Genomic DNA, 54073 nt, shown 5'->3' with positions numbered 1-54073 from the left:
ACATCGATCTGTGATTTTTAACGTGACACAGAATTTTGAACACCCTCGAGTTTGCTCCTGCTTTTCTTCTTTCTCTTGATGCCGGACATAACGCCTTATTATCTCTTCATTTATTCCAACCGTATCGACAAAGTATCCTCGCTGCCAAAAATGGTTACCCCACATTTTGTTCTTCCTCAAGTATGGATATTTACTAAATAGTTTTAGTGCTATTTTGCCTTTGAGCGCTCCCATCAGTCTTGATATCGATAACTTTGGCGGAACTTTTATAACTAAATGAACATGGTCTACCTGAACATTTAACTCTACTACTTTGCACCCAAGTTGCTCACTGTAAACGTGAATACAGCGGTAAACGTCCTTACCTACTTTGTTTTTGAGAATCCTAAAACGGTACTTTGGAGTCCAAACTATATGATATTGACATCGCCAATACACATGCGATGCTTGCTCGTATCTACTGATGCTTTTTGTCCTTTGACTTCGCTAAAAATCAAAAGAGCAATTAGCATGGGTAGCCTTTACAGGCCAAGCCTAAATTGATGATAACCACCTACTGAAGTAGGTGGTTTAGGGGCTGAAAATAAAAGGGAGCCAAGAGGCTCCCTTTCGCACAAAGCACCAGAGTGATTAGTTCTGGATAACAGTGGCAACGTTGTAGTCGCCGCTTTGGGTTACGCTGATAGCATTGCTGGCGCCGGCCTGATAACCGACAACCAGGTTTTCGTTACCGCTTTGGGTGATCATCAGGCTGTTACCTGTACCAACCACAGCGAAGGCGCCGCCTTCAACACCACTCACCCAGTTGTTGTCACCGCTTTGAACGATTTGAGCCAGGTTGTTATCACCCAGGATCAGCAGGTCTACCAAGTTGAGCTCACCGCTTTGAGTGGTTTCGATATCGGTATTGTTGTAACCAACCACTGTGACCAAAGCTTCGTTGGCACTGCCATCTTGCTCCATATCCACTTCGTTGTTGTCGCCTTCCAGTTCGGCATAGGCAAAGTTTTCAGTGCCTTCCTGATGAATTTCGATCTGGTTGTCTTCGCCTGTGGTGAAGGCGACCAGTTCGTTGTAATCCCCCTGCGAAGTCAGGTCCATGCTGTTGTCTGTGCCATAGGCGGCGGCAGTGGCGAAGTTGGTGCTGCCATCCTGCTCCAGGTCGATGTTGTTGTCGTCACCCCAGATTTGGAATTCAACGCCGTTGGTGTCGCCTTCCTGCTGGATATCGACTAGGTTATCGCTACCCTGAATATCGGCAACCAGCAGATCGCCTACCGTGTTGCCGTCACCTTTCTGATAGATTTCAACGTCGTTATCATCACCTGTGGTGAATTCGAGCACTGCGGTGTTGGCAGTGCCGGTTTGCATCATTTCTATGCTGTTTTCAGAGCCGGACAGGGCATAAACAAAGCCAGTGTTCAGAGCGCCAGCCTGATCGATTTCGATACTGTTGTTATCACCGGCAACGCCGCGAACGCCACCTATGTTGGCGTTACCTTCCTGCAGTACGGTCACAGAGTTGCCGTTGCCTACGTTGGGGCTGAAATCAACGGCTATCATGCCGGCTTCGTTGTTGTTACCGTTCTGGCTGATGTAGCCAGAGTTGTCGTTGCCGTTGACACGGAATACCGCAAAGTTGGTGTCACCGTTCTGGTTTACTTCGGCGCTGTTGTTGTCACCGATCAGCTCCACATTGGCTTCGTTGAAGAAACCGGATTGAGCGACAGTTGCAGTGTTGACGTTACCATCCACATCGACGCTGGCCACGTGCCAGTCTTCATTTTGAGTCACAGTGACTTTGTTTTCGTCGCCCTTGGAATCAACATAGGCTTCGTGCCAAACACCGTCTTGAACCACGGTGGCTTCCTGGGCAGAACCTTCCTGATTGATGACAGCCAGGTTCAGAATGCCAGTTTGCTCGGCATAAACTTCCTGTCCTACAGTGCTGCGGCTCTGCTGGTTAACTGATATTTCGTTGACACTACCGGCGAAGGCTTGGGCACTCATACCCAGACCCGTTGTGATAGCCAGTGCAATCAGTGACTTTTTAGCTTGAGATTTCATTAAACGCTCCCTGTGTTTTTAATACTGCGTGATGCTGATAGTGGCTGCATCGGCAATTTGTTGTATCGAAAAATTGGCGCTGCCAAGCTGGTTGAGTTGCACCAGATTGTCATTGCCTATTTGAGTGATGTTTGCCTTATTGGCGTCACCTACCTGCATCATTTCAACCTGGTTATTGACCCCGAGTTGTACTACTTGCGCCTGATTACCCAATCCGACTTGGGTGAGGACAGCGCCGTTGTCAATTCCGGCTTGAATTATGATGGCTTGGTTGAAACTGCCTTGTTGCATCAGGTCGACCAAGTTGTCACGTCCCTGAGTTTCCAGCAGTGTCTGGAGGGTGACTGGCAACTCCTGTAATGCATTCACCTGGCGCTCTGTCGCTGCTGTACCAAGACTGGTCAACAAAACGGTTGAACCAAACAGGATTTTTGCGAGTACCGACACCTAAGACTCCTTTTCGTACATATCCTTGATTGAACCAGAGTGGAACAAATCAGCAACAAAAGTTACGCGTATAGGATGGGTGCCGCAATTGGAGTTAAAGGCTATTTAGGCTTTAGTCGATATTGCTTTTTGTAATAATGGTGGTTTGACTTATTTTTGTTTTAAAACAATGCATTGTGTTTTGTTTTTGGCGGCTTATAAGATTATCTATACCTAACACGTCTAGTATCAAAGTCGTATTTTACCGTTTGCTACTATCGCTATCGTTTTCATTGCGGTAACAATCTATTTGCAATAAATAAACGCCGGATTTCACTCGCTGGTCACTGTTTGCCTGTCGTTTCAAGGAAGTGCCGCAGATGCAAGCCGTTCCGGATACCAAGGGATTATAAGGACTATAGGAAACCCGAATATGTTGAAAAAATTCTCGCCATTGGCAGTAGCTGTCGCTGGGGTTATGGCGCTTGGTAGCGCGCCTGCAATGGCTAAAAACGAGATCCGTTACGCCAAGGACTCTATCCTGGTGGTTTACAAGGATAATGCCACCAAGGAGGAGCGCATCTCGGCTCAGCGCCTGGTACGTGGTACTTTGCGTGATGCCAATGCCGATGGTATAGATGACAAATTTGCCCGCTTGCTTGATGGTCGTCTGGCCAAGCTGAATCTGCGTCAAGGAGCCGATATTGAGCAGGCGATCAAGATGATTTCCAGTCACCCGGCGGTTAAATATGCTGAACCCAACTACATTTTGCGCGCCATAGGCATGCCGGATGATCCTCGTTTCCCTGAACTCTGGGGCATGCATAACACAGGGCAAACCGGTGGTGTGGCCGATGCCGATATAGATGCTCCCGAAGCTTGGGATGTCACTACAGGCAGCACGGATGTGATCATCGGAGTTATCGACACCGGGGTTGATTATACCCATCCGGATCTGCAGGCCAACATGTGGGTCAACCCGGGGGAAATTCCGGGTAACGGCATAGATGATGACGGCAACGGCGTGATTGATGATATTCACGGTTTCAGCGCGGCCAACAACAATGGCGATCCCATGGACGGTAACGGTCATGGTACCCACGTGGCCGGCACCATTGGCGCCAAGGGAAATAACGGCCTGGGTGTCGCCGGAGTCAACTGGGACGTGACTATTATTGGCTGTCAGTTCCTGACTCCTGCAGGTACAGGTTCTACCGCAGATGCCATCGCCTGTATCGACTATATGACAGATCTTAAGGTGAATCATGGTGTCGATATCAAGGCCACCAACAACTCCTGGGGTGGTGGTGGTTTCAGCCAGGCGCTGAAGGATTCCATTGAAACTGCCGGTGACGCCGGTATTCTGTTCCTGGCTGCGGCCGGTAACGACACCACAAATAATGATGCCAGCCCTCATTATCCGTCCAACTATGAATCGGACATAGTGATGTCTATCGCCAGTACCAATAGCTCGGATGATATCTCCTGGTTCTCCAACTGGGGTGCTACCAGTGTAGATATGGCCGCGCCAGGCAGTGCCATTCTGTCAACGGTTCCTGGTGGTGGCTACGAGAGCTATTCGGGCACCTCAATGGCGACACCTATGGTGAGTGGCGTCGCGGCTCTGGTATGGTCTATCAACCCGGATCTGACACCGCTTGAGATGAAAGCACTGTTGATGAATTCGGGTGATGCCAATGCGGCCATGACAGGTAAGAGTGTTGCCGGTACCCGTCTGAATGCGGCCAATGCACTCGATCAAGCTAATCCAAGCCCAAGTTATCGCTTTAGCGTGAGCCCGGCTGCCCGCACCATTGAAGCCGGTGAAAGCACCAGCTATGACTTTAGTGTCGGTAGTGTCGCCGGTTGGAATGGCAGTGTTGAGCTGAGTGTCAGTGTGGAACCCGCTCTGGAAGGGGTATCTTTGTCTGCTACCAATGTTGGTGCCGGTGACAGTTTTACCCTGAACGTGGCAAGCACTGCCGAGACTCAGTGGGGTGATTACGCCATCACGGTATCGGGTAATGACGGCAGTATTGAAAAGAGCAGTGTGGTGAGCCTGGAAATCATCCCTCAAGGGCTGAATGACTTCCCGTACAGCAATGATACCCCGGTGGCTATTGCCGATAACAGCACAGTGACCAGCACCATTGAGATCGCCGATCCGCTGCAGATCTTCGGGGTCAACAGCAACGTCAACATCAGCCACACCTGGATTGGTGATTTGACTGTGACCCTGACTTCGCCATCCGGTACCGAAGTGGTGTTGCATAATCGTGAAGGCAGTAGCAATGATGATATCGTCAAGAGCTGGGATTTGAGTGACTTCAACGGTGAAATTGCCCAAGGAACCTGGACTCTGAGTGTGACTGACCACGCCGGTGGTGACAATGGCACCCTGAACAACTGGGGTATGGTGATCACTGCGTTGGGTGAAGCCGGTCCTTCAGCACCTAATGCCGGCTTTGACTATCAAGCCGAAGGTCTGAGCGTCAGCTTCAGCAACAGCAGCTCTGATATCAATGATGATATCGCCGGCTACCACTGGGATTTCGGTGACGGCTCTGTTTCCAGCGAGGCAAACCCTCAACATGTGTATGCCCAGGCTGGTACCTACACAGTGACCCTGACAGCGACCGATGCCACCGAGCTCAGCGACAGTGTCAGCATGGAAGTGCAGGTATTTGCCCACAGCATCTCTGCCGATATCAGCCGCGCCCTCAAGTCCCGTCGTGGCAGCGCCATGGTCGATGTTAACTGGAATGGTGCCCTGGGTGATGAAGTGGCGATTTTCCGCGATGGTGAGCAGGTTGCGACCACCGCCAACGATGGTCAGTTCCGTGATCGCTTCAGCACTGAAGCCGAGAGCGTGACTTATCAGGTTTGTGAACTGGAAGCCGAGCTTTGCTCTGATCCTGTAGTTGCTCAATTCTGATAACCCAAATGGATGAAAGCGGCCAGCTGGCCGCTTTTTTTATAAACACATCGTGCAAAAATTAATTTTTGATGACAGGGGGAGATAACTTCAGAACTTCGCAATCATTTACGCAGGGGGGCGATTGCCTCATTGCTTTACCTTTCATTGAAGTTGCGTCGGTGCAAGCTTATCTGCTTGGTCGGGTTTACTTGGATGCTGGCGGCCAAGTAAACTGATTTTCCTAATTGGAGTACTAAGGATAACAATAAGATGAGTATTTGGTTTCGCCCTATCACCCTGGAAGATTGTGCCAAACTGGATGTTGGTATGAGTGGCAAGGGCACCTTGATGCAGACACTGGGGATCCGCATCACAGAGATAGGTGATGACTATATGGTTGCCAGCATGCCGGCATCTCCGGCTATCCACAATCCACTTGGAATAGTCCATGGTGGTGCCAATGTGGCACTGGCAGAGACGGTGGCCAGCTATGCCGCTAATTTTGCGGTGGACTTTGAAAACTACTATTGTGTCGGTCAGGAGATTAACGCCAATCACCTGCGGGCAGCCCGTAATGGAGAACTCAAGGCAACCGCCAGAGCGGTACATTTGGGCAAACGTAGCTCTGTCTGGGAAGTGCTTATTCATAATAGCGCCGGTGAGCTGACCTGTATCTCCCGTATGACCGCGGCCGTGATCAAGCGTTAGGGCCATATGCTAGCGCTGAGTTTGCGTAAAAGCATAGATTAAGGCCAATGTATCGCCTGTTTTTCAAGATTATTTCACTCGCATGGACAACGGGCCTAGTTGCAATTGGGTAGATTGCCAACAGGCCCAAAGCCAATTTTTTAGCTCCAGTATTCATTCTTGCTCCTGTTTGTAAGCGACTATCCTTATAGGCGAGGGGTTGGGAATTTGGCATTCAGGGGCGTCATGATTCGAAGACAGTTGCTGCTGTGAAATAGGGGATCTTGGATGGATACAATCAATATATGGGAGTGGGTCGGATATCTGGCATCAGTAGTGGTGGCTATCTCTCTGATGATGTCCAATATCAAACGGTTGCGCTGGTGGAACCTGCTTGGAGCGGCACTGTTTGTTGCCTATGGTGTGGCCATTGCTGCTTATCCTGTGGCTTTGGTGAACTTCTTTATTGTGCTTATTGATGCCTATTACCTGGTTAAACTCTATCGCACACCAGCGCCTGAATTGCAGTCAAGTGATCAAATAAACGGCGAAAAATCAGATGATAAGTAAGACTGGCAAACCACCGGCGCCCGAGTAATCTCATGGTGCCGGTTTCTATAAAGTTTGTTTCTTGCTTTCGTGACAATGTCAGCTTGTTCTGCTTCAGCCGTTTTTCATCTCGACTGGTAGTCACTGCTATCTCGGTTATCCATTTCTTTATCCTCCACTTATTAAGCCAGCCCCAAAGCAATCTATAAATGGAATTATGACAATCAGTTTTAATCGTTTTTAAAAAAATGGTCGTTTGACTAAGATGACCACATCGCCAATATGACTGCTCAAGGGAGCACCTATGGCCACCCTATATGATGTGATTGAAAACTGGTTAAACAAAACAAAGGACTAAGGAGCACGAGATGAGTCAGAAGCAATATATCACCAGCCAGAGCGGCGCCCCTATCGCAGACGATCAGAATTCCCTCTCCGCCGGAGAGCGTGGTCCTCTGTTGCTGCAGGACTGGCACCTGATTGAAAAGTTGGCCCACTTCAACCGCGAGCGGATCCCAGAGCGGGTTGTGCATGCCAAAGGCACGGGTGTTTATGGCACCTTCACAGTGACCAATGATATGAGTCAATACACCATAGCCGAACATTTCCAGGGTGTAGGCACCCAGACCGAGGCTTTTGTTCGCTTCTCGACCGTAGGCGGTGAGATGGGCAGCGCCGATGCCGAGCGCGATCCCCGTGGTTTTGGAGTGCGTTTTTACACCAAACGCGGTAATCATGACATAGTGGGCAATAACACCCCCACTTTTTTCCTGCGTGATGGCATCAAGTTTCCTGACTTTATCCACACTCAGAAGCGTAACCCGCACACCAACTTGAAAGATCCTCAGGCGATGTGGGACTTCTGGTCGCTCAACCCGGAGTCCTTGCATCAGGTGACGGTCTTGATGTCTGACCGGGGCATTCCGGCCAACTATCGGCAGATGCATGGCTTTGGCTCGCACACCTTCTCATTTTGGAATGCCAAGGGTGAGCGCTTCTGGGTCAAGTTCCACTTCAAGACTGAGCAGGGCATAGCCAACCTGACTGAAGAGCAGGCCGCCAAGGTGAAGGGAATCGATCCGGATCATGCCCAGCGCGACATGGTGGCGGCAATCCAGGATGGTAACTTCCCCCGTTGGAAGCTCAAGGTGCAGATAATGCCGGAAGCTGATGCCAATACTTACCATATCAATCCATTTGATTTGACCAAGGTATGGCCACATAAGGACTACCCGCTGATTGAGGTTGGGGTACTGGAGCTCAATCGTCTGCCACAGAACTACTTCGCTGAAGTAGAGCAGGTGGCACTGGCGCCAAGTAACCTGGTTCCCGGTGTTGGCGCGTCGCCGGACAAGATGTTGCAGGCTCGCCTGTTTGCCTATGCCGATGCCCAGCGTTATCGGATAGGAGCCAACTATAACCAGTTGCCGGTGAACTGCCCCCATGCGACTCAGGCCAATCACCATCAACGTGCCGGTGCCATGGCCGGGGCTCAGTGCCCTTATCATGGAAGCCAGACAGGTGGCGATGCGTCGGCAAACTATGGCCCCAACTCGCAGCCAAGCGGCCTGCAGGATGCCACAGAGTTCAAAGAGCCGCCGCTGCGCCTGGATGGAGAAGCTGACAGATACAGCCGTTATGGTCAGGATGATTACACTCAGGCTGGCAACCTTTACCGCTTGTTGCCGGAAGAGGAAAAGGCCAGGCTTATCAGCAATATCTGCGGTACTCTGAGCCAAGCGACTCAGGATGTGCAGCAGCGAATGATAGGTCACTTCAGTCAGGCCGATGCCGACTACGGCCGCCGGGTGCAGGAGATGCTGGCCAGCTGATAATTGCACGCCGGAAATAACAGGGGCAGCTTGAGCTGCCCCTTTTGCGCTGTCAGCGGTTGCCCTATTCCCACAACAGGGTGGCAATCCCCAATAGGGCAAACAGCAGGGCGCAACCTCTGTGGATCCAGGTCATGGGCAGCTTGTCGGCACTGAAATGGCCGGCCAGTACCACAGGAACATTCGCTAGCAGCATGCCGACAGTGGTGCCTGTTACTACCATCAGCAGGCTATCGTATTTGGCTGACAGCACCACGGTTGCGACCTGGGTCTTGTCACCCATTTCGGCGATAAAGAACAGCAAACAGGTGGCCACGAAAGGGCCATAGCGGTAGAAGCGGCTCTCTTCGGCATCGACCTTATCGGGCACCAGCACCCAAAGGGCGATGACAAAGAAACTACCGGCAACAAGGTAACGGCCGACATCGGCGCTGAGCCAACCCATGGCCCATTGGCCCAGCCAGGCGGCGGCAAAATGGTTGAGCAGGGTGGCGATAAGGATCCCTGAGATGATTGCGGTCTTGTTTTTGAAACGGGCGGCCAACAATAGGGCCAACAGCTGAGTCTTGTCACCGATTTCGGCTACGGCGACAGTGAGAGTTGAGGCGATGAGAGCTTCCAAAATGGGCGTTCCTTCGGGGTGGCAAAATTCCAAGCACAGTCTACCGCCCACCCCTTTATAATTAGTGCGGTATACCGTACTCAGGTCTTGCCGGGCAAGCCTAAGCTTGCTGTAAGCACCATGGCATGAGGCCAAGTGTGTTGATACTTACCCCTGGGCGGGACCCAGGTTAGCTACTCCCCTAAGACAGAGGCGGCCATTATAACTATAAAGTTCGTTATGGCAACACTGCTCTGATTTCGATAAAAATGAGATTTCTTTATCTGGGAAAGAGGGGGCTGTCGATTTTTTACGCCGCTGAAAGTCGAGAAAATGGTTTATGTTTCCGTTTGACAGCCCTGTATCAGGAATCAAGTCGAAGCATAGGGTAACTGGCCGATAGTCGCGCTTCCCCGCTTGCCCAAGGGCTGTGGCTCTGTTAATGTCCCGGTTAAGTTAATTTTTGAGAAAGAGCCTCAGTGTTGAGTTTGCATCTTTGCAGTCCCCAATTCCGCTGTCCACGATTTAGTTAGCCCCAGTGGCTTGGTGGCATACCTCTTCTGTTTGCTGAGCTGTTGGGGCCAATGAAACTCCGTAAGGCGGAATTTCATCTGCGGCCAAGACGTTACAGCTTGCCAGCTGCGCTGACAATTCGCCTTTCCCCTTGGGTAAATCTGACCTTAAAGATAACAAGACAAAAGAACAGGACGAATTTTAGTGAACTTTAAAATATTGGGCTCTGTAGCCATAGTCGCAGGTACAGCGATAGGCGCCGGTATGTTGGCCTTGCCATTGGCAACGGCTGCTCTGGGCTTACTGCCGGCCCTGCTATTGATGTTGGTCATTTGGGGCATTTCTGCCTACACCTCATTGTTGATGTTGGAAGTCAATCTGCGCTCCGGCGTGGGGGATAACCTGCATGCCATCACAGGTAAAGCCTTGGGTAAGACGGGGCAACTGATTCAAAGCGCCGCCTTTCTCAGCCTGCTGTTTGCCCTGACCGCTGCCTATCTGACCGGCGGCGCCGATCTCCTGGTGCTCAAGGCCAAGGCCTGGTTCGATATGACCCTGGATGGCCAGGACGCGGTACTCTTGTTTACCCTGGCTCTGGGCAGTTTTGCCGCCTTGGGAGTCGGTTGGGTCGATAAGCTCTCCCGCGGGCTGTTTTCCGCCATGATAGTCATGCTGGTGCTGGTGGTACTGTTTCTGTTGCCTGAGGTGAATATGAACACCTTACTGGAGCAGCCGCCGACCGATTCCTATGCCAATGTGTGGCTGGCCGCCGTGCCTGTGGTATTTACCTCTTTTGGTTTCCATGTCTGTATTGCTACTCTGGTGCGCTATCTCGATGGTGACACGGTTTCCCTGCGCAAGGTGCTGCTGATAGGCTCCGGCATTCCGCTGGCCTGTTATCTGCTTTGGCTGCTGGTAACCCTGGGTACCGTCGGCGGCGATACCATTCACGGCTTTGGCGGTTCACTGTCGAAACTCATCAGTGCCTTGCAGGCTATCAGCGAGCAGCCTTTGGTGAGCAAGTGCATTGGGCTGTTTGCCGACTTGGCGTTGATCACCTCGTTTCTAGGGGTGACCCTGAGCCTGTTTGACTTCAGCGCCGAGCTTATCCGCGCCAAGAGTAACTTTGTCGGCCGCTTGCAGACTTGGTTGCTGACCTTTATTCCGCCGCTGGCCTGCGCCCTGTATCTGCCGGAAGGTTTTTCAGCGCTGCTGGGGTTTGCCGCTGTGCCTTTAGTGGTGATCATCATCTTCTTGCCGATAGCCATAGCGCTGAAACAGCGGCGTGAGTCGCCGGAAGGCTACAAAGTTGCCGGTGGCAAGCCGGCGATGGCGCTGATGGCCCTCCTGGGGATAGGCATTATAGCTGCCCAGCTGTATGCGACGCTGGGGGCCTAAGCTAAGCCCTTTGTAAGGGAATTTTTCCGAGTCTGTAGCCGCTTGGTAGTCTGTGTTAAAGTCGGGACTTGTGCCCGGCTTTTTTGTTGCACAAAAACAACAAATTGAACTAATACCAGCGAATGGACTTACTAGAATGAAAAAATGGTTACTTGCAACGGCCATAGCCACCAGTTTTGGTGTACAGGCCGATGAGGGCATGTGGCAGCCCTACCAACTGCCGGCCATGGCCGATGAACTCAAGGCCAAAGGACTGGAAATAGACGCCAAGTCTATCTCCAAGCTGACCGAATTCCCGATGAACGCCGTGATAAGCCTGGGCGGCTGCACCGCGTCTTTCGTTTCGCCCAAGGGTCTGGTGGTAACCAACCATCACTGTGCCTACGGCTCCATCCAGTACAACTCCACCCCGGAGAAGAATCTGCTGCATGATGGCTTCCTGGCGAAAAACTTTGCCGAAGAATTGCCGGCAACTCCGGGCTCGCGGGTATATGTCACCGAAGAGGTCACCAATGTGACCGACAAGGTGAAGAAAGGCCTGGACAACAAGCAGGGCGACGCTTTCTACAAGGGCGTCGAGGCGGCCGAGAAGTCACTGGTGGCCCAGTGTGAAAAAGAAGATGGCTATCGCTGTCAGGTTTACAGCTTCCACGGTGGTCTTGAGTACTATCTGGTGAAGCAGCTGGAAATCCGTGATGTTCGCCTGGTGTATAACCCAGCGGCCAGCGTGGGTAAGTACGGCGGTGATGTCGACAACTGGATGTGGCCGCGCCACACGGGCGATTTCTCCTTCTACCGCGCCTATGTCAACAAAAATGGCAAGCCGGCCGATTTCTCCAAGGATAACGTACCTTATGAGCCCAAGAGCTTCCTCAAGGTGTCGGCCAAAGGGGTCAAGGAAGGGGACTTTGTGATGGTGGCCGGTTATCCGGGTCGCACCAACAGATACCGCACCGGCAATGAAGTGGAAAACCAGTTTGAGTGGTCCTATCCACAAGGCAAGGAGCTGCGTGAGCGCTTTATCGAGATCATTAAAGAGACGGCCCCGGAAGGCAGTGACGAGCGCATCAAGTACGAGAGCCTGATCGCCGGTCTGGCCAACTATGCCAAGAACTTCACCTCGATGATAGAGTTCTACGGCAAGTCGACCATGCTGGAAGACAAGCGTGCCCTGGAAGCCAAGCTCAAGAGCTGGATCGATGCCGACAGCAGCCGCAAGGCCCAGTATGGCGAGGTGTTGGCACAGCTGGACAAGCTGGTCGCTCAAAGCCAGGCGGATCAGCAGCGTGATATTATCCTGGGCTATCTGGGGTATACCACCATGTTGCCAACGGCCCGCGAACTCTATCGTCTGGCCAATGAAAAGGCGCTGCCGGACATGGAACGCGAGCCGGGTTTCCAGGAGCGTGACATGATCCGCTTCAAGGCCGGTATGGAGCGTATCGATCGCCGTTATGCCGCCAGTGTCGACAAGGCGCTGGTGTTTGAGATGCTCAAGCGTTATGCGGCGCTGCCCAAGTCTGAGCGACTGCCGGCGCTGGACAAGTACTTCGGCATAGGCAACAAGCTCGATGAGGCCAAGCTGAAGAAGACTCTGGACAAGATGTACAAGAATACCAAGCTGGATAACAAAGATGTGCGTCTGGCCTGGATGGACAAGTCGGTTGCCGATTTCAAGGCCTCGAAAGATCCTATGATCCAGTTTGCCGTGGCCTTCTATGACACAGGTATGCAGCTGGAGCAGAAAAAGAAAGAGTTGGCCGGTGAGCTGATGAAGGTGCGTCCTCAGTACATGGAAGCCATCATTGCCTACAACCGTGAGCAGGGTAAACCTGTGTATGCCGATGCCAACTCCAGCCTGCGGGTGACGGTGGGTCATGTGAAGGGCTACTCACCCAAAGACGGTCTCTACGCCGTACCTTTCACTCGTCTGGAAGGCATAGTGCAGAAAGACACCGGGGTTGAGCCTTTCGATGCTCCCAAGAAAGAGCTGGAGCTTATCAAGGCCAAGCAATACGGTGACTTCTACTTCAAAGATATTGACTCGGTACCGGTCAACTTCCTCTCAACTCTGGATACCACAGGCGGTAACTCAGGCTCGCCAACCCTCAACGGCCGCGCTGAGCTGGTGGGACTGCTGTTTGACGGTGTTTATGAGAGCATCATAGGTGACTGGAACTACGACGATAACATCAACCGCTCCATTCAGGTGGACAGCCGTTACATGCTGTGGGTGATGAAGTATCTGGATAATGCAGATAACTTACTGCAAGAGATGGAAATCGTTAAGTAAGCTTCGCCATTAATCTGAATCCCCGCCAAGTTGCGGGGATTTTTTTAACTAGCGCTGGGGGGGGAGAGTTGCAGGGCCTGATTCAACAGCTGGCATACCTCGGCGGCCGGGCGCTCAACCTTATCGGGCAAAGATTGCTGTACCCCGCGGGCCTTGACCAATGATGATTAGAGGAAGTCTGCTGTCTTACGGTAGGGAAATGTTTCTTTGGGCCCCTTGCAGGGCCCAAAGCGCGCAGGCTTAGCCTTTGATACTGAAGCTGCCTTGCATCACGGCCCAGTGGCCAGGGAAGGAGCAGAAGAAGTTATAGCTTTCTTCCGGTGTCATGCCTTCGGTGCTGAAGCTGATGCTGACTGATTCGCCGCCACCAACCAGAGGTGTGTGGGCTATGACCCGTTCATCACCGGCTTTAACATAGGCGGCATCGGCGCCTGCTGCCATACCATCAGTGGCAATGCCCTGCATATCGGCGCTCTTGCTCAGAACCCAGTTGTGGCCCATGGCTATCACAGGTAGGGTGCCGGAATGAGTCAATGTCAGTTCTACCGTCTTGCAACTGGCGGGAACGCTGAGTTCTTTGGTATCAAATTGCATCGCATCGTTGGCTGTGATGGTCAGGCTGCATTCGTTGGCGCTGGCAGTACTGCTGATAACGGCGCCGGCTCCCAATAGGGCAATACCCGCGAGTCTCTTGGTTAACTTATTCATTTTCAATTCCTTTTCTGGTTTTAGGGTCGATATTTCTCTCGACAGTACGAGAGCCCCGCAGGCTCCCGCCTGGGTTAATCATAACGGTATCTAGCTTAAATGAGAATTAATCTCAGAATTTTAACTATCAGCCGCGGCCGGAGCAGCTGACAGCTGTTTGGGGTGTGATAGACTGACAGTCGAATCAATATTTGCCACGGAGGCACTCATGAAAGGTCCTGGTTTTTGGTCATCTCTTGTTCTGGGTGGTGTATTGCTCACCAGCCCTTTGGCGTTGGCCGATGACAGCGCTCGCCGGGCCCAGGTGGAGCAACTGCTGCTGGAAATGCAGATGGACTCCATGATGGACACGGCTTATACCCAGATGGAACAGATGATTTTGAGCATGCAACAAGAGTTCAATATCAAGGAGAGTGAAAAGCCTTTATTTGAAGAGTTTGCCCGCAAGAGTACGCAGATCTTCAAGCAGGAGCTGGGCTGGGACCGTCTGAAGCAGCCACTGACAGATATTTATGTAAAGCACTACAGTGACAAGGAAATTGCCGATATGCTGGCGTTTTATGCCAGTGACACAGGGCGCTCCATGGTTGCCAAGATGCCGGCCGTGATGCAGGAGTCGATGATGATGACTCAATCGCTGAGCCAGGGACTGCTGCCCAAAATGGAGCAACTGCAGCAGGAGTTTGCCACCAAGCTTCAGGCCCACAGAGAGGCCAATCCAGGCGAATAATTTGACTGGCAGCCAGCATAAAAAACGGGAGTCTATGACTCCCGTTTTTGTGGCGGTAAAGGCGTGATTACAGCTCGCGGCGGTAGGGAATTCCGCGCTGGGCGCCATGACGGGTCACGGCTATGGAAGCGGCCTTATTGGCAAAATCCACCGCTTGCTCCATGACCAGCCCTTCACTTAAAGCCACCATCAGGGCACCGTTGAAAGTGTCTCCTGCGGCTACAGTATCAATCACCTTGACCGGATAGCTAGGCACCAGGCCCTCAAACTCGGGATGGCGCACGTAGGCACCGCGGCTGCCGAGGGTGATTACCACTGTACCAACCCCTTTGGCTTGCAGAGCGGCTGCCGCTCTGGCAGCGCCGGCCTCATCTTCGACCTCGATACCGGTAAGCGCTTCTGCCTCAGTTTCGTTGGGAGTGATGATATCCACCAAGGCCAGCATATCGTCTGCCAAGGGGCTTGCGGGAGCCGGGTTGAGTATGGTCACTGTGCCCTGTTGCTTAGCCAGTTGCAGTGCAGTTTTGACTGATTCCAGAGGCGTTTCCAGCTGTGCCAACAGATGGCTGGCGTCTTCGAACAGGTCTTGATGACAGTGGACATCGGCAGGTTCCAGGCTGGCGTTGGCACCCGCGGCCACTCCGATACAGTTTTCACCGTTATCACCGATGAAAATCATCGCACTGCCGGTCGCCATTGCCGGCATCTTCTTCAACCCCTGTGGGTGAATGCCATCGTCCAACCAACTCTTAATCATGGTATCGGCAATGGCGTCGTCCCCAAGATGGCAGATAAAGTCCACTCGGGTACCAGGCTGTGCCAGTCTGGCGGTGGCGACCGCTTGGTTGGCCCCTTTGCCGCCATGTTCCAACCGGTAGCTGCGGCTCATCAGTGTTTGCCCAGGCTCGGGCAGGTGACTGAATTCCATCACATGATCGGCGTTGGCACTGCCGATTATCACTAGTCTGCTCATATTTTAATCCTGATAGGCGTAGAGGCTATCAACCAGCAGATCCACAAAGCCTTCACGATCCAGATGCATCAGCACCTTGGCGTTTGCGGGTTTACCGGTCAGGTGGTAACGATCGACAACAGTCATCCCTACAGTCAGTTCGCTCTGGGTTTCGATGGCCACATGGCAGTCCAGGCCGATGAACAGCTCAGGCTTGAGCAGCCAGGCTATGGTGCAGGGGTCATGCAGTGGTGCGCCATCAAAGCCCCACTTGGGATCCTTGTGGTAGATAACAAAGAATTCCAGCAGATCGGCAACACACTTGGCAACCTTGTTGGGAATAGCGCGGAAACGGGCCACATCCTGTTCCATGATCTGCGCCTCATGGGTCACATCCAGCCCGGCCATGACGATGGGGATACCTGACTTGAACACCATGTCGGCCGCTTCCGGGTCAACAAAAATGTTGAATTCGGCGGCAGGAGTCCAGTTGCCGACACCGGCGGCGCCGCCCATCAGCACTATCTGTTCGATACGGGATTTGAGTTCGGGATAGGCACTCAGGAAAATCGCGATATTGGTTAATGGCCCGGTGGGCACCAGAGTCACCGGCTGGCTGCTTTGGCGGATTTTTTCGGCCATCAGTTCCCAGGCCATTACCGGCTGAGGTTCAAAGGCGGGATCTGGTAGTTCAGGACCATCGAGCCCGGATTCACCGTGAACATTGTCGGCAATGATCAGCTCTCTTGCCAAAGGCTTGGGGGCACCGCTGGCTACAGGTATATCGGTTCTGCCCAGTAGAGTAAGCACTCGCATGGCATTGTTGAGTGTTTTTTCCTGGGTTTGGTTACCGGCGCTGGTAGTCACGGCCAATAGTTCCAGTTCAGGGTTGGCCAGGGCCAGGATCAAGGCAATGGCATCATCATGGCCGGGATCGCAGTCGAGAATGATAGGGCGTTTCATGCTGTTACTCCTTTCGCAATTTGCCCGAGCATAGCATGACTCTGTGGCGTGCGCAGACCCCAATGGCAAACTGTGAAGTGTTCCTCAACTGATTGTTGAAATCTGCTACAATCCGCGGCCTTAAAGGATTGAATCAAAGGGGGCTCGGTGGGAAAGATACGGGCAATCTGGAAAGACCTGGCTTTTATCGGCTCTTTTGCGCTTGCCGGTGGACTGTTCTCGGCTCTTGGGCTCTTTTTTGTCAAGGACAGTGTTGAATCCTGGCAGGAAGTGAATATCCTGCTCGAGCGAGGTGTCGAGACCCAAGGTTATATCGCCCGGCGTGCTCAACAATATGTGCCCCCGGGGCGCTGGGGTGTCGGCCGTTATGAGTGGGATTGCCTGGTGCATTACCAGTTGCCTAACGGCGGTGAGCATTATATCTGGAATCCCCCAGGCCTGCTTTGCGACTCAAAAAGCGTCGGTGAGGCTGTGACCCTTTGGTATTTGCCTGAGGAAGCTGGCATAGCGCGCACCGATATCCAGTACTATCGAGAGCAACAAAATACCTGGCACGAACTGTTGGGTATTCTATTGGCGTTGCCTATGTTGGCGCTAGGCGGTTGGACTCTGACCAAAGCGGGTCAATGTTTACGCTTTTTCCTGGCCAGAGAGCGACTCTCTCCTCGGCTTGAGCCGTTGCTGGAGGCCGATAACCCCGACGAGTTACTGGCATTTCTTGAAGTCAACCGGGCCAGCCCGGCCAGTAGCTTTTTGGGGCGGCAGGCTCTTGGCTACATTGCCGCCAGACCTGAATGGCAGACGCGTTTTCTTGCCTGGTTTGTCCCTGTGTGCCTCAAGTGGGAGTCGTCAAGTAAAGGCGAGGGCGCCTCTGGCCTCGAACTTTCATTGCAATGGACTCTCGGTCGTCGTTACCCTGAGTTTACTCTGGCACTGCTCGATGGCATTCGCAGCCTGTTTACTGAGCATGAACTGGCGAAGATGGTCTTCTCCCAGCATCTGACCGAGCTGCAACGCAAACCTTGGAGCACTGAAATTCAGGGGCAATTCAATGCCTTGTTATTGGGGCGGCAAATGCCTTTGGGTGACAACGGATTTATCCACACCGAGGTGAGTCGCTTGGTATGTCTTGGCTGGCTTTTGAATAACCTGGAATCGCTGCCAGAGGTTTGGCGCGGCGCTACTGCAGCCTTGCTCAAGGCGCTCGCAGCGCAGCGGCCACTCAATCCTTTGAGCCGTAAACAGCGTAAAAAACAAGTGTCATACTGGCGCAATATTCTCACCAGTCTGGCATCCAAGTCTAACTCGGGGGCAATAGGTCGAAAGCGCCAGGCACAGCTGGATCAAATGGAAGCCGATATCCAGGCTCTGGCCGCCAGCCGCGGTTTTAAGCTGACCAGGTAAGATGAAAAAGCGTCGATGTGCTATCTATTGGCGATATCTGTAAACCAATGACGACTGACGGGGTGAGATATCTCTGATTCTGTGGCGAACGGAATGTAAATCTCTTTTCTGTCACTTTGCAGTTCATTCAGGTATGTTAAAATTGTTTGCTGTTTCAGGGAGTCAGAAACTCTGGTGAAACTTTGGTTGCCTTAAGCCATTCAATAATTGGTGCGGCGTTTTCGGATCTTGGATCTGTTATTGGGAGAAAACATGGAACATTTCATCGGAGCCATCAAAAAATACGCCGACTTTACCGGTCGAGCCCGACGGACAGAATACTGGATGTTTGTTCTGTTCTATATCATTTTCAGTATGGTTGTCAGTGCTATCGACTATGCTCTGGGTACCACAGTGCTGGGGCTGATTTATTCTTTGGGTCTGCTATTACCCTCTATTGCGATTGCGGCGCGTCGACTGCATGACACTGACCGCAGTGGTTGGTGGCAGCTGTTGGGGCTAATCCCTGTTATAGGTTGGATTGTACTGCTGGTCTTCTACTGCCAGGACAGCGAAGTGGGTGACAACCGCTTTGGCAGTAACCCCAAAGAGCTGGGTTAATAGCTAAGAGCATAAAAAGGGAGCCTCGGCTCCCTTTTTGTTTTCAGGGTAAATTTGCGGTGGTCCGTCGTCGTCAAAATTAGACATTTATCCATATAGACGTCTATAATGCCCGCTCTCGGCCAGGCCGGGAATGACAGCACAGTATTTCAGTCAACCTCTCGTGGTGCCCCGGAATGAAAGACCGGGGATAATCGGGAAGCCGGTGAGAATCCGGCACTGCCCCCGCAACGGTAAATGGTGAGAGACAGGCGCGCCCAAGCGGCGTCATAAAAGCCGGGTCTTGCGCGGTCAACCGCATAGCCAAAGTCCGGAGACCGGCCCTGGAGGTATTTCGATGATTTCGGTGGGCAGATCTCGAAATGCGGCAGCCAAGGGGCTCTCCCTGCCGTGGCACTCTTGCCCCGTTTCCCTTTCAGGAGTCAAAGGAAAATGGGTTTCAAACTAAATCATCTCGCGCTGCTTTGCGGTGCATTTACCTCTGTTCCCGTCATGGCGAGCGTGACGCCCAAGGCTGTGGATGAACAGCTGGTGGTCATTGGCCGTCAGGATGACACGCCGCTCAATATTGCTGCCAATGTGGTGGTCATAGATGCCGCCGATATTCAGCAAAGTGGTGCCAGTAATCTGAGCGAGTTGCTGCGTGGCCGCAGTGGCATTCAAATATCCGACAATAACTCAGGGCCTGTGCTGGCGATGCGCGGTTTTTCGGCCAGTCAGGCGGTGAATAACACCCTGATACTGATTGATGGTCGCCGACTCAACAATATCGATATTGCCGCTCCCAGTCTGAGTGCCATTGCAGTCAATCAGATTGAAAGGGTGGAGATCCTATCCGGCAGTGCCGGGGTGCTTTATGGCGATCAGGCCGTCGGTGGGGTGATCAATATTATCACCAAGGCACCCAATGCCAGCGGTGGCAACCTGACCCTCTCAGGTGGCAGCTTCGATACCTACGAAGGCCGTGGCGATCTGTCCGGTGCCATCAATGACAACTGGCGTTACTATTTGGCTGCTGCTTATAACGAGAGTGACAACTACCGTAAAAACAATGCCAACGAAACCGGTTCTGTGCTGGGGCGTCTGCAATATGATTCAGAGTTGACCAACTTCTTTGTCGAAGGCAGTTACTACGATAATAAGCGTCAGACCCCTGGTGCGTTGACCAAGGCACAGTTTGAGGTCGATCCTCGCCAGGCGACATCGACGCCGGGGGATTACAACCATGAGATGACTTCCGCCTGGCGTGCTCATATTCAGCGCCAGGTGCACGCCAACTGGGCTTTGGTTGCGGACCTTAACTACAGTGACACTCTAGTGTCCAGCGTCAGCTATGGCAGCCCAGGTCGGAATGAGCGCTCGTTGTTGGAATTCAACCCCAAGGCGCTTGGGCGTTATCAGACCCGCAATGGTGAGCTGAGCATAGTCATAGGTGCAGATATTCAACGGGGTGAAACCGAGTTCGATCTCAGTTATATGCAGCGCAGCAATACCCAAACCATGACCAGCACCTATCTACAGGCCAATGTGCCACTGACCAGCAGCCTGAGCTATGTGGTGGGTGGGCGCTATGCCAAGGTCAAGGATGAACTCAAGGATGGTAAAGTTTATCCCAATGGCATAGATCTGGATGAAGACGCTCACGCGCTCGAGTTGGGGCTCAACTATCGGCCGCTGGAAGGCCACAGATTTTATCTTCGCGGTGATGAGAGCTTCCGTTTCGCCAAGGTCGATGAGCAAGCTTATACGCCGCCAACGGTCGTCGGCCTCAAGCCGCAGACCGGCCGTTCCATTGAAGCCGGCTGGGATTGGACCTTGAGCAACCAGAGCCTGCGTCTGAACCTGTACCGGCTGTCGCTGGAAGATGAAATTGTCTTTGATCCCAGTGCCGATATGCCTATCGGCGGCGCTTTCCCCGGTGCCAACGTCAATGCCGATGCTTCCCGTCGTTATGGCGCCAGCCTCGACTGGGACTGGCAGCTCAATGAGATGCTGCAGTTGGGACTTGAGTACAACTATATCGATGCCGAATTTACTGAAGGCGCCAACAAAGGCAAATCTCTCTCCTGGGTGGCCGAGCATTCAGGGCGTGTCTACACCAGTGTGGACTTTGGTCAGCACTGGCAGCTATTTGTCGAGGGCCAGTATTTGGGTGACAGATATATGGAAGGTGACAATGGCAATCAGCACGATAAACTGGACAGCTACTGGCTGGGAAATATCGCCCTCAACTACAGCCGTGATGCCTGGCTTGCCAGCCTGAGGGTCGACAACCTGTTTGACAAGCAATATGCCAGCTCAGGTTATTTCAGTACCTGGGGCGATGGTTATTACTCAGGAAGCGGACGGGCGCTGAGATTCAGCGTCAGCTATCGCTTCTGATAGCATAGAAAGCCGGGGTTTCCCGGCTTTTTTCTGCCCGTATTTCTATCGGTTGTAGTTTAGAACCTGGGCCTTTTCGAGCACCGACAAGGAGGCAAGAGTCGAAATATGAAAGCTGATTTTAGGTATGGTTTGAGAGGCGGGGTTATAGCCCTGTTGTCGCTGTTTTTGCTGGCGTGCTCAGAACCCAAGCTGGCTTATATCGGCAGTAATGGCAAACTGCTGGCCTTCGGTGACAGCCTGACCCAAGGCGTGGGTGCCAAGGCCGGGCATGATTATCCCAGCCGTCTGGCTGAGTTGTGCCGTTGTGAGGTGATCAACGCCGGGATTTCCGGTGAGCAATCGGCTGCCGGGCTTGAGCGTTTGCCGGCGCTGCTGGATGAAACCGAGCCGGATCTGCTTATTTTGCTTGAAGGCGGTAACGATATTCTCCGCGGTCGCAGCCAGGCGCAATTGGCGCAAAACATTGAGACCATGTTACTTGAGGCCAAAGAGCGGCAAATTCCGGTAGTGCTGCTGGCTGTGCCGCAAAAGAGTCTGTTGCTGTCACCTCTGCCTTTATATGCCGAACTGGCCGACAAGCACGGTGCCATATTGCTGGAGGATACTCTATCTGAGCTTTTGCGTTCAAACGAGCTCAAGTCAGATAATGTACATCTTAATCAACAGGGTTATTTACGTTTGGCACAAATCATCTTCTCCAAGCTGCAGGAGGCGGGCGCTTTTTGATGCTACTTTTTTGATTCTATTTAGCAAAAAGCGGGCTAATTATCGATTGAACTTGACCCTGGTGGGCGTTTTGTGGGTAAATTCTCTGCCATAATAAATGGCAATAGTGCCTTCATAATAAATAACAGCAGGTTTAAAGAATCACATGACAGATCTTGAGCAGCAGGTTTTTACTCAAGTGCGTGCCATTATTGCCAACGAAGAGCAGGTGATAGGGCGCCGCGGCATCCTGATCCCGCTTAAGAAGGCTATTATTGCCGATGGTGATATCCGCAATGTGATCGATATTGTCGCGACCGATCCCGCGCTGGCAGCCCATTTGCTGTGGCGCAGCAATAACGCGCTCTCACCTTCAGTCCAGCCCAACCGCAGCCTCAAGGATGCCTTGGTGCGCCTTGGACAGGTCAATATCTACCGTTATGCCTTTAGTTTCTATCTTAAGGAGCGGCTCGATGAATTGCCGCAGCCATATCGCAAGCTGGTACAAGGCTATTGGCGTTTGACCGAGTCAGTGGCGATCGAATCTGTGGACAGTTTGCATCAGATGCAAGGGGTACAGATAGACGCGGACGAAGTGCAGACTCTGGCACTATTCAGCGTATTCGGTCAGATAATAGCCCTGACAGCGTTTGCTTATCTCAACGCCGAAGCCGAGCAATGCTTTCCGCTGGGCATTATCAAGACATTAATAGATACCCAGCAGCAGACGCTGACGGTGGAAGCCTTTGAATCTCTGGGGTTGGATGATGAGCTGCAAAGCGAGTTTATGGTTGCTCATAACCTGAGACAGACCCGGGATCCCAATTCGCCCGGACTGGTACTGAGAAGGGTATTGTCCCAGCGCGGTCTGCTGCTGAATCCTCTCTAGATGCTTTGTGACTGCCGCCGCCTTTAAGGGACGGTGGCAGCCGCTCAGTCAGTGTCTGTCCTGACGCTGTAATCCCTCTTTGGCAATCAATTCCAGCAGCCTTTGCAGTTGCACTCTATTGCTGCTGTCGCGGCGGTAGGCACCGAACAGCGGCCGTTTCAGGCCTTCCTGCCCCAGTTTCACCGAGGTCAGGCTCAAGCCCTGGGCTTCGGTCAGTGACCAACTGGGTAAGGCCGCTACCCCTTCTTTACAGGCGATGCGTTGCAGCAATACATTGGTGAGATCGCAGCGTTTTTGTGGGCCAGGCACCACCCCGGCCGGTTCGAGGAAGTGACGGAAAATATCCAGCCTTTCCAGCGGTACCGGATAACTGATGATAGCTTCCCCGGCCAGTTGCTGCGGCAGAATATAGCTGTTGCCTGCCAGCGGGTGATCTTTGGCCATCACCAGTCTCACCTCAAAATCAAACAGATGCTGGTAGGCAAGGGCATGGCCGGGTACAGGATCTGAGGTTAGCACTATATCCAGCTCACCGGTTTCCAGTGCATTGAGTGAGTCGAACAGGTGGCGGCTGGAGAGATCCAGATTGGCATCCGGATAAGACTGATGAAAGGCTTCCATCACAGGCATTAACCAGCGAAAGCAGCTGTGGCACTCAATACCCACCTTCAAGGGGCCGCAGTTTCCTGATAGGCCTCGCTTGAGTACAAATTCGGTTTCCTGTACCCGAGGTAATATCTCTTCTGCCAGGGTCAGCAGACGACTACCTTCAAGCGTGAAGGTCAGAGGTTTGCTTTTGCGGACAAATACCTGGGAGTTAATCCGGGTCTCCAGCTCTTTAATTTGGTGCGACAGTGCCGACTGGGTGACAAAACGTTTCTTCGCCGCGCCGGCCAGACTGCCACTTTCTTTCAGTGCTATCAGAGTACGAAGGTGTCTCAGTTCTATCATTTCCTCTCCACATGAATGCCGCTCATGTTGCCCTTGAATTCAATTCGGTTGCCTGTGTTGAGACTAACACAATAAACTTCTAGACGTCCAGACGCCCATGTTTATTTGTTGTATTCCGGCGTCATCAGTCATTTGCCGCATGTTTTATAAAGGATGGTATACATTATGCGATTAAACAGTCTTGGCTTTCCCCGTATCGGGCGTCGACGTGAACTCAAGTTTGCTTTGGAGAAGTATTGGCGTGGTGAGTCCAGCGTGGCCGAATTAGAAAGCGTTGCCAATGAGCTTAGGCGCACCCATTGGCAGTGGCAGGCTGATGCCGGGGTGGAGCTGTTACCGGTCGGCGATTTTGCTTACTATGATCAGGTACTGACCCTGAGTGCGACTCTGGGGGTTATCCCAGAGCGTCACAGTGATGGCGGCGCTGTCAATCTCGATACCCTGTTCCGGATTGCCCGTGGCCGAGCGCCCAGTGGCAAGCATGCGCCGGCGTCTGAAATGACCAAGTACTTCAACACCAACTACCATTATCTGGTGCCTGAGCTCAGCGAAGATCAACGCTTCGATATCGCCTGGGAACAGTTGTTTGAAGAGGTGACCGAGGCTCAGGCGTTGGGCCACACCGCCAAGCCGATACTCTTGGGGCCGGTCACTTTCCTGTATCTGTCCAAAACAGTGGGTTCAGAGTTCGACCGTTTGACACTGCTGCCGGCGCTGCTGGAATGTTATCAAACCATTCTGGCCCGATTTGCCGCCCAAGGCGTTGAATGGGTGCAATTGGATGAACCTGCGCTGGCACTTGAGCTGGATGACAACTGGCAGCAGGCCTTTAATCAGGCCTACGGCGTGTTCAAGTCGGCGCCGTTCAAGCTGTTGCTGGCAACCTATTACGGCACTGTCGCCCACCATCAAAGTCTGTTGTCGGCACTGCCGGTGGCGGGTATTCACCTGGATCTGGTAACGGCGCCCGAGCAGTTGCAGGCCTTTGCTGGTGCATTGGCACCCGAGCAGGTGTTGTCGGTTGGGGTGATCAACGGCCGTAACGTCTGGGCCGCCGATCTGGATCTTGTGGCCGAGCAGTTGGCGCCACTGGCACGGGATCTGGGAGACCGGCTCTGGCTCGCTACTTCCTGCTCCCTGTTGCATACCCCGGTGGATCTTGAGGTGGAAACCGCGCTGGCGCCCGAGCTCAAGAGCTTACTGGCCTTTGCCCGGCAAAAACTCACCGAGTTGCAGGAGCTCAAGGCGCTTTTGGAGGCGCCTGAGACTGAAAATGCCAAAGCCGTGGTCACCCGTTGCCGGAGTCGGCGCGCGGCCAGGGCGCAGGGGCGTAATCAACCGCTCAGTGCCAGAATTGATGCCTTGATTGCGGCTGATTACGACCGAAACCATGAGTTTGAGGTGCGCAGACAAGCCCAGCAGGCCAGGTTCAAGCTGCCTTTGTTGCCGACGACTACCATAGGTTCATTCCCGCAGACGGCGGCCATTCGTAACCTGCGTAGCCGCTGGCGCAAGGGGGAGTTGGACGATACGGTATACACAGAGCAACTGCAACAGGTGACCCGGGATACCATAGAACGTCAGCTCAAGCTGGGAATAGATGTGCTGGTACACGGTGAAGCCGAGCGCAACGACATGGTGGAATACTTTGGTGAACAGCTCGACGGCGTAGGTTTTACCAAACATGGCTGGGTGCAGAGTTATGGTTCCCGTTGCGTTAAGCCGCCGCTGATCTATGCCGATGTGACCCGTCCCAAGGCGATGACAGTCGAGTGGGCCGAGTATGCCCAGAGTCTAACCGATAGACCGGTGAAAGGCATGCTGACCGGGCCTGTGACCCTATTGCATTGGTCCTTTGCCCGCGAGGATATCAGCCGCGAACAGATAGCGACTCAGTTGGCTCTGGCGATACGCGATGAAGTGGTGGCATTGGAGCAGGCGGGCATAGGCATTATTCAGATTGATGAGCCGGCTTTTAGGGAAGGTTTGCCGCTTAAACGCAGCGATTGGGCCCATTATCTCGATTGGGCTGTGGCCGCCTTCAAGCTCAGCGCCGCCGGGGTCAGGGACGAGACCCAAATTCACACCCATATGTGCTACAGCGAATTCAACGACACTATTGCCGCAATTGCCGCCATGGATGCCGATGTGATCACCATAGAAACATCGCGCTCACGGATGGAGTTGTTGAATGCCTTTGAAGACTTTGACTATCCCAATGAAATCGGCCCCGGGGTTTACGATATTCACTCCCCCAACATTCCAACAGTGGAGGCCATGGTGAGCCTGATTGAAAAGGCGGCGCAGAAAATTCCTCTGCGCCAGCTCTGGGTTAACCCGGATTGCGGCTTGAAGACCCGTAATTGGGAGGAAGTTGAGCCGGCTTTAAAGAACATGGTTGATGCCACCAGGGAGTTGCGACGTCGACTCGGGTGATAAAATTCTGTGGTTAATAACAGTCAGGGGCGCAATGCGCCCCTGATGTTGATTGACTTCAACGCGGTAAAGATTCAACTCATGCTTATTCCCAGTATCATCAGGCCCACAGTGCCCATGATGATCAAGCTTGAAAAGATTGTGCCCAGAATGGCGAAGATTTTCTGCCGCTCTTTTTGTACCAGGCCACCAATACCCAACCCCAAAGACACCAGACAGACCAGCATCATAAAGATGATCATTAACCCTACAAGAACCGCTTCCATGGAGTTTTCATCCATGCCGCCCGGTGTTGTTGTTTCCAGGGTTCCGGCAACAATAAAAGTAATAAACAGGGCGATTCCACTCAATATGCTGGTGACAAATGAGGCTATCCCTGGACCTGAATGTTTTAATTGCATGGCAATCCCTTGATTTTTTCTGATGGTTATCCAACTGAGAAATATACAGAAACTGAGGGAAATATGCCATCGGCCATTTCTGTCTATACTCAGGTCAGCAACCGGACTCAGATAACTATCAGGAGAAGCCCCATGAGCCATGTATACAAGATAATAGAACTGACAGGTTCATCCCCCATCAGCTCAGACGAAGCGGTCAAGAATGCCATCGCGGCGGCCAGTCAGTCGCTGCACAATCTGCGCTGGTTTGAAGTGATAGATACCCGCGGCCACCTGGAAGCCGGTGTCATCGCTCATTGGCAGGTCACCATCAAAGTGGGTTTTACCCTGGATTAGACTTGAATTTAGGCATCTCTTGGCAGGCCTTTTTCCACTATCCGGATCAGGCGTCCTGTCTTGCGGGCGGGAATGGGCACTGTGTCCTTGCCGCTGAGTTTTTCTGCCTGCTGCGCCAGTGCCCACGTTATGTGCTCGGCGACAAGCTCCGAGGCATCTGTCAGTCGCGCCTGCAGGGCGACAACTATGGTTTCACTGCCGGGGGCATTGCCCAGCGCCACTGCAATATTACGTAGCCAGCGTTCATGACCTATGCGGCGAATGGCGCTGCCTTCGGTGTTTTTCAAAAACTCGGTCTTGCTCCAGGCGAACAGCTCCAGCAGTTTGGGTTGCTTAAGTTGTGGCCTTAGATGAAAGTCTGTCTCTGCAGTCAAAGGGGCGGCGCGGTTGATGGGGCATACCAGCTGACAGTCATCGCAACCGTAGATGCGATTGCCGAGCAGTGGTCGAAACTCCAGCGGAATGCTGCCGGCCAGCTCTATGGTGAGGTAGGAGATACAGCGGCGCCCATCGACCACATAAGGCTCGACTATGGCGCCGGTTGGGCAACTTGTGATGCAGGCAACGCAGGTGTTGCAGCCTTCGGCTATGGCGACATCCAAGGGTAGCGGCAGGTTCACCAGCAGTTCGCCGAGGAAAAACCAACTGCCGGCCTCATGGTTGAGGATCAGTGAGTGTTTACCTGTCCAGCCGATCCCGGCCTTTGCTGCCAGCGGCCGTTCCAGAATGGGAGCCGAGTCGACGAAGGGCCGAAAGCCACTGCCTTCAAGTTGCAGGGTTTTGAGCGCTTCATCTATGCGCTCGCCCAACTTTTTCAAGCGATTACGCATCAGCTTGTGATAGTCGCGGCCACCGGCATAACGGGAGATATAGCCAAGGTTAGGATCTTTGAGATTGAAGGCAAACCCCGCTTCTGGCGGCAGATAGTCCATCCGTACTGAGATGACTCGCAAAGTGCCGGGATGCAACTCGGCCGGGCGGGCCCGCATCATGCCGTGGCTGGCCATATAGCCCATTTCACCGTGATAGCCCTTATCGAGCCAGGCCTGTAACCTGGGCTCTTCGCGGCGAAGATCTGTATCTGTGATCCCCACTTGAGCAAAACCCAGCTCTTTGCCCCAGGCCTTTATGTCGCGGGCAAGCTTTCCAAGCATACAGGGATCAAATTGTGGTGGTTGAGGAGCTGACATGAACAGAGGCTGACCGGGAAAAAGACCTGATTATATCAGTAAAGCAGAATCGCTCACAGTTGCCGCAAACGGCGATTTTGGCTTTTGTCGGTGCTATGCTGAAACCGAGGGGGAATGAATATATGCCGACAATTAAGCCTCTGTTTTGGGCCTGCTTGATTGTGTGTGGCTGCATTTTTGCTGGTTTCGTCCAGGCCGGGAATGAGTCTCCCGAGTCCAGACTTGTGCCTCTGAGGCTTTTGACCGAAGCCTGGCCACCCATGAGCTATGAATACCAAGGACAAACTGATGGTTATGCCGTTGCTTTGGTAAAGGCGTTGAACCACAAAGTCACCGCCACCGATGATGAGCCAGTCATAGAGATCTTGCCTTGGGCCCGCGCCATAAATATGGCAACTCATCATGCCAATATCCTGTTATTTGCCACTTCTATTGATAAACAGCGACGGCAGCAATTTGATTTTGTTGGCCCGATTGCCGAAACCCGTATCCAGCTTTATGCCCGCATGGATGATGATTTCACTCCGGCAGATCTATCACAGGCGGCTGCGGCCGGTAATATAGCGATTTATCGTCACTCTCCGGCGCAAAGGTTGTTGAGGGATATTGCGGATGAGCGGTTGCTAATCTCGGGGTTTCCTCAGTATTCGGCCAGGCAGTTGCTGCATAAGCGGGTGCGTTATTGGTGTCAGGCAGAGATCGCGGTTCAGGGCGTCTTGCGGCAATTGGATCAACCGTTGACTGCTGTGAGACCTGTGCTGGAATTGGCACACTTGCGGTTATATCTGGCGTTCTCCAGTGGCACAGATCCTGCGCGAGTCGAAGCCTGGCACAAGGCGCTGCTGGCATTGCAGCGAAGTGGCGAATTTGATGCTCTGTATTTTGAATGGTTTGGAGCAAAGGCATCACTGCCTGAGGCTGAAGTGTTATGGCATAGCCACTGAATTACTGATTGGTGGGGGAGGTTCAGGCGCTTTCTACCCTATTACGCCCTTTATTTTTGGCGCGGTATAGAGCGTTATCTGCCAGTTTCAGCAGCTCTGAAAATTGTAACTCGGTATTGAGAGTCGCCACCCCGGCACTGATGGTGACTCTGGACTCGCCTGCAAGCGCCTCTGGACTTGACTCTGCCAAGGTTTGACGTAAACGCTCAGCAATCTTCAGGCATTCTTCTCGACTGGTTTCCGGCAACAGCAGCAGAAACTCTTCACCACCGATCCGCCCCAGTAGATCTTGCTCACGAATAAGCGTTTGGCTCACGCTCGCCAGATGTTGCAGTACCTTATCACCGCCATCATGACCAAACTGGTCGTTGATATCCTTGAAGTTATCGGCATCAAACAGAATAACAGACATAGGTACGCCTGAATGTTTGGCCTGATTGAATAACGCTTCTCCCCTTTGATAGGTATAGCGTCGGTTGGCCAACTGAGTGAGATGATCCGTATGGGCTATCTTCTGAAATTGACGTGACCTTCCGGTTTGTTTATAGGCCAGAATCGCCATAATGAAAATAATGATGCTGGCAAGGATCAGCACCGCCAGCTGCAACAGGCGGTTTTGCTGCAGTATCTGCACCTCCTGTTCTTTGAGACGCTCGCTTTCCAGCAGACGTTGGTTTTCTTTTGCCATGCGGTCGGCATTGAAGCGGGTACGCATCTCTGTGGTGCGGTATGACTGAAGCTTACTATCCAGTTCAGAATGCAGGGAGATATATGATTTGAGCACGTTTGTTGATTCTTGCCAAAGTCCCTGTGCGGCCAATACTTCACTTTTGAGCAGATAGAGTTCGGCCAATCCCCTGTCATTACTGATATCCCGAAAACTCTGTTCTGCCTTGGCCAAGGGGACCATAGCTTGTTCCGCCTGACCTTGGCGCAGCAGCACATCGGCGCTGTAGAGTTGCATAAAGCTGTAAAAGCCACCCTGTTGCTCGGTCACAAATGGTTTGGCGCGTTCCAATGCCTGTTTGGCATCCTCTATTCTGTCGAGTTTCAACAGCGAACCAGCCATATTGACCGAAACTCCTGCGGCTTCGACAGTCATTCCTTGTCGTTTGAGATAGTTGTAAGACTGCTGGAATTTGGTTACAGCCGCTTCGAAATCTCCCAATTCCTCGAGAGCTATGGCCATCTCGCCATTGACAATATAGGCTTGTTCTTCATGGCCTCCTTGGCGATAAGCCTGTTCCAATTGGCGGTAATAGTTGAGTGCACTCTGCGGATCGCCGAAACGACGAAAGCTGGTAGCGAGATCAACCAAGTTGTAGCGGCTCCAATAATCCAGTTTGAGTTGTTCATAGAGCTGTTGGGCGGTCAGAAGATCTTCCAATGCCAGTGCAAAATTGCCCTGAAAAGAATACATGGCACCACGCATACTGCGGGCATCCGCGATTAACCGGCGGTCTTCGAGTTGGTAGGCTTGTTGTAAGGCTTGGTCATAGTCGGCTTTGGCCTGCTCCATATTACCTTTGAGTTGAGAGTACCAACCATGGCACAGGCGAAAGTCGGTCAGGGCTTCCGGATAAGCTTGATTTTCAGCCATCTGTTCTTGGGTATTGGCGTAATCTATTGCAGCATCAACCTTGGCATTATTATTGATGTCATAGCTCCAACAGCGGGCGCGCCTGAGTCTTACTTGGCGATCAAGATCTTTATCTGCCAACAATTGGGCTATCCGCTCTAGAGTTTGCTCCACCTTGGCAACATTATTGACCTGCCCATTTTCAAGCAGTTTGAATAACTTATCTGCCTCGGGGTTATCCAATGCCTGAGCGAGCGGAACCATGCCGGACAAAAGTAGCAGAGCGAAGGCTGATTTCAAAAAGTATGACTTCACGCTTACCGATAGAGATATGTTTATATTATGTTACTAAGCATACGCACCAGGGCATTGGCTGACCAGCAATAAATCGTTAAATTTGCGCACCAAGTAGGGTTTCATCCAATGCCTGTTACCTGGTTTTGAGCCCGCTTGGCTCCGTTATTTCGCTGACTTTTTGGTATTTTCATGGTGCCAATTGGAGATGGATTGCTGTTTCATGCCGGTGCTATACTCGCCGCCAATCGCTTTTAGACGGAATACACAATGACTCAAGTTGATGCTCAATACCGGCAACAGGCACATAGTGCCGCCATCAATATCTGCTCTCAAGTTCTGCCCATGGATAAGTTGCCGACGGCGCTGAAAGAAGCCTATGACAGTCTGTTTGAACAACTGCTGGATGATAAGGAGTCTGAGTTCAAACAGGCTTGGGACAAGCTGCCGCCAAGTGCTGCCAAGTTGCTGCCCAGAGCCGATTTTCACGGCTTTTTTATCGCTTCGGCCTGGTTGCAACTGAGTTTGATGGCCCAGGATATCGCCCAGTTGGCGGATACCGACGAGGCTATTGCCGAGCAGGAATATAGCGGCATATATGATCGTATTTCACAGTCGGCGCTCAAGGAGAGTGTGCGCAAGTTGAAAAAGGCCCGTACCGATAGGCGCTTGCTCAACAGTATTCGAGATGTGATAGCCAATGGCTAAATAAAAAACCGGCATTATCTTCTTAATATGCCGGTTTTTTATGTGTGCGGACGCTCTTAGAAGGAAGTACGCTTGTAGCGGCGATACTCAGGCTGCCAGAAATTACTCTCGATAGCCTGTTGCAACATCTCATCGGAAGTCGGCAATGCGTGGCCTTGCTCGATGGCGACCTTGCCGACGGCAAAGGCGATGTGCTTGCTGACCTTCTGGATCTCTTCCAGCTTAGGCAGCAGGGAACCACTGCCGTTGAGCGCCAGCGGCGAGCATTCTGCCAAGGCGCGGCTGGAGGCCATCAGCATCTCATCGGAGACCCGCTTGGCACCACTGGCCAATACCCCAAGGCCTATGCCGGGGAAGATATAGCTGTTGTTGCACTGGGCGATTTCATAGGTCTGGTTGTCTATGACCACAGGCTCAAAGGGGCTGCCGGTGGCAACCAGCGCCTGGCCATTGGTCCAATGCAGAATATCTTTGGGCGTGGCTTCAACCCGGCTGGTGGGGTTGGACAGCGGGAACACTATCGGTCTTGGGCAGTGGCTGTGCATGGCGCGGATGATCTCCTCGCTGAACAGCCCAGGGGCGCCGGAAACCCCGATAAGCACTGTCGGCTTGCCGTTGTTGACCACATCCAGCAATGAGATGTTGTCACCGAAGTTGCTCCATTGCTGCAGCTCTTCGCGCTTTTGCGCCAGCTTCTGCTGGAATGGCAACAGGTTGGGCATATTGTCCTGCAACAATCCCCAGCGATCGACCATAAACACCTGGCGTCTGGCCTGCTCATCACTTATCCCTTCGGAAACCATCTGCGCAATAATCGCTTCGGCGATGCCGCAACCTGCGCTGCCGGCGCCGAGGAAGGCAACTCTTTGCTGGCTCAACTGAGTGCCGGCGGCCTTACAGGCGGCGAGCAGTGAGCCAACTGTGATGGCGGCGGTTCCCTGAATGTCATCGTTGAAACAGCAGTATTTATCCTTGTAACGTTCCAGCAGCGGCATGGCGTTTTTCTGGGCGAAGTCTTCGAACTGGATCAAGGCCTCGGGCCAGCGGCGATGAACCGCCTGCATAAAGGCTTCAATAAATTCCAGATATTCTTCACCGCCTATGCGCTGGTGGCGCCAACCCATATACATGGGATCTTCCAGCAGATGCGGATTATCTGTTCCCACATCCAAGGTGATGGGCAGAGTGTAAGCCGGGCTGATGCCGCCGCAACTGGTATAGAGCGACAACTTTCCAATCGGGATCCCCATACCGCCGATCCCTTGATCGCCGAGTCCCAAAATACGCTCACCATCGGTAACTACTATCACCTTCACCTTGTGACGGGTGGAGTTGTTGAGTATGTCGTCGATGCGATCCTTGTTCGGATAGGAGATAAACAGGCCGCGGTTACGGCGGTAGTCTTTGGAGAAGCGTTCACAGGCCAACCCGACGGTTGGGGTGTAGATGATAGGCATCATCTCTGTGATGTGGTTCTGAACCAGACGATAGAAGAGGGTCTCGTTGGTGTCCTGGATATTGCGCAGATAGATATGCTTGTCCAGATCATTGCTGAAGTTCTTGAACTGATCGTAGGCACGTGAGGCCTGCTCTTCGATCGTTTCAATCACGTAGGGCACCAAGCCTTCGAGGTTGAAGAAAATACGCTCTTCCTCGGTAAATGCACTACCTTTGTTGATCAACGGCGCTTCGAGAATAGCCGGACCGGCAAAAGGCAGATATAAGGGGCGTTTATTATCGTCCATGGCTAACCTTTTATGTTCTTTGTTGGTGGATGACGGGCTGTGATCTAAATCCGCATAGATTACCACGAAATGTGATCTTTGTTGCCTGCGGGCGAGGGCTTGAGCAAAAATTTTGTTTAAAACGCGGCAAACCGGATTGGCCTGAGCCTAAGAGGGTAACGACACAAAACAAAGAACCAGGCGGATGCCTGGTTCCAAAGGAGAAATCAGTCGTTGCTTGTTGGCTTACTTACCGCGATATTTAAGTGACAAGCCCTTGATAAAGTTACGCATTAACTGATCACCACAATAGCGGTAATGCTTGTGCTCCGGGTTGCGGAACAGGGCGCTCAGCTCAGCCTTGCCGATACGGAAGTTGGCCAGTTCAAGAATGGCAATAATATCTTCTTCTTTCAGTTCCAAGGCGATTCTGAGTTTCTTGAAGATGATGTTGTTGTTCAGGCTGGATAGCGGCTGCGGAATGCCACTGCCGGGACGCAGGCCGCGTTTGTCGATGATCACGGCATCGAGAAATTGGCACAGGGTGCGATCGTCACAGGGACGGAACCCTTCTTCATCTTCTTTCTTGAGCAGGCCGGCCAGCTCAGCTTCACTCATTTCACGCTTCATTTTAGCGTAGAGACGCAATACCTTGGAGTCGTTGAAATTAAAGACAAAGCGCAAGCGGCGCAGAATATCGTTGTTGGTCATGAATGTCCCTGGGCCGGTTTGACTCCCGGCTTAGTTTTAACACTGTCTGGCGATTGACTTAGGTGCGTTAGGCGCGGAGGCTCCGCAGTATTGCGGCATTATACCTAAAAGCCGGGCAGATTTGCCGCTTTTTCCAGTGGACAGTTCGCGGCCGTTTCGCGCACCGCTTGTCGCAGCTTGTCGTGAAGGGCGAACACCCGGCCTATATCTTTGAGTGACCAAGAGGTGTTTTCCAGCACCAGCAGATTGAAGCCCGAGTCCGGATAATAAATCGCCGTGCTGATATAACCCGCTATGTAACCACTGTGGCTGAACTCCAGGGGCAACTCAGGGCTCAGTTGTATTCCGGCGGCATAATTCAGCTCGCCCCAACGATGGGGGCGTTTGCCTCTTGGCGCCAGCAGTTGCAGATAGCCGCCAGGGCTCAGTAGTTGCCCCTGATGCAGGGCCTGCTGAAAGTCGGCAAAGGCAGAGGCGGAGCCAATAAGGGCGCCGCTGGCCAGCAGCTTATCTGTGAGAGTCAACTGCTCGGCCACGCTCTCAAAGCCGCTGTCTGTCTCGGTTCTTCCTATCGCCAGATGGGGTAACTGTTCCTGGATACTTTCAATACTGCCGGTGCGGGCCTTGAGCTCAAGCCCCTCGGCATCAAAGAAGCGTTGCAGCAATTGAGTACTGCTGCTGCCGTTACGCTTGAGGATCTCGGCCAGCAGCCAATAATTGTCATTGCTGTATTTAAAATCGCTGCCCGGGGTGAACAGCAAGGCTTGTCCTTGGATGCCTATGCCGGATGTGTGGCTCAGCAACATGGCGACTGTGATGGCCGGATCCAGTTCGGCCTTTTTGCCGAGCAGGGCGGCGGCGCTGTCATTGAGCTTGAAATCGCCTCTTTCTATCGCCCGCATCACCAAGACGGCAAACACTTGCTTTGATAGTGAACCCAGCACAAATTGGCTATCAGAGGTGATGGGTTTGCCCAGGCTTTCTCCGGCCGCATGGCTCAGCAGTGTCTTTTTACCTTGCCTTAACTCGATTACGCCGCTGAAGGGCAGGGGGTTTTGCTTGATTATCAGCTGTAGCTGTTGTGTCAGCTCTTGGCTGTGGCAGGCAGATGGCGCCGAACCCTTGCCTGGTGCCGGCTCTAGTTTGGGCCCTGGCGCCGCGCTCAGGCTTAAAGTGAATCCCAGCATGCAGGCCATGGTGATGCCTTTGACTGTCGATGAGAGGTTTGGCCCTAAAAAGCGCGGCTTTGCCAGCGGTGAGCAGTTCATGCAACTTCCTTATTTGATGTAGCAATACCAATAGATAAACAGCAGCGCAAAGCCAAACAGGTAACCGAGTCCCAGCCAGCCCCAGAGTTGCATGCCCTTGCCGTAACGGATCTCAGTCGGCAGGGTTTTGGAACTCATCAGCCGTAGATTCAACCAGGCAAAAATGCAGGTGGTCATAAAGGCCTGGATCATCACCAATTCCAACAGTGATAGCAAGGCACCCTTGAAGAACAGGAACAGCAGCAAGGCCAGCAGCGACATAACCAGCAGGATCACCGCCAGGCGTTTACCGCTGGGGCGGCGCTCAAGCAGCAGGCGCCAACCGGCATCCAGGGGGCGGCTGTAACCATTGAGCACAGTGACAGTGGTGGAGAAAATACACAACAGCGCCACCAAGGCGATAAGCATACGGCTCCACTCCCTGAGCACGCTGGCGTAGAGGGAGATCAACTGCCCGGTAAACTGGGCTCCCGAGTCGGCAAAGGAGGCTCCTGAGTCATGCATGGTACCGGCACCCAGGTTGAGAAACACCAGTGCCAGCACTGCGGCGCGAAATCCGTCGGCATCGACTATGCCAACCAGGCTTATCAGGGCGTTATTGCCGGATTGTCCGGCGGTTTCCTGCTTGAGTTTCTTCAGACCGAACAGGCGCATCAGTGGCCGCTGAATAAGCGCCATGTCGGTGATTTTATCCAAGGGCACAGTATTTTCGGTGCGGGTCAGTAGGCCGCGGCGCACCACTAGCTTACGCTCGGTCAGCTCGGCGCTTATGTTGGCGATATTATCGGCAAAGCGAGCCTGAAGCAGTGGCGCGGCGGCTGTGGACATGGCGACTTCCTATATCAGTAAAATCAAATTTACCTCGGGTAGAGGCATTGACTTTAGATATTAAAGAGTTAAGTTGAATCGGTAAATGTTAAAAAAATATGACAACACGGAAGTTTGTAGTCGTGGTTGTTTTCCACAAAAACAGCTGAAGAAATTAGGGATAATTATGAACAGACCTCACCTTGTCCTGAGTGCCTGCGCCGTCGCACTTGCCTTGACCCCTACCGGAGAATCCTTCGCGGCCGAGGAGTCTGTGGAGCGTATCGAAGTCACAGGCTCGCGGATCAAACGTACCGATATGGAAGGCCCATCGCCCATTCAATCCATAGGCAAGGAAGATATTGCCAACATGGGCTACGACAACCTGCAGCAGTTGCTGGAAAGAATGCCGGCGGCCGGGGCCGGCACTTTCTCCACCCGCGGCAACAGCCAGGACTCTACCGCCAACGGTGCCGCCGCCATCAGCCTGCGTGGCATGGGGCCGGATGCAACCTTAGTGCTGATCAATGGTCGCCGGGTTTCCATCAGCGCCTTTGCCGAAGGGGTCAGCAATTCTTTTGTCGATATCAACAGCATTCCCGTATCGGCCATTGAGCGGATAGATATACTCAAGGACGGCGCCTCGGCCATCTATGGCTCGGATGCCATCGCCGGGGTGGTCAACATAGTGCTGAGGAAAAACATCGAAGGCATTGAAGTCAATCTCGGCTATGGCGCCACAGATGGCCCCAATTACAACGAAAAGACCGCCAGTCTGGTGTGGGGCACCATGAGTGACAAGGGCAGCGCGTCTGTGATCCTGGATTACTTCAGCAACTCGACCCTGAGCGCCGATGAGATGGGGCAGTTTGGTACCGCCAATCAGTCGCCCTGGGGCGGGGAGGATTTCCGTTCCTCGCGGGGCTTTCCCGGGTATTTCTATGTCAATGGCGTCAAGACCATAGATCCGGCTTGTCCGGCCGATTCCGCCACATCGAGCGGCAGCTGCCTGTTCGATTATGGCCCCTATAACTTGGTGATCCCCGAGGCCGAGCGCATAGGCGCCATAGGTCAGTTTGAGTATCACCTGAGTGACGCCCTGACCGCCTTTTTGGAGTTGGCGGCTCAGCACAATACTTCCAAGGCCGGTGGCGCCGCCACACCGCTGGATGAAACCGCCGGTTTGACGGTTCCCGGTTCACATCCCAACAATCCTTTTGGTCAGGATATTGACATAGGTCGCTTCCGCACAGTGGATGCCGGTCCCCGCCGCTGGGATATCGAGTCCGACAGCTTGAGATTAGTGGCCGGTCTGCGCGGCAGCTTCAAGGAGTGGGACTGGGAAGTCTCGGCCCAAAAGGGGCGCAGTGAGTCGACCCAGACAGGGGATCGCAGCCAGGGCTGGGTGCGGGTGGACTATCTGCAGGAGCAAATCAATCTCGGCAACTACAACCCCTTTGGCGGCACCATCAACTCACCCGAGGTGATAGATGCCATTACCACCAGTCTGGTGCGTCAGGGCAAGTCACATATTACCGCCTATGATGCCAGCATTTCGGGGCATGCCTTTACCCTGGCAGACAGGGATATCATGCTGGCCGCCGGGATGGAATATCGTGAAGAGGATGTCAGCGATGTGCCCGATGAGCAGTTCCAGCGCGGGCTTATCTTCGGGACTGAAGCGGTTTCCGCCGCGGCCGAGCGCGATCAGTATGCCGCCTACCTGGAGTTTTCCATTCCGGTGACCGACAGCTTTGAGCTGCAACTGGCGGGGCGCTACGATCATTACAGCGATTTTGGCTCCACCACCAATCCTAAGGTGGCATTCCACTGGGGCATGACGGAAGACTTGAGTATGCGCGCCTCCTGGGCCCAGGGATTCCGGGCACCATCGTTGGCTCAGATAGGCCTGGGCCCTTCGGAAAAGAGTAACTTCTTTAAAGATACCTATGCCTGCGCCGCTCAGGGTATCTCCGAGGCCGACTGTGAGGTACTGGATTACAACACGGTATTTGCCGGTAACCCGGATCTGGACGCCGAGGAGTCGGAAACCTGGAACATAGGTATGATCTGGGCGCCGAGCCAGAAGTTCGATATCGGCTTCGATATCTGGAACATCACCCAGGACAACAAGATAGACGAGCAGCCTCTGGGCGATATCTATGCCGCCAACTGTAATGATCAAAACAGCGCTATCTGTGTGCGCCTGCCCCCCGCCGGTGGCGAGCCGCTCGGGGTGCTTGATGTGATTCACTCAAGCTTTGTTAACTTAAGCTCCCAGGAGGCCCAGGGCCTGGATATCTCGGCTCACTACGGCCTGGAGCTGGACAGCTATGGCGATCTCAAGTTTGGCCTTGAGTGGAGCTATCTGGATAAGTTTGAAAAGGACGGCCTGGATTATACCGGCGAGTATGAGTATCCCCAGTACCGCTGGCTGGCCAGCACTAACTGGACCATGGGTGACTTTGCCGCCAACCTCAATGTCAGCTACATAGGTGAATTTGAGGATACGCCGGATATCAACTTCGACGGCGCCCTCGACTTTACCGAGAACAAGTCACGTATGGTGGATGCCCAGTTCCTGGTGGACTTGCAGGCTTCCTACCGTTTCAACGAGATGTTCAAGTGGACGCTCGGGGTCAACAACCTGTTGGATGAAGAGCCGCCGTTTGCCATAGGCGATGGCGATGGCGATCTCTATGGCTATGTGATGTCTGTGCATAATCCCAGAGGCCGTTTCATCTACACCAAGGTCAGTCTTAACTTCTGAGGCAGGCCCCCGGCCCTTGATGGCAAACTGGCAAGGGCCGGATGCTGGAGAGTTAAGATAAGAAGTGAGACATAAGAAGTGAGACATAAGAGCCGAGAAATAAGGACTGAGTGACAAGCTTGAGGCAGTGGGAGTATCTTGTTGCTGTTGACCTTATCATCATGGCGCCTGCGGGCGCCTTTTCTGCCACCATACCTGCGTTAGCCATTGCTTATGGCGACAGGGCAATTTAAGGAAAGTAATATGATTCGACTCTATGGCACGCCGCGAAGCCGGGCGCTGCGGGTTTCCTGGTTGTTGGAAGAGTTGGAACTGCCCTGGGAGTTCCACTTTGTGGATATGGCCAAGCAGCAGAACCGCACTCCTGAGTTCCTGGCGCTTAATCCCTGCGGCAAAATCCCCGTGCTCGAGGATGACGGTCTGGTATTGACCGAATCGGCGGCCATTATGCTCTATCTGGCCGAGCGTTACGGTGAGGGGCGTCTGTTGCCCAAGCCCGGCACGGCAGCCTCCGGGCATCATCATCAATGGTTGAGCTTTGTGATAACCGAGTTGGAGCAGCCGTTATGGACCATGGGCAAGCACAGGTTTGCCTTGCCGGAGGAGCAGCGGGTGGCGGCGATTCAAGCCACTGCCGTATGGGAGTTCAACAAGGCCGCGGCCATTGCCGAGCAGTGGCTGCCTGATAGCCCATTCTTGCTCGGTGATGAATTGACTGTGGCCGATATACTGCTGGCCCATACTCTGAACTGGGCCACCATTTTTGAGCAGCAGATCCCGCCCAAACTGGCGGCTTACCGAGACAGGCTTAACCTGCGTCCGGCAATGAAAAAGGCGCTGGACAAAGCCAGCGCCAATTTAACTGATTAATTCAAACTCTGGTTTCAAAGCCGCGGTATTTCAGGGCCGTGATATTTCAGAGCTGCGCGGCCGCCCACTTGGCGCGGCTTTCGCGGCTCTCCCCCAGCCCGCCTTGCTGCTCTCTGAAGGCCTTGTAGGATTCCACATCCAGTGGCACCAGGCTGATATCCACTTCCAGCACCAGTTTGCACTCTTTCTTGATCCGCCAGGCGGCGGTATTGTACAACTCAGTGAGTGGCAGCGAGCTTAAAAACTCAGGGTTGTACTGGGTGTAAATCGCCTGGGTAGGATAAACCACAAAGGCCAAACGGCGCTTGGGTTCTTTCTTGAACATGGCCTCGATACCATCACAGGTGTTCAGCACCTGCATCTCGATAATATCGTCGATTTCCAGCAGTTTTTTCTGAGCCAGTTCGCTTACCTGCACCTCGCCCGTTTCCCAGGAGAGCAACTCGGCTTCATCGACTTTCAGCAACTCGGCGGCCTGGGCGGTGCCCAAGCCAAGAGATTGGCGCAGGCACTGAAACTCGATGGCGTTGAGCGGATATTGTTTGGACATAATGCTTCCTGTTTTTTCTATGTGTCTGATGGCGTGGCGCCTAGGGAATGCCGACCTGTGTCAGCTTTGCAGCCAGACGTCTTCGACCCATTGCCAGAATGACTCCCAGCAATCTTCTTCATCCAGGCCGTCCTGGTTCCAGAAGTAGACCACACCTTCCTGATCTATGCAGTAAAAGTCATCACCGGTTTGGCAGATGGCAATCAGATCTCTGGGCATTCCCAGCGACCAGGCATAGGAGGTCACTTCCGGCAGATAGGTGTGGGACTGGGGATCGGCAGCGGTCACCGGCTCCAGGCTGCCATAGATAACATCGCTGGCATGCAGCAGATATTCTTTCAGCTCCGCAGGCAGAGGGATGAGTATCTGCTCTTCGATATCCACCAGATCGTCAAAGCCGGGCAGATCCAGCGGTACAGGAACCTGCTCTGACAGTTCCTGTAGTTGCTCTATGATTTCATGCATGATTTTACGCTTTGGCCGAGGGTCAATGCGCTGGAGTATAGCGGCTTGTTGGCCGCTGACAAGCTTTGTCAGGCGACTATGGTATTTTCTATGCCAAGAGTCTGGGTTTGTTGGCGTTTATAACCTAACCAGGCCTTGTGGTACAGCTTGTGTGATTCCTGGCGCAGCTTCTGGATCCGGGCCAGTTCCAGCTCGCTCAGCGGCCTTTGCTCGCGGGCAGCCTTATGTTCCATCGCCTGCACCTCTTCATAGACTTGGTGCTCGGCGCCGTTTTTGATGGCGGCAATCTCCCTTAAGTGCAACTGAACTTCGGCAATCAGGCCACTTTTCGGCAGTTGCAGCAGCAGGTTGATATCCCGATAGCCAGAGGCCTTTGGCTGGGCAAACCTGTCTTTGACCTGTAGCACATTGGCCTGTTTATTCAGGGTGTCAAAGGCCAGCTGCAGGTCATCAAGGTTGTCGGCTATCAGGGTGGCTCGCACCAGATCTGTCAGGGCGGCGGGGTCGTTATTCAGCTTGTGCGCCACCTTGGCTTCGGCCCGTTGACGCTCTTTCACTTTGGCAAGGAGCAGCTCAGTCTCGCTCTGATTGGCTATCTGTGACAGGAGACTGTGCAATTCATTTTGTGCCATCGGTGCCTGCTGGTAGAGGGCATTGAGGCTGGAGACGGGCTGCCTTGGGGCGCTGAAGCTTTGTTTCTTGAGGGCATTGAATGGGAGGGCCGAGTTTTGGCGCTGGCTGTAGCCGCTGTCGTCTCTTGGTTCAGCTTCATACTCTGAAGGCTGAGCGTAGGCGGTGCGCGCCGAAAGCAATAACAGGAAAACCAGGAAAGTGCGGAATAATCGGGTCATGGGGCCTCGCATCCAGAATGACTTCTAAGTGGCTTTGACTCCAATGTAGCACTTGGCTCTGAACCCTTGCTGAACCTCAAATGAAACTTTATTCATCTAAAAACAAAGGCGCCTTGAGGCGCCTTTGTTGGCAAGCGTAAAATTACCAGATTTTTACGCGCTGGGCCGGCTCAATATACATGCCGTCACCTGGCTTCACGTCAAATGTGCTGTAGAACTGCGGCATATTGGACAGTGAACCTATGGCGCGGAACTTAGCCGGTGAATGAGGATCTGTGGCCACTCGGTTGCGCATGGCTTCCTCTTTGATCTTGGCACGCCAGATTTGGGCGAATCCGAGGAAGAAGCGTTCATCACCGCTCAGACCGTCGATTACCGGAGCCTCTTTGCCCGCCAAGGATTTTTTGTAGGCCTTGTAGGCTATGGTGACGCCAGAGAGATCGCCGATATTTTCACCCAGGGTCAGACTGCCGTTAACGTGTAGGTCGTCAAACACATAGTAGCCGTCGTACTGGGCGATAAGCGCCTTGCCGCGAGCGGCAAATTCTTTCAGATCCTGCTCGGTCCACCAGTCGCGCATATTGCCTTCGCCGTCGAACTTGGCACCCTGATCGTCAAAGCCGTGCCCCATCTCATGGCCGATAACCGCACCTATACCACCATAGTTGACGGCATCGTCGGCAGCCATATTAAAGAAAGGTGGCTGCAAGATGGCGGCCGGGAACACGATTTCGTTCATGGTCGGGTTGTAGTAGGCGTTGACGGTTTGTGGCGTCATGTGCCATTCGCCCTTGTCTATGGGGCTGCCCAACTTGGCCAGTTGTTTCTGATGTTCCACTTCACCGGCGCGGATCTCGTTACCGACCAGGTCGTCAGCCTTGATAGTCAGCTTGCTGTAGTCTTCCCACTTGTCGGGATAGCCGATTTTCGGGTTGAACTTGGCCAGTTTTTCCTTGGCGGCAACTTTGGTGTCTGCGCCCATCCACTCAAGTTCATCTATGCTGTCGGCGTAGGCACCGCGCAGGTTTTCCACCAGATGCTCCATCCGCTCCTTGGCTTCAGGGGCGAAGTGGCGCTTGACGTATACTTTACCCACGACTTCACCCAGCAGGCTGTTGACCTTGGCAACACCGCGCTTCCAACGAGGTTCCTGTTCTTGCTGGCCGTTGAGTGTCTTGGCGAAGAACTCGAAGTTTTCTTTATCCAGCGGCTCGCTCAGATCTGAGGCGAAGTGGGTCAACAGCTGCCAGCGCATATATGTTTTCCAGGTCGCCAGATCTGTGTCTTTAACTATCTGGTTCAGGCCTTCGATAAAGCTGGGCTGATTGATGATGATATCGGCTTGCTTGTCGGCGCCAAGCGCAGTCAGGTAGGCGTTCCAGTCGATGTCCGGCGCCAGTGTTGACAGTTCTTTGACCTCAAACTTGTTGTAGGTCTTGGTGCTGTCACGGCTTTCAACCACATCCCAATGCTTGGCGGCGATGGCGGTTTCCAGCTTCATGATGGCTTCGGCGCTTTGTTGTGGCTCGGCAAAACCGGCCAGGGTGAACATCTTGGCGATATGCTCAACAAAGGCCTTGCGGATGTTGACGAAACGCTCACCTTCGTTGAAGTAATAGTCTTTCTCCGGCAGGCTCAGGCCGTATTGCCAGATATGGGTGGCATAGCGGCTGGAGTCCTTGGCATCGACATCGATATAGAAGGCCATGGGCGTGCCGCCACCGAGAATTTGGCTCTTGCCGAAGTAGGCCGCCAGTGCTTGCTTGTCTTTGATGGCATCTATGATTGCCAGCTCGCTCTCCAGTGGCTTGATCCCCAACTGGTTGAGCGTATCGCTGTCCATAAAGGAGCGGTAAAGGTCGGCCACTTTTTGCTCGTCGCTGCCGGGCTTGAGATCTTTGCTCTGCGCCACTTCTTCAATAATGGCTTTGACATCGTCACGGGATTTTTCCCTGAGGTCATAGAATGCGCCTGTGCTGGTGCGATCTGCCGGGATCTCTGTGTTCTTGATCCAGCCGCCGTTGACATAGGTATAGAAGTCATCCTGAGGACGAACAGACTTATCAAAGTTGGCAAATTCAATCCCCGAACCCAGGGCTTGGCTGACGGCGGCGGCAGTTGCGGTTTTGGCGACTTCCGGCTGTTTGGCTGCTTCAGCCTGGGTTTCAGCCGTTTTGTCATTACAGGCAGATAGGCCTGCGATGAGTGAGGCACACAATCCCCCAATGAGTACTTTTCTCATGCTGTTTCCTTTTCTTTGTTCTTTGCTGTCCCGCTAGGGGACATTTTTATCAGATTGGCTGCACACCCGTTTGTTCGGGAAAAACCGCAGTGATGCCTATGTTAAGGCCTGTGTGGGAATGTAAACAAGTCCCGCTGCGACGACAGTGAGCTTCGGCGACGCGGGAGTTGTAAGCAAAGGTTACAGGCGCTTATTTGAGTGAGCGTTTGACAGTCTTTGCCCTTTAGCTTGTCAGGCTCCATAATGGCGCGCAATTGACACGGCATAACTCAAGAGGTTGGATAGCCAAGTGCGTTTAGATAAATTTATCTGTGAGTCTACAGAGCTGACCCGTTCCATGGCCAAGAAGGCGCTGCACCGCGGTGAAATCAGTGTCGATGGTGAAATCGTCAAGGACTCCAGCTTCAAGGTGCGTGACGGCATGAAAGTGTGCTTCGACGGTGAACCTATCAGCTTGATAGGCAACAGATATCTGATGTTGCATAAGCCGGTCGATACTATCTGCTCAACCGTGGATGAGGTCTATCCTTCGGTCATCAGTCTACTGGAGATAGAAAAGCCCGAGAATCTGCACATTGCCGGGCGCCTGGATGCTGATACCACAGGTCTGGTGTTGATTACCGATGATGGTCAGTGGTCGCACAAGCTAACCTCTCCCAAGAAGGAATGCGGCAAACGCTACCGGGTGTGGCTGGCCAGCCCAGTTACTGAAGACTTGATCTCACAATTTGCCGCTGGCCTGGCGCTGCACCGGGAAGAGGGGCTGACCCGGCCGGCGCAGCTGCAGTTAATTAGCCCGACTGAAGTCTTGTTAACCATTACCGAAGGTAAATATCATCAGGTGAAACGTATGTTTGCCGCTGTGGGCAACAAAGTGGAAGCCCTGCATCGTGAGTCAATCGGCGCCATAGAACTGGATAGCGAACTGGAACCCGGTGAGTGGCGTTATCTGACCGAAGCGGAGATAGCCTCGGTAGGCTGAAGAAAAGGCACCAAGGCCAGCTGGAGGCCTTGGTGCGATACAGCTGATTATTGCTGCAGTTTAATCCGGCCACTGATGGTGTTGATATTGACATCGGCTTGGCCGGAACCGCTTTGGAATTGCAGCGATTCAGCCTTGGTGTACTTGGCTTTTTTCGGTGAGTCCTGGGTCAGTTGGTTGTCAATCTTGCCACCTGGGCCACCGCTGATATCAAAGGCGGCATTCGGCAGTTTGGCAAACTTGAGTTCAATATCGCCACTGACGCTATCGACATTGGCATTGCCGGCCAGGCTTTGCATGGCAATACTCAAGTCGCCACTGACGGTTCTGGCCTTGAGTGACTCGGGAGCCTTGAGGGTCAATTGACTCTTGCCCGAGACCTGATCCAGCTCCACTTCTATGGCATCACTCTCGGCGTTTAGTTCGCCGCTCACCAGGCGATAACTCACCTTGCCCAGACTCTGTTTATCCTCAATGTCGCCGGAAACGGTTTCCAGATACAGTTCACCCTGGTTGCTCTGGGTGTGGATACTGCCGGAAACCGTGGTCAGTTGCAGATTGCCTTTGAGATCCTGGCCCTTGATATCGCCACTGACATTGGCTGAGTTGATCTCACCCTCCAATCCTTGAAGGTCATAATCGGCGGAAACGCCTTTGAGCTTCATATTGACGGTGGCGGGCAGAAAGATCTCCAGCTTTGAGCCGTCTTTGTCCCGGCTGTTATAGCTCTTGGGCAGCTTGTCTTCGATAACAAAGCTGCCGCCCTGCTGACCAAACACCAGGCCTTCACTGAGCTCATCCAGCTTGCCCTTGATGGCGACTTCAGCCTTGTCCCAACTGCGGATCTTCACCTCTCCCCGTTGGATCTTGATATTCAATTTGGCTCCGGACTCCAGCGCCGCGCTTTGATCGACCTTCTCGGCCGCCTGCAATACCGGGCTCAGCAGCAGGGCTGAAGAGAGTAGGGTTAGTGATATCTTGTTCATATGCTGATTCCTTGTTGGTCGAGTTGAGTTGGCAGTTGTTCACCCCGGGTGAGCAGCTCTATCTCCCTTTGCTGTACCCAAAGCCAGAGTTGCCAAAGTTGTTGATCGGTCGGGTCTTGTTTTAGTGCCTGGAATATCTGCGTGGCGGCTTCCCTGAGTTCATCTATGCCGCGACTGAGCGGCGTGGTCATGCTGACCTTTTGCCATTGGCCGAAATTGACACTGGCTTCCAGTTGTTTCACCTGTTGTTGGTGTTGATACTGCAACTGCTCCAGCATGGCCAGCATCTGTGGGTCGACGCGGCTTTGGGGTTGTTGCTGCAAGCCCTGATAGCCGAGCAGAGACACCAATAGCAGGCTGCAGGCGATAGCCAGATTGCGCCAGCCGTTGCTGGCGTTTGCGGCCTTGGGTGGCTGAGATGGTTCCAGCCTGGCGGCGATTTCAGGCCAGAGGTCGCGCTCGGGTGTTTTTTCCCGTGGCAGTTGTTCTAGCAGTTGTTCCAATGTTGGCTGCTTGTTCATGACAACATCTCCTGAAGCAAGTTTCTTGCCCTGTGGTACTGCGCCTTGCTGGTACCGGTACTTGTGCCCATCATGGCGGCTATCTCTTCATGGCTGTAGCCCTCAATGGCAAACAGCACAAACACGACTCTGGCCCGCTCGGGTAACTTGAGGATCTTGCGCTCCAACACAGAGGTTTCCTCCGTGTGGGTTGTGGTTGACTCTTCTGTGTCTGCCTCTGTGGTCACAGGCAGAAATCTGGCCCAGAAGCTGCGCTGCTTTTTCAAACTACTCAATGCCTGATTGACGCTCAGGCTGTGCAGCCAGGTACTGAATTTGCTTTCACCGCGGAATTGGTCCAGCTTCTCCCAGGCACGGATAAAGCAGTCCTGGGTCATCTCTTCTGCCAGTGGCACCTGGCCGGCCAGGTGCAAACACAATGCATAGACTCTGCCATGGTGCAGACGGTAGAGCTCGGCGAAGGCAAGCTTGTCCCCCAAACGGGCACGCTGCACCAGCGGGAAGTCCACTTCTTGCTGGTATCTGGTTTCTGTCAGCTGCGGGCTGGCATTCACTGGGCTGTCCTTAATGGTTTGGGCGAGTCATGGTAATTGGATAGTTTGACCCGCTTAAAAGGTTTAAAAAAGAATTAAAAAAACCAAGAATTTATCTGGTGGTGGAAAAGTAATTGTTAGGGAAGGTGCGAATAAGCCCTATCGGCGTTCTCTTTTGTAGAGAGCCGGTTGCTGTGAAAGCCCCGAAGAGAGTCGTTTACAGGGCCTGCCTGCTGTGTTGTGCTTCTTGCTAAGGATTTACGAACCACGCCTTGCATCCAGGTCTGTAAGCCGACGCAGAGAATACATGGGGCTTGTTCGCGCCTTCCTTAGAGCCACCTGTGATTTAGCTGTTTGTGATGGTCTGTGATGGTATTTGTGGTGATACCGCATTGCTACACACGAGCGTATTCGTATTGGAGAGATTTTGCTGTTGCCATTGCGTCAGTGGCAACGGGGGATCTTGTTGGAAGATTCGACCAAAAATCATCTGCGTTTCTGCTGATGAGGCCATACGGCTAGGCCAAGTCTCGGGTACACTTGCCACGAGAGAGCCAGAGTCTGTACACTCAGCGACTGAAAAGCGGAAGGTGTACAAAGTAGGGATCCCCATGCGCAAATCGCTGACTACTAAGTTGTTATCAATGATATCATAACGTAACCAGTCGCCCGTAAACCATTTAAGACGTTGGTGTAACTCGTTCCCGTCAAGTACTTGGGCGAGATCCAAGTTGAGTGGTTGCGTTATCCACTCTGGGTTGCCTTTGTCGAACCAACTGGTGATCACCTCATGATAATTACCATCAGGACTTTTTCCTATAACACGCCAAACTAAGGTGTTATAGGGGGTAGGTACGGCTCGCAACTCCGAAACTTCAATACCTTGGGTTTGAAAAAAGTTGGCAACACGGTTTTCAGCTGCATTTTTCCCTAACAAGCCAAATAACAGGTAGCCCGTCGAGAAGACTATAGAGATCACTAAGAGCCGCCGGATCTTGGACGAAAAACCTTTGTTTATAAAGCAAATAACGGCCGCCAATAGGGGAAGAGTATAAATGGGGTCAATAATAAAAATAGCTGACCAGCTTTCTGGCTTGATCCCAAGTGGCCAGAAAAGTTGCGTACCATAGATAGTAAACGAATCAAGTAGCGAATGAGTGATGAGAACTAGTGACAGTGTCACAAAAAGTCTGGTGTGACTGTACGAGATCCCTCGTTTACCGATCAACCAAGTCAGCAGTGCCGCGAGAAGGAGCAAAACAAAAATGGAGTGCGAAAAGCCACGGTGGTATGTCATGTTTGATACAGGATCGGCATAACGGATAAATACGTCTAAATCTGGCAGTGTCGCTAAAGCCGCCCCGTAAATTAAAGAGCGTCGCCCTTGCTGGTGCCCTAGCATTGCTCCTTGAATCGCACCACCTAAGAGTGCTTGAGATAATGAATCCATATTGCCCCCCTTTTTTTACTATCACGCTCGCGCCTTGTTGAGTGATGAGCAGCACCAGAACTCACAGATTGTGTCAATATCAGCAATCATATCGGTTCAATCAGAACGGCGAGTAGGCCTGAACGATGAACAGAAATTTTGTGTACAGAATAAACAGTCACACCTGCTTTTCTATACACTATCTATCATGGTTTCCACTTTAAATTAGACGATGGTGACTAATAGCCTTGATTGAGTAACCATTGATCATCCAACCAATATTCACTGCTGCGTTGGAATCTGATGTAAGACCAACCGACATCCCTTTCATAGGATAAGATTTGATTGCCATTGCCAACGACGACCCAAAACCAGTTACTGCTTGAGTTATTGTAGGCTTTAACCCTTACCCCAGAGACATCGACTGTCTCGTTAGTGGCGGTAAGACGTAGGGGTTTTGTATAGGTTGCTATAGAGGTAATACGCATGTTGGTGAGCAGATCGGGAGCCTGCGATGCAAGGAACTCACGGGCTACTCGCTCACTTTCTTTCTCGGAAGGCAAGGGGTGAGCCACCACGCTGGACGTAATATTCATAAAACCCATGAGTGTCCCATCTTTACTGTATAAGGTACTGAAATGCTCACCTTGTAAGCCCGTATTTTGCCCGTCTTGCCGTTCATAGCGTGTGAGTGTCATCGGCACGTCATCTTGGATAACGGAACGTTGATAGACGGCTTGATAACCCTCTGGGATAGGAAGTGAATTAGTTTGATCGTCTTGAGCCAATACAGGTGTGGCGAACATGCTCACTAAGAATAGATATCCTAAGTGATAGCTCAGCCTTCGCCTTGGTAAATAATAACTTGCCAACATGTGTAGCCCCTCAGTTAGTTTTTGTTGCTGATACCAACGGTTTATACCTCATGAGGTAACAATGGATTTGTAATGGTTATATCTTGAAATGTAAATGTAAACCATTTCAATTGGCAAACAGTTTGACATTTGAGAGTGTAACAATATCTGTGTAAGTGGCATTTTTAACTTCTTAAAAGGAATGTCGAATGCCAATAACAGACAAATTTATCAATCAGCTACTCGTTGGCTGTAATTCTCCCGATGATATTCTCGGTGACGCTGGACTTCTCAAGCAACTCACCAAAAAGGTCACTGAGCGTGCCTTAAATGCCGAAATGGAACAGCATCTTGGCTATGCAAAACATGCACCGGAAGGTAAAAACTCCGGCAACTCTCGTAACGGGAAGTCCACGAAAACAGTGCGCAGCGTTCACGGTGATATCAAGCTGGATATTCCTCGTGACCGCAAGGGCACCTTCACCTCTCAGCTGATAAAGAAAGATGAAAAGCAGTTAGGTGGTTTCGATGACCGCATCATCTCGCTGTATGCCCGAGGCATTACCACGGCTCCCAGATTGTTGTATTCTCAATCCCGTACGAAAGACTTGCCATCCAGACTCAGGGTTTCTTTATCGATTGCATTTTGGCTGTTGTATAAGTAGATCCAGTTGATATTACCGGCATGCAAAGGACTTAGCCATTTGCTGCGAACCACGCCTTGCATCCAGATCTGTAAGCCGACGCAGAGAATACATGGGGCTTGTTTGCACTTTCCTTAGATCTTTCTTGGATTCACTTCTGATTGTTGAATATCGCATGCAATTGCTGTTTGTAGGGTTAAAACCTTCCTTGAACGACAGATGCTTGGCGCTTTCGGTTTTTTTGACTCAGTTAATAGAAAAAATTTTAGTTTTTTTTGCACAGTGACAAGGCTAGTGACTGTTTTTCAATAGGTTAATCATTGACAATATAAGATGACATTTTTGTTACCGGATTAACTCAACTGACACGGGGACAGAATTGCGACTATTTTTTTAGAGTGACTCTTTTTATTGAGGTAACACCATGCTTATTCGCCACAAGTTGTTACTGAGTGCCGCCGTTTCGATCGGTGCCTTGGTATTGATGTTTGCACTGCAGCAATATTCCAGCTCGGTGCAGACAGAACTGTCCATCGCCATCCAGAAAGTGGTTGAGCTGGACAAAGAAGTATTAAGCATGCGCAAGAATGAAAAGGATTTTTTTGGCCGCCAGGATCTCAAGTATGTCGAGATACATCAGCAGGAAGCACAGGCCACGGCGCAGTTGATGCAAGAACTGGCACTGATCTTCAAGGAGTATGATCTCCCCGAGGCGCCGATAAACAGCTTTAATCGTGATTTTGCCAACTACCGGCAGTTGTTTACCGGGGTGGTGCAATTACAGCGTGAGATAGGTTTGAGCCCCAAGAGTGGCCTCTACGGTGAGCTACGCTCAGCGGTGCACAATGTCGAAAGCTTGGTGGCAGAGCATAATGTGTCTGAGCTTATGGTGTTGATGCTGCAACTGAGGCGTAATGAGAAAGACTTTATGTTGCGGCGGGATCTCAGCTACCTCAATAAGTTTGATACCAATATCGAACGTTTCAATGAGGCGCTCAATGCCAGTTTGCTGGACTTCAGTGTTCGTAGCAATATTGAGCAACTGATGAGCAAATATCAGCAAAGCTTTAAGAGTTTGGTGGCCAAGGAGCAGGAGTTGGGGCTCGACGAGTCCAAGGGCATGATGGGGCAGCTGCGAGAAGCGATTTTTGCCACGGAAAGCTCATCTACCAAGCTGAAAGAGTTGGCAATAGCCAAGGTGGAAAACGAGCAGCAGTACAGCTTCATGCTGGGGTTGGCACTATTTGGTCTTATTGCTTTGTTGTTGGTGGTCAGTACTGTGATGATTATCCGCAGTATTATGAGGCCGGTCGAGCGTATCACGGATGTCATTTCCCGCATCGAGCTTCAAAAAGATCTGTCGCTGCGCTGTGATGTGGGCTCCAACGATGAGCTGGGCATGATAGGACGTCATTTTAACAGCATGGTGGAGAGTTTCCAGAAGCTGATCGAACAGGTTATCGAATCAGTGGATGCCATGCGCCATTCCTGTGAAGAGCTGTCCCGCAATGCCATCAGCGCCTCGGAAGGCGTGTCGAAACAGCTGAATGAAACCGATATGGTCGCTACGGCGATCACCGAGATGGGCGCTACCATAGACGAGATTGCCAAGAATACTGAACTGGCCGCAGGTAAGGCGGAACAGACCCACAACAATGCGCAGGATGGTCAGGTTGAGGTTGAAGATACTATCAATAAGATCCAGTCTTTGGCGCAACAACTGAACGACTCTGCCAAGGTGGTGGCCGAACTTGAAAAAGACAGCCAGACCATAGGCAGTGTGTTGGATGTGATCCGCGGTATCGCTGAACAGACCAACCTGTTGGCATTGAATGCCGCCATTGAAGCGGCCCGTGCCGGCGAGCAGGGCCGAGGCTTTGCCGTGGTGGCCGACGAGGTGCGCAGCCTGGCGATGCGAACTCAGGAGTCGACCGAAGAGATTGCTGGTATCATTCAAACCCTGCAGAGCCGCACCCATTCGATAGTGGATATTATGGAGCAGAGCCAAAAGCAGGGCGGTGAGAGTGCCCAGCAGGCGGCCAGTGCCGGCACCTTGCTTGCGCAGATCAATGCTGATGTCACCAATATTATGGATATGAGCACTCAAATAGCTGCCGCCATTGAAGAGCAGAGTATGGTGGCCGCCGAGGTGAACAAGAATGTGGTGGTGATCCGCGATATTGCCGAGGAGTCGGCTCAGGCGGCAGAAGAGAATGCCACGGCATCCGATGAGGTTCGTCACCGCGCCGACTATCTGCATCAGGCGGTGAGCCAATTCAAAATCTAGTTTTCCAGGCACAGGCGAAAACCGCGGCATGTCCGCGGTTTTGTTTTAGTTGCAGTCGTAGTCTTTAGCGGTTGTGGCACTTTCTTGCTCTGCTGTGGAGACGGCTTTTTTCGAGGGGGCTGCCAGGAATGGCGGCAAAGTTTTTGGGTTCACAAAAGGCTTGGAGTTGGCAGGGAATAAAAAATAGGCCCCGAAGGGCCCTCAGAGAGTTAGAGACGGAAGCGGGCCACTTCGGCGCGCATGTTTTCCGCCAGATGGCTTAAGTTGCTGACCGACTCGGTTAACTCGTTGGCTGCCTGGGCCGATTGTTGGGTGATGTCGCTGATTGCCATAATGCTGCGATTGATATCTTCGGCCACGCTGCTTTGCTCTTCGGCGGCGGTAGCGATATGGGTATTGAGCTGGGCAATGGAATCGACAGACACCACTATCTCTTTCAAGGCCTCACCGGCCATATTGGCTTTGCTGTTGGCCTGTTCGACCTGAGTGATGCCTTGCTCCATCGCCGTCACCGCTTCCTGCACACCTGTCTGCAGTGTGGCTATCATGGATTCAATCTCCTGGGTTGAGCTGTGGGTACGACTGGCAAGGGTTCTTACCTCGTCGGCCACTACGGCAAAGCCCCGCCCCTGCTCGCCGGCACGGGCCGCCTCAATGGCGGCGTTCAGTGCCAGCAGATTGGTTTGCTCGGCAATTCCCTTAATCACATCCAATACCCTGCCTATGTTTTGGCTTTCATTGGCCAAGTGGGTGATCACCTGCGCTGTACCCTGAATTTGCGCTGAGAGGGCCACCATGCTGGCAATCGACTCCTGCACTATTGAATCGCCATTGGCGGCACTGGCATCGGCGCTGTGGGCGGAGTCGGCAGCGGCCGTGGTGCTTTGGGCTACTTCGGAGACTGTGGCGGTCATTTCATTCATGGCAGTAGCCGTCTGCTCTGTCTCAGCCTGTTGTCTGTGCATCCGCTCGTTGGTTTGTTGGGTGAAGCTGGAGAGCTCTGTCGCTGAGTCGCTGACCGTATTGGCGGCATTGGCGATATTGTTGAGGATCCCTCTGAGGTGAGATATTACATCTCTTAAGTTATCGGATATCTGCCCCAGTTCATCGGCGTTGAAGGTTTTGAATTGCACAGTTAGGTCCGAGTCGCTGCGAATCTTCTTTAACTGAGTGAGAATATCGCCTATGGGTAACATGACGCTGCGGTTGACCCAGACACTGAGTAGTAAGCTAGCAATAATGGCGACACTGACCAGGGAGATAAACAGCACAACGGAAGAGGAGTAGAGGTTTTGGGTTTGCTCTCTTTCTTGTTTAGCGACATCAAGTTGCAGGGTCACCAATTCGGCAATCTTGCCACTGATGGGATCTATCACCTGATAGAGAGGCATGATCTCCTGGCTGAGTTGGCCCTGAATATTACCGCTCAGGGTGGCCAATTTATTTTGCAGACGCTTTATCTGCTCATCGGCGGGAATAAACAGCCGCTTGGCCTCATTGACCAGTTGTGATTCTCTGGCGGTCAACTGAGTGGCTGTGTAATCCTGCCATTTCTGCTTGATGCTTCTGTCAGCTTCATTGAGCGCGGTACTGGCTTGTTCGGCACTGAAGTCTCCGGCATTGGCCTTGTTGATCGCGTCTATAACAAAGACGGCGTAATCATCACCTATGCTCTTGAGATCTTTGAGTGGGACAACCCGGTCGCTGTAGATATTTTCTACCCCTGAGTCGATTTGGTTCATGATATTGATGGCGATACCGCACAGTAGCAGCATCAAGAGAAGAGGCACGGCCATACCGAGCAACATCTTGTGTTTCAGTTGTAACTTCATGCTTGAGAACCTTGGTCCAGAAGGGAACTTGTCCTTGGATGAGGCCCTGTCATTCCAATTTGTTGAGCCATACAAAAGGTATAGCAAAAAAGTATGAAACGCGTGAGACGAGAGAGGGGCAAATTTGAGGTTCATCGCAGATTAGCGTGGACTGGAAATGAAAACGGTTGGAGAGTTATTGTTTAGTCGCCAAACCAAAACAATGACCAACCCCAACCGTTCTCAATGTCGAATATTACCTTTCCCATTGCGCTCTGGGAAGGCTTTGAAGCCGTCCATACCGAGCAAA

The 54073-nt window shown here is 52.5% G+C and carries 44 protein-coding genes, 3 pseudogenes and 2 riboswitches; of the genes and pseudogenes, 21 read left to right on the top strand and 26 right to left on the bottom strand.

Annotated elements, in window-relative coordinates:
* From tnpA to RC73_RS15980, 3 genes are all read right to left on the bottom strand, one after another.
* Window positions 1-465, bottom strand: a 465-nt coding sequence (gene tnpA / locus RC73_RS20190; RefSeq protein ID WP_082014354.1) for an IS200/IS605 family transposase, incomplete at its 3' end; no start/stop codon positions are given.
* A 165-nt stretch (window positions 466-630) separates the two neighbouring features.
* Window positions 631-2067, bottom strand: coding sequence for a curlin (locus tag RC73_RS15985; RefSeq protein WP_039035583.1), 1437 nt, complete (start codon window positions 2065-2067; stop codon window positions 631-633).
* An 18-nt stretch (window positions 2068-2085) separates the two neighbouring features.
* Window positions 2086-2514, bottom strand: a complete 429-nt coding sequence (locus RC73_RS15980; RefSeq protein WP_052248246.1) for a curlin — start codon at window positions 2512-2514, stop codon at window positions 2086-2088.
* A gap of 412 nt (window positions 2515-2926) precedes the next feature.
* On the opposite strand from RC73_RS15980, the gene RC73_RS15975 reads away from it, so the two are divergent.
* From RC73_RS15975 to katB, 4 genes are all read left to right on the top strand, one after another.
* Window positions 2927-5428, top strand: coding sequence for a S8 family serine peptidase (locus RC73_RS15975; RefSeq protein ID WP_039035582.1), 2502 nt, complete (start codon window positions 2927-2929; stop codon window positions 5426-5428).
* A 252-nt stretch (window positions 5429-5680) separates the two neighbouring features.
* Window positions 5681-6118 carry a PaaI family thioesterase gene (locus tag RC73_RS15970; RefSeq protein WP_039035581.1) on the top strand — a complete coding sequence of 146 codons (438 nt, stop codon included), beginning with the start codon at window positions 5681-5683 and terminating at the stop codon, window positions 6116-6118.
* A gap of 267 nt (window positions 6119-6385) precedes the next feature.
* Window positions 6386-6667 (top strand): YgjV family protein, encoded by a 282-nt coding sequence (locus RC73_RS15965; protein ID WP_039035580.1) that lies wholly within the window; start codon window positions 6386-6388, stop codon window positions 6665-6667.
* A gap of 347 nt (window positions 6668-7014) precedes the next feature.
* Entirely contained in the window at window positions 7015-8478 is a 1464-nt protein-coding gene (gene katB, locus RC73_RS15960) for a catalase KatB (RefSeq protein WP_028779401.1), read from the top strand.
* A 64-nt stretch (window positions 8479-8542) separates the two neighbouring features.
* On the opposite strand, the gene RC73_RS15955 is transcribed toward katB, so the two are convergent.
* Window positions 8543-9100, bottom strand: coding sequence for a TMEM165/GDT1 family protein (locus RC73_RS15955; RefSeq protein ID WP_039035579.1), 558 nt, complete (start codon window positions 9098-9100; stop codon window positions 8543-8545).
* A 92-nt stretch (window positions 9101-9192) separates the two neighbouring features.
* Window positions 9193-9296: riboswitch (yybP-ykoY riboswitch) on the bottom strand.
* A gap of 500 nt (window positions 9297-9796) precedes the next feature.
* Between RC73_RS15955 and RC73_RS15950 the strand changes: the two genes are divergently transcribed.
* Entirely contained in the window at window positions 9797-10990 is a 1194-nt protein-coding gene (locus RC73_RS15950; RefSeq protein WP_039035578.1) for an aromatic amino acid transport family protein, read from the top strand.
* Between the two features lie 136 nt (window positions 10991-11126).
* On the top strand, window positions 11127-13283 hold the full coding sequence (locus RC73_RS15945) for a S46 family peptidase (RefSeq protein ID WP_039035577.1): 2157 nt from the start codon (window positions 11127-11129) through the stop codon (window positions 13281-13283).
* A 240-nt stretch (window positions 13284-13523) separates the two neighbouring features.
* Here the strand turns inward: RC73_RS15945 and azu are convergent, their stop codons facing one another.
* The gene (gene azu, locus RC73_RS15940) at window positions 13524-13991 is read right to left on the bottom strand and encodes an azurin (RefSeq protein ID WP_039035576.1); all 468 of its coding nucleotides are present in this window, start codon (window positions 13989-13991) and stop codon (window positions 13524-13526) included.
* Window positions 13992-14199: 208 nt separating this feature from the next.
* On the opposite strand from azu, the gene RC73_RS15935 reads away from it, so the two are divergent.
* Entirely contained in the window at window positions 14200-14721 is a 522-nt protein-coding gene (locus RC73_RS15935) for a DUF2059 domain-containing protein (protein WP_052248245.1), read from the top strand.
* Between the two features lie 67 nt (window positions 14722-14788).
* On the opposite strand, the gene rbsK is transcribed toward RC73_RS15935, so the two are convergent.
* Together rbsK and rihA are read right to left on the bottom strand one after the other, a co-directional pair.
* A complete protein-coding gene (rbsK, locus tag RC73_RS15930; protein ID WP_039035575.1) occupies window positions 14789-15694 on the bottom strand; it encodes a ribokinase in 906 nt (301 codons plus the stop codon).
* 3 nt (window positions 15695-15697) lie between these two features.
* Window positions 15698-16636 (bottom strand): pyrimidine-specific ribonucleoside hydrolase RihA, encoded by a 939-nt coding sequence (gene rihA / locus RC73_RS15925; protein ID WP_039035574.1) that lies wholly within the window; start codon window positions 16634-16636, stop codon window positions 15698-15700.
* A 147-nt stretch (window positions 16637-16783) separates the two neighbouring features.
* Between rihA and RC73_RS15920 the strand changes: the two genes are divergently transcribed.
* From RC73_RS15920 to RC73_RS15900, 5 genes are all read left to right on the top strand, one after another.
* A complete protein-coding gene (locus RC73_RS15920; RefSeq protein WP_039035573.1) occupies window positions 16784-18040 on the top strand; it encodes a hypothetical protein in 1257 nt (418 codons plus the stop codon).
* Window positions 18041-18292: 252 nt separating this feature from the next.
* Complete coding sequence (locus RC73_RS15915; RefSeq protein ID WP_039035572.1) at window positions 18293-18640, top strand: DUF805 domain-containing protein; 348 nt, start codon at window positions 18293-18295, stop codon at window positions 18638-18640.
* A 147-nt stretch (window positions 18641-18787) separates the two neighbouring features.
* Window positions 18788-18980, top strand: a riboswitch (cobalamin riboswitch).
* Window positions 18981-19072: 92 nt separating this feature from the next.
* Window positions 19073-21022 (top strand): TonB-dependent receptor, encoded by a 1950-nt coding sequence (locus tag RC73_RS15910; protein ID WP_039035571.1) that lies wholly within the window; start codon window positions 19073-19075, stop codon window positions 21020-21022.
* A 108-nt stretch (window positions 21023-21130) separates the two neighbouring features.
* Window positions 21131-21751 carry a GDSL-type esterase/lipase family protein gene (locus RC73_RS15905; RefSeq protein WP_039035570.1) on the top strand — a complete coding sequence of 207 codons (621 nt, stop codon included), beginning with the start codon at window positions 21131-21133 and terminating at the stop codon, window positions 21749-21751.
* A 145-nt stretch (window positions 21752-21896) separates the two neighbouring features.
* Entirely contained in the window at window positions 21897-22619 is a 723-nt protein-coding gene (locus RC73_RS15900; protein WP_039035569.1) for an HDOD domain-containing protein, read from the top strand.
* 48 nt (window positions 22620-22667) lie between these two features.
* Here RC73_RS15900 and RC73_RS15895 read toward each other — a convergent pair whose 3' ends face one another.
* Window positions 22668-23570 carry a LysR family transcriptional regulator gene (locus RC73_RS15895; RefSeq protein ID WP_039035568.1) on the bottom strand — a complete coding sequence of 301 codons (903 nt, stop codon included), beginning with the start codon at window positions 23568-23570 and terminating at the stop codon, window positions 22668-22670.
* A 165-nt stretch (window positions 23571-23735) separates the two neighbouring features.
* Here RC73_RS15895 and metE point away from each other — a divergent pair, with 165 nt between their 5' ends.
* Entirely contained in the window at window positions 23736-26006 is a 2271-nt protein-coding gene (gene metE, locus RC73_RS15890; protein ID WP_039035567.1) for a 5-methyltetrahydropteroyltriglutamate--homocysteine S-methyltransferase, read from the top strand.
* A 74-nt stretch (window positions 26007-26080) separates the two neighbouring features.
* Here metE and RC73_RS15885 read toward each other — a convergent pair whose 3' ends face one another.
* Window positions 26081-26407 (bottom strand): hypothetical protein, encoded by a 327-nt coding sequence (locus tag RC73_RS15885; protein ID WP_039035566.1) that lies wholly within the window; start codon window positions 26405-26407, stop codon window positions 26081-26083.
* 132 nt (window positions 26408-26539) lie between these two features.
* Here RC73_RS15885 and RC73_RS15880 point away from each other — a divergent pair, with 132 nt between their 5' ends.
* Window positions 26540-26743, top strand: coding sequence for a dodecin (locus RC73_RS15880; RefSeq protein WP_025009040.1), 204 nt, complete (start codon window positions 26540-26542; stop codon window positions 26741-26743).
* Window positions 26744-26751: 8 nt separating this feature from the next.
* Here RC73_RS15880 and queG read toward each other — a convergent pair whose 3' ends face one another.
* Window positions 26752-27897, bottom strand: coding sequence for a tRNA epoxyqueuosine(34) reductase QueG (queG, locus tag RC73_RS15875; protein WP_235370028.1), 1146 nt, complete (start codon window positions 27895-27897; stop codon window positions 26752-26754).
* Between the two features lie 158 nt (window positions 27898-28055).
* Here queG and RC73_RS15870 point away from each other — a divergent pair, with 158 nt between their 5' ends.
* Window positions 28056-28877 carry a substrate-binding periplasmic protein gene (locus RC73_RS15870; RefSeq protein ID WP_082014353.1) on the top strand — a complete coding sequence of 274 codons (822 nt, stop codon included), beginning with the start codon at window positions 28056-28058 and terminating at the stop codon, window positions 28875-28877.
* A gap of 22 nt (window positions 28878-28899) precedes the next feature.
* Here the strand turns inward: RC73_RS15870 and RC73_RS15865 are convergent, their stop codons facing one another.
* Entirely contained in the window at window positions 28900-30756 is a 1857-nt protein-coding gene (locus tag RC73_RS15865) for a tetratricopeptide repeat-containing diguanylate cyclase (RefSeq protein WP_152608456.1), read from the bottom strand.
* A 264-nt stretch (window positions 30757-31020) separates the two neighbouring features.
* Between RC73_RS15865 and RC73_RS15860 the strand changes: the two genes are divergently transcribed.
* Complete coding sequence (locus tag RC73_RS15860) at window positions 31021-31458, top strand: DUF3069 domain-containing protein (RefSeq protein ID WP_039035564.1); 438 nt, start codon at window positions 31021-31023, stop codon at window positions 31456-31458.
* Between the two features lie 56 nt (window positions 31459-31514).
* Here the strand turns inward: RC73_RS15860 and RC73_RS15855 are convergent, their stop codons facing one another.
* From RC73_RS15855 to RC73_RS21255, 5 genes and pseudogenes are all read right to left on the bottom strand, one after another.
* The gene (locus RC73_RS15855) at window positions 31515-33203 is read right to left on the bottom strand and encodes an NAD-dependent malic enzyme (protein WP_039035563.1); all 1689 of its coding nucleotides are present in this window, start codon (window positions 33201-33203) and stop codon (window positions 31515-31517) included.
* A 225-nt stretch (window positions 33204-33428) separates the two neighbouring features.
* Complete coding sequence (locus tag RC73_RS15850; protein ID WP_039035562.1) at window positions 33429-33893, bottom strand: DUF1456 family protein; 465 nt, start codon at window positions 33891-33893, stop codon at window positions 33429-33431.
* 104 nt (window positions 33894-33997) lie between these two features.
* Entirely contained in the window at window positions 33998-35161 is a 1164-nt protein-coding gene (locus RC73_RS15845) for a serine hydrolase domain-containing protein (RefSeq protein WP_082014352.1), read from the bottom strand.
* A gap of 9 nt (window positions 35162-35170) precedes the next feature.
* Window positions 35171-35707 (bottom strand): annotated as a pseudogene (locus RC73_RS21500) (divalent metal cation transporter); the annotation flags it as partial.
* Window positions 35699-35941, bottom strand: a pseudogene (locus tag RC73_RS21255) (PH domain-containing protein); the annotation flags it as partial. The pseudogenes RC73_RS21500 and RC73_RS21255, both read right to left, overlap by 9 nt.
* Window positions 35942-36155: 214 nt before the next feature.
* Between RC73_RS21255 and RC73_RS15835 the strand changes: the two are divergent.
* Window positions 36156-38738 (top strand): TonB-dependent receptor, encoded by a 2583-nt coding sequence (locus RC73_RS15835; RefSeq protein WP_039035560.1) that lies wholly within the window; start codon window positions 36156-36158, stop codon window positions 38736-38738.
* Window positions 38739-38981: 243 nt separating this feature from the next.
* Window positions 38982-39608, top strand: a complete 627-nt coding sequence (locus RC73_RS15830; RefSeq protein WP_028780886.1) for a glutathione S-transferase family protein — start codon at window positions 38982-38984, stop codon at window positions 39606-39608.
* Window positions 39609-39654: 46 nt separating this feature from the next.
* On the opposite strand, the gene RC73_RS15825 is transcribed toward RC73_RS15830, so the two are convergent.
* The 4 genes from RC73_RS15825 to RC73_RS15810 all read right to left on the bottom strand — a co-directional run bounded on the left by RC73_RS15825 (window position 39655) and on the right by RC73_RS15810 (window position 43716).
* Entirely contained in the window at window positions 39655-40158 is a 504-nt protein-coding gene (locus tag RC73_RS15825; RefSeq protein ID WP_039035559.1) for a DUF4447 family protein, read from the bottom strand.
* Between the two features lie 60 nt (window positions 40159-40218).
* Window positions 40219-40623, bottom strand: a complete 405-nt coding sequence (locus tag RC73_RS15820; RefSeq protein WP_039035558.1) for an SMI1/KNR4 family protein — start codon at window positions 40621-40623, stop codon at window positions 40219-40221.
* A 68-nt stretch (window positions 40624-40691) separates the two neighbouring features.
* The gene (locus tag RC73_RS15815; RefSeq protein ID WP_039035557.1) at window positions 40692-41474 is read right to left on the bottom strand and encodes a RelA/SpoT domain-containing protein; all 783 of its coding nucleotides are present in this window, start codon (window positions 41472-41474) and stop codon (window positions 40692-40694) included.
* Between the two features lie 142 nt (window positions 41475-41616).
* Window positions 41617-43716 (bottom strand): M13 family metallopeptidase, encoded by a 2100-nt coding sequence (locus tag RC73_RS15810; RefSeq protein WP_039035556.1) that lies wholly within the window; start codon window positions 43714-43716, stop codon window positions 41617-41619.
* Between the two features lie 289 nt (window positions 43717-44005).
* Here RC73_RS15810 and rsuA point away from each other — a divergent pair, with 289 nt between their 5' ends.
* Window positions 44006-44698: a 16S rRNA pseudouridine(516) synthase RsuA gene (gene rsuA, locus RC73_RS15805; RefSeq protein ID WP_039035587.1), complete on the top strand. Its 693-nt coding sequence runs from the start codon at window positions 44006-44008 to the stop codon at window positions 44696-44698.
* Between the two features lie 47 nt (window positions 44699-44745).
* Here the strand turns inward: rsuA and RC73_RS15800 are convergent, their stop codons facing one another.
* From RC73_RS15800 to RC73_RS19940, 5 genes are all read right to left on the bottom strand, one after another.
* Window positions 44746-45684, bottom strand: a complete 939-nt coding sequence (locus tag RC73_RS15800) for a DUF4097 family beta strand repeat-containing protein (protein WP_039035555.1) — start codon at window positions 45682-45684, stop codon at window positions 44746-44748.
* A complete protein-coding gene (locus RC73_RS15795) occupies window positions 45681-46205 on the bottom strand; it encodes a hypothetical protein (RefSeq protein WP_039035554.1) in 525 nt (174 codons plus the stop codon). Before RC73_RS15795 ends, RC73_RS15800 begins: the two co-directional genes overlap by 4 nt.
* Entirely contained in the window at window positions 46202-46759 is a 558-nt protein-coding gene (locus tag RC73_RS15790) for an RNA polymerase sigma factor (RefSeq protein WP_371873330.1), read from the bottom strand. Before RC73_RS15790 ends, RC73_RS15795 begins: the two co-directional genes overlap by 4 nt.
* A gap of 325 nt (window positions 46760-47084) precedes the next feature.
* On the bottom strand, window positions 47085-48188 hold the full coding sequence (locus tag RC73_RS15785) for a metal-dependent hydrolase (protein ID WP_082014351.1): 1104 nt from the start codon (window positions 48186-48188) through the stop codon (window positions 47085-47087).
* Window positions 48189-48406: 218 nt separating this feature from the next.
* A complete protein-coding gene (locus RC73_RS19940) occupies window positions 48407-49042 on the bottom strand; it encodes a hypothetical protein (protein WP_143078420.1) in 636 nt (211 codons plus the stop codon).
* A 188-nt stretch (window positions 49043-49230) separates the two neighbouring features.
* On the opposite strand from RC73_RS19940, the pseudogene RC73_RS20185 reads away from it, so the two are divergent.
* Together RC73_RS20185 and RC73_RS15770 are read left to right on the top strand one after the other, a co-directional pair.
* Window positions 49231-49590, top strand: a pseudogene (locus RC73_RS20185) (transposase); the annotation flags it as partial.
* Between the two features lie 499 nt (window positions 49591-50089).
* On the top strand, window positions 50090-51952 hold the full coding sequence (locus RC73_RS15770; RefSeq protein ID WP_039035553.1) for a methyl-accepting chemotaxis protein: 1863 nt from the start codon (window positions 50090-50092) through the stop codon (window positions 51950-51952).
* 209 nt (window positions 51953-52161) lie between these two features.
* On the opposite strand, the gene RC73_RS15765 is transcribed toward RC73_RS15770, so the two are convergent.
* Window positions 52162-53784, bottom strand: coding sequence for a methyl-accepting chemotaxis protein (locus tag RC73_RS15765; protein WP_039035552.1), 1623 nt, complete (start codon window positions 53782-53784; stop codon window positions 52162-52164).
* Window positions 53785-54073: the final 289 nt, after the last annotated feature.

The sequence above is a fragment of the Shewanella sp. ECSMB14102 genome, assembly GCF_000813075.1.
In the GTDB taxonomy this organism is placed as follows: domain Bacteria; phylum Pseudomonadota; class Gammaproteobacteria; order Enterobacterales; family Shewanellaceae; genus Shewanella; species Shewanella indica.
The sequence above is the reverse complement of the archived record's forward strand: the minus strand, read 5'-3'. Positions and strand labels throughout refer to the sequence as shown.

Bases quoted from the DNA above. Each gene is read 5' to 3' on its own strand.
- RC73_RS15825 (WP_039035559.1), bottom strand. From the start codon at position 40,158: ATGTCCAAACAATATCCGCTCAACGCCATCGAGTTTCAGTGCCTGCGC.
- RC73_RS15965 (WP_039035580.1), top strand. From the start codon at position 6,386: ATGGATACAATCAATATATGGGAGTGGGTCGGATATCTGGCATCAGTA.
- RC73_RS15830 (WP_028780886.1), top strand. From the start codon at position 38,982: ATGATTCGACTCTATGGCACGCCGCGAAGCCGGGCGCTGCGGGTTTCC.
- RC73_RS15850 (WP_039035562.1), bottom strand. From the start codon at position 33,893: ATGACCAACAACGATATTCTGCGCCGCTTGCGCTTTGTCTTTAATTTC.
- metE (WP_039035567.1), top strand. From the start codon at position 23,736: ATGCGATTAAACAGTCTTGGCTTTCCCCGTATCGGGCGTCGACGTGAA.
- RC73_RS15845 (WP_082014352.1), bottom strand. From the start codon at position 35,161: ATGAACTGCTCACCGCTGGCAAAGCCGCGCTTTTTAGGGCCAAACCTC.
- RC73_RS15895 (WP_039035568.1), bottom strand. From the start codon at position 23,570: ATGATAGAACTGAGACACCTTCGTACTCTGATAGCACTGAAAGAAAGT.
- RC73_RS15870 (WP_082014353.1), top strand. From the start codon at position 28,056: ATGCCGACAATTAAGCCTCTGTTTTGGGCCTGCTTGATTGTGTGTGGC.
- RC73_RS15795 (WP_039035554.1), bottom strand. From the start codon at position 46,205: ATGAACAAGCAGCCAACATTGGAACAACTGCTAGAACAACTGCCACGG.
- RC73_RS15810 (WP_039035556.1), bottom strand. From the start codon at position 43,716: ATGAGAAAAGTACTCATTGGGGGATTGTGTGCCTCACTCATCGCAGGC.
- RC73_RS15945 (WP_039035577.1), top strand. From the start codon at position 11,127: ATGAAAAAATGGTTACTTGCAACGGCCATAGCCACCAGTTTTGGTGTA.
- RC73_RS15900 (WP_039035569.1), top strand. From the start codon at position 21,897: ATGACAGATCTTGAGCAGCAGGTTTTTACTCAAGTGCGTGCCATTATT.
- queG (WP_235370028.1), bottom strand. From the start codon at position 27,897: ATGCTTGGAAAGCTTGCCCGCGACATAAAGGCCTGGGGCAAAGAGCTG.
- RC73_RS15885 (WP_039035566.1), bottom strand. From the start codon at position 26,407: ATGCAATTAAAACATTCAGGTCCAGGGATAGCCTCATTTGTCACCAGC.
- RC73_RS15910 (WP_039035571.1), top strand. From the start codon at position 19,073: ATGGGTTTCAAACTAAATCATCTCGCGCTGCTTTGCGGTGCATTTACC.
- RC73_RS15820 (WP_039035558.1), bottom strand. From the start codon at position 40,623: ATGCATGAAATCATAGAGCAACTACAGGAACTGTCAGAGCAGGTTCCT.
- RC73_RS15905 (WP_039035570.1), top strand. From the start codon at position 21,131: ATGAAAGCTGATTTTAGGTATGGTTTGAGAGGCGGGGTTATAGCCCTG.
- azu (WP_039035576.1), bottom strand. From the start codon at position 13,991: ATGAATAAGTTAACCAAGAGACTCGCGGGTATTGCCCTATTGGGAGCC.
- RC73_RS15975 (WP_039035582.1), top strand. From the start codon at position 2,927: ATGTTGAAAAAATTCTCGCCATTGGCAGTAGCTGTCGCTGGGGTTATG.
- RC73_RS15880 (WP_025009040.1), top strand. From the start codon at position 26,540: ATGAGCCATGTATACAAGATAATAGAACTGACAGGTTCATCCCCCATC.
- RC73_RS15860 (WP_039035564.1), top strand. From the start codon at position 31,021: ATGACTCAAGTTGATGCTCAATACCGGCAACAGGCACATAGTGCCGCC.
- RC73_RS15855 (WP_039035563.1), bottom strand. From the start codon at position 33,203: ATGGACGATAATAAACGCCCCTTATATCTGCCTTTTGCCGGTCCGGCT.
- RC73_RS15985 (WP_039035583.1), bottom strand. From the start codon at position 2,067: ATGAAATCTCAAGCTAAAAAGTCACTGATTGCACTGGCTATCACAACG.
- RC73_RS15835 (WP_039035560.1), top strand. From the start codon at position 36,156: ATGAACAGACCTCACCTTGTCCTGAGTGCCTGCGCCGTCGCACTTGCC.
- RC73_RS15800 (WP_039035555.1), bottom strand. From the start codon at position 45,684: ATGAACAAGATATCACTAACCCTACTCTCTTCAGCCCTGCTGCTGAGC.
- RC73_RS15970 (WP_039035581.1), top strand. From the start codon at position 5,681: ATGAGTATTTGGTTTCGCCCTATCACCCTGGAAGATTGTGCCAAACTG.
- RC73_RS15765 (WP_039035552.1), bottom strand. From the start codon at position 53,784: ATGAAGTTACAACTGAAACACAAGATGTTGCTCGGTATGGCCGTGCCT.
- RC73_RS15935 (WP_052248245.1), top strand. From the start codon at position 14,200: ATGAAAGGTCCTGGTTTTTGGTCATCTCTTGTTCTGGGTGGTGTATTG.
- RC73_RS15915 (WP_039035572.1), top strand. From the start codon at position 18,293: ATGGAACATTTCATCGGAGCCATCAAAAAATACGCCGACTTTACCGGT.
- rbsK (WP_039035575.1), bottom strand. From the start codon at position 15,694: ATGAGCAGACTAGTGATAATCGGCAGTGCCAACGCCGATCATGTGATG.
- RC73_RS15770 (WP_039035553.1), top strand. From the start codon at position 50,090: ATGCTTATTCGCCACAAGTTGTTACTGAGTGCCGCCGTTTCGATCGGT.
- RC73_RS15815 (WP_039035557.1), bottom strand. From the start codon at position 41,474: ATGACCCGATTATTCCGCACTTTCCTGGTTTTCCTGTTATTGCTTTCG.
- rihA (WP_039035574.1), bottom strand. From the start codon at position 16,636: ATGAAACGCCCTATCATTCTCGACTGCGATCCCGGCCATGATGATGCC.
- RC73_RS19940 (WP_143078420.1), bottom strand. From the start codon at position 49,042: ATGTTGGCAAGTTATTATTTACCAAGGCGAAGGCTGAGCTATCACTTA.
- RC73_RS15785 (WP_082014351.1), bottom strand. From the start codon at position 48,188: ATGGATTCATTATCTCAAGCACTCTTAGGTGGTGCGATTCAAGGAGCA.
- katB (WP_028779401.1), top strand. From the start codon at position 7,015: ATGAGTCAGAAGCAATATATCACCAGCCAGAGCGGCGCCCCTATCGCA.